This window comes from Fibrobacter sp. UWH6, from assembly GCF_900142465.1.
In the GTDB taxonomy this organism is placed as follows: Bacteria; Fibrobacterota; Fibrobacteria; order Fibrobacterales; family Fibrobacteraceae; genus Fibrobacter.
On sequence record NZ_FRAX01000015.1, the window covers coordinates 57,672 to 102,375 of the forward strand.

Annotated in this window: 39 protein-coding genes, 1 tRNA gene and 2 pseudogenes (1 of these 42 running past the window's edge); 30 read left to right on the plus strand and 12 right to left on the minus strand. The window is 49.7% G+C overall.

What is annotated here, in order from left to right; all coding sequences use genetic code 11:
• Both BUB73_RS12445 and BUB73_RS12450 read right to left on the minus strand, forming a co-directional pair.
• On the minus strand, positions 1 to 53 hold the start of the coding sequence (locus BUB73_RS12445) for an ABC transporter permease (protein WP_073286269.1). It extends 1,153 nt beyond the left edge of the window; only the first 53 of its 1,206 coding nucleotides appear in the window; its start codon is at positions 51 to 53; the stop codon falls past the left edge of the window.
• On the minus strand, positions 53 to 838 hold the full coding sequence (locus BUB73_RS12450) for an ABC transporter ATP-binding protein (protein ID WP_073159787.1): 786 nt from the start codon (positions 836 to 838) through the stop codon (positions 53 to 55). Before BUB73_RS12450 ends, BUB73_RS12445 begins: the two co-directional genes overlap by 1 nt.
• 112 nt (positions 839 to 950) lie before the next feature.
• Here BUB73_RS12450 and BUB73_RS17900 point away from each other — a divergent pair, with 112 nt between their 5' ends.
• Positions 951 to 1,721: an OmpA family protein gene (locus BUB73_RS17900; RefSeq protein ID WP_217650915.1), complete on the plus strand. Its 771-nt coding sequence runs from the start codon at positions 951 to 953 to the stop codon at positions 1,719 to 1,721.
• Here BUB73_RS17900 and BUB73_RS12460 read toward each other — a convergent pair.
• Positions 1,708 to 2,127, minus strand: coding sequence for a GtrA family protein (locus BUB73_RS12460; protein WP_073159790.1), 420 nt, complete (start codon positions 2,125 to 2,127; stop codon positions 1,708 to 1,710). The two genes, BUB73_RS17900 and BUB73_RS12460, sit on opposite strands and share 14 nt — an antisense overlap.
• A 31-nt stretch (positions 2,128 to 2,158) precedes the next feature.
• On the opposite strand from BUB73_RS12460, the gene BUB73_RS12465 reads away from it, so the two are divergent.
• From BUB73_RS12465 to BUB73_RS17385, 12 genes are all read left to right on the plus strand, one after another.
• Positions 2,159 to 3,646: an acetyl-CoA hydrolase/transferase C-terminal domain-containing protein gene (locus BUB73_RS12465; RefSeq protein ID WP_249269378.1), complete on the plus strand. Its 1,488-nt coding sequence runs from the start codon at positions 2,159 to 2,161 to the stop codon at positions 3,644 to 3,646.
• Between the two features lie 124 nt (positions 3,647 to 3,770).
• Entirely contained in the window at positions 3,771 to 5,966 is a 2,196-nt protein-coding gene (locus BUB73_RS12470) for a histidine phosphatase family protein (protein WP_175552215.1), read from the plus strand.
• 210 nt (positions 5,967 to 6,176) lie between these two features.
• Positions 6,177 to 7,016: a hypothetical protein gene (locus tag BUB73_RS12475; protein ID WP_073159795.1), complete on the plus strand. Its 840-nt coding sequence runs from the start codon at positions 6,177 to 6,179 to the stop codon at positions 7,014 to 7,016.
• Positions 7,017 to 7,071: 55 nt separating this feature from the next.
• Positions 7,072 to 7,443 (plus strand): acyl-CoA carboxylase biotin carboxyl carrier protein subunit, encoded by a 372-nt coding sequence (locus tag BUB73_RS12480; protein WP_073159797.1) that lies wholly within the window; start codon positions 7,072 to 7,074, stop codon positions 7,441 to 7,443.
• Between the two features lie 24 nt (positions 7,444 to 7,467).
• On the plus strand, positions 7,468 to 8,628 hold the full coding sequence (locus BUB73_RS12485) for a sodium ion-translocating decarboxylase subunit beta (protein ID WP_073159799.1): 1,161 nt from the start codon (positions 7,468 to 7,470) through the stop codon (positions 8,626 to 8,628).
• Positions 8,629 to 8,796: 168 nt separating this feature from the next.
• On the plus strand, positions 8,797 to 9,075 hold the full coding sequence (locus BUB73_RS12490) for a hypothetical protein (protein ID WP_073235981.1): 279 nt from the start codon (positions 8,797 to 8,799) through the stop codon (positions 9,073 to 9,075).
• Positions 9,075 to 9,344, plus strand: a complete 270-nt coding sequence (locus BUB73_RS12495) for a PIN domain-containing protein (RefSeq protein WP_073159803.1) — start codon at positions 9,075 to 9,077, stop codon at positions 9,342 to 9,344. The genes BUB73_RS12490 and BUB73_RS12495 overlap by 1 nt, the downstream gene beginning before the upstream one ends.
• Positions 9,345 to 9,513: 169 nt before the next feature.
• Positions 9,514 to 9,828: a hypothetical protein gene (locus BUB73_RS12500; RefSeq protein ID WP_073159805.1), complete on the plus strand. Its 315-nt coding sequence runs from the start codon at positions 9,514 to 9,516 to the stop codon at positions 9,826 to 9,828.
• 268 nt (positions 9,829 to 10,096) lie between these two features.
• The gene (locus BUB73_RS12510; RefSeq protein ID WP_073286280.1) at positions 10,097 to 11,395 is read left to right on the plus strand and encodes a hypothetical protein; all 1,299 of its coding nucleotides are present in this window, start codon (positions 10,097 to 10,099) and stop codon (positions 11,393 to 11,395) included.
• Between the two features lie 220 nt (positions 11,396 to 11,615).
• The gene (locus BUB73_RS12515) at positions 11,616 to 12,449 is read left to right on the plus strand and encodes a TIGR02147 family protein (RefSeq protein WP_073286283.1); all 834 of its coding nucleotides are present in this window, start codon (positions 11,616 to 11,618) and stop codon (positions 12,447 to 12,449) included.
• 10 nt (positions 12,450 to 12,459) lie between these two features.
• A complete protein-coding gene (locus BUB73_RS12520) occupies positions 12,460 to 14,157 on the plus strand; it encodes an FISUMP domain-containing protein (RefSeq protein WP_073286286.1) in 1,698 nt (565 codons plus the stop codon).
• 31 nt (positions 14,158 to 14,188) lie between these two features.
• Positions 14,189 to 14,341, plus strand: a complete 153-nt coding sequence (locus BUB73_RS17385) for a hypothetical protein (RefSeq protein WP_170932318.1) — start codon at positions 14,189 to 14,191, stop codon at positions 14,339 to 14,341.
• Positions 14,342 to 14,584: 243 nt separating this feature from the next.
• Here the strand turns inward: BUB73_RS17385 and BUB73_RS12525 are convergent.
• Together BUB73_RS12525 and BUB73_RS12530 are read right to left on the minus strand one after the other, a co-directional pair.
• Positions 14,585 to 14,658 (minus strand) — tRNA-His (locus BUB73_RS12525).
• Positions 14,659 to 14,760: 102 nt separating this feature from the next.
• Positions 14,761 to 15,126 (minus strand): hypothetical protein, encoded by a 366-nt coding sequence (locus BUB73_RS12530; protein ID WP_073159815.1) that lies wholly within the window; start codon positions 15,124 to 15,126, stop codon positions 14,761 to 14,763.
• A gap of 110 nt (positions 15,127 to 15,236) precedes the next feature.
• On the opposite strand from BUB73_RS12530, the gene BUB73_RS12535 reads away from it, so the two are divergent.
• Positions 15,237 to 16,343: a ComEC/Rec2 family competence protein gene (locus BUB73_RS12535; RefSeq protein WP_073286289.1), complete on the plus strand. Its 1,107-nt coding sequence runs from the start codon at positions 15,237 to 15,239 to the stop codon at positions 16,341 to 16,343.
• 422 nt (positions 16,344 to 16,765) lie between these two features.
• Here the strand turns inward: BUB73_RS12535 and BUB73_RS12540 are convergent, their stop codons facing one another.
• Positions 16,766 to 17,722: an acyl-[acyl-carrier-protein] thioesterase gene (locus tag BUB73_RS12540; protein WP_249269379.1), complete on the minus strand. Its 957-nt coding sequence runs from the start codon at positions 17,720 to 17,722 to the stop codon at positions 16,766 to 16,768.
• A gap of 92 nt (positions 17,723 to 17,814) precedes the next feature.
• Between BUB73_RS12540 and aroA the strand changes: the two genes are divergently transcribed.
• The 3 genes from aroA to dacB are packed head-to-tail and all read left to right on the plus strand — an operon-like array spanning position 17,815 to position 22,989.
• Complete coding sequence (aroA, locus tag BUB73_RS12545) at positions 17,815 to 19,146, plus strand: 3-phosphoshikimate 1-carboxyvinyltransferase (RefSeq protein ID WP_073159818.1); 1,332 nt, start codon at positions 17,815 to 17,817, stop codon at positions 19,144 to 19,146.
• Positions 19,147 to 19,170: 24 nt separating this feature from the next.
• Complete coding sequence (locus tag BUB73_RS12550) at positions 19,171 to 20,763, plus strand: extracellular solute-binding protein (RefSeq protein ID WP_139259213.1); 1,593 nt, start codon at positions 19,171 to 19,173, stop codon at positions 20,761 to 20,763.
• Between the two features lie 21 nt (positions 20,764 to 20,784).
• Complete coding sequence (gene dacB, locus BUB73_RS12555; RefSeq protein WP_083539768.1) at positions 20,785 to 22,989, plus strand: D-alanyl-D-alanine carboxypeptidase/D-alanyl-D-alanine endopeptidase; 2,205 nt, start codon at positions 20,785 to 20,787, stop codon at positions 22,987 to 22,989.
• Here dacB and BUB73_RS12560 read toward each other — a convergent pair.
• From BUB73_RS12560 to BUB73_RS12570, 3 genes are all read right to left on the minus strand, one after another.
• A complete protein-coding gene (locus tag BUB73_RS12560; protein ID WP_073235962.1) occupies positions 22,976 to 23,755 on the minus strand; it encodes a hypothetical protein in 780 nt (259 codons plus the stop codon). The two genes, dacB and BUB73_RS12560, sit on opposite strands and share 14 nt — an antisense overlap.
• Positions 23,756 to 23,896: 141 nt before the next feature.
• The gene (locus tag BUB73_RS12565; RefSeq protein ID WP_073235959.1) at positions 23,897 to 24,352 is read right to left on the minus strand and encodes a hypothetical protein; all 456 of its coding nucleotides are present in this window, start codon (positions 24,350 to 24,352) and stop codon (positions 23,897 to 23,899) included.
• An 83-nt stretch (positions 24,353 to 24,435) separates the two neighbouring features.
• Positions 24,436 to 26,307: a collagen-like domain-containing protein gene (locus BUB73_RS12570; RefSeq protein ID WP_083539769.1), complete on the minus strand. Its 1,872-nt coding sequence runs from the start codon at positions 26,305 to 26,307 to the stop codon at positions 24,436 to 24,438.
• A gap of 167 nt (positions 26,308 to 26,474) precedes the next feature.
• On the opposite strand from BUB73_RS12570, the gene BUB73_RS12575 reads away from it, so the two are divergent.
• From BUB73_RS12575 to BUB73_RS12615, 9 genes are all read left to right on the plus strand, one after another.
• Positions 26,475 to 27,980 carry a hypothetical protein gene (locus BUB73_RS12575; RefSeq protein ID WP_073286300.1) on the plus strand — a complete coding sequence of 502 codons (1,506 nt, stop codon included), beginning with the start codon at positions 26,475 to 26,477 and terminating at the stop codon, positions 27,978 to 27,980.
• Between the two features lie 44 nt (positions 27,981 to 28,024).
• Positions 28,025 to 29,842: a PEGA domain-containing protein gene (locus BUB73_RS12580; RefSeq protein ID WP_088665507.1), complete on the plus strand. Its 1,818-nt coding sequence runs from the start codon at positions 28,025 to 28,027 to the stop codon at positions 29,840 to 29,842.
• A 151-nt stretch (positions 29,843 to 29,993) separates the two neighbouring features.
• Positions 29,994 to 31,088, plus strand: a complete 1,095-nt coding sequence (locus BUB73_RS12585; RefSeq protein ID WP_073286306.1) for a hypothetical protein — start codon at positions 29,994 to 29,996, stop codon at positions 31,086 to 31,088.
• An 8-nt stretch (positions 31,089 to 31,096) separates the two neighbouring features.
• Positions 31,097 to 31,723 carry a hypothetical protein gene (locus BUB73_RS12590; protein ID WP_073235944.1) on the plus strand — a complete coding sequence of 209 codons (627 nt, stop codon included), beginning with the start codon at positions 31,097 to 31,099 and terminating at the stop codon, positions 31,721 to 31,723.
• 88 nt (positions 31,724 to 31,811) lie between these two features.
• Positions 31,812 to 33,455: a glycosyl hydrolase family 8 gene (locus BUB73_RS12595; RefSeq protein WP_073235941.1), complete on the plus strand. Its 1,644-nt coding sequence runs from the start codon at positions 31,812 to 31,814 to the stop codon at positions 33,453 to 33,455.
• A gap of 104 nt (positions 33,456 to 33,559) precedes the next feature.
• Positions 33,560 to 34,126 (plus strand): hypothetical protein, encoded by a 567-nt coding sequence (locus tag BUB73_RS12600; protein WP_139259214.1) that lies wholly within the window; start codon positions 33,560 to 33,562, stop codon positions 34,124 to 34,126.
• Positions 34,127 to 34,610: 484 nt separating this feature from the next.
• A complete protein-coding gene (locus BUB73_RS12605) occupies positions 34,611 to 36,428 on the plus strand; it encodes a S8 family serine peptidase (protein WP_073286314.1) in 1,818 nt (605 codons plus the stop codon).
• Between the two features lie 129 nt (positions 36,429 to 36,557).
• A complete protein-coding gene (locus tag BUB73_RS12610) occupies positions 36,558 to 38,462 on the plus strand; it encodes a hypothetical protein (protein ID WP_073286317.1) in 1,905 nt (634 codons plus the stop codon).
• A gap of 2 nt (positions 38,463 to 38,464) precedes the next feature.
• A complete protein-coding gene (locus tag BUB73_RS12615) occupies positions 38,465 to 39,751 on the plus strand; it encodes a hypothetical protein (RefSeq protein ID WP_139259216.1) in 1,287 nt (428 codons plus the stop codon).
• Positions 39,752 to 39,834: 83 nt separating this feature from the next.
• Here the strand turns inward: BUB73_RS12615 and BUB73_RS18030 are convergent, their stop codons facing one another.
• Both BUB73_RS18030 and BUB73_RS18035 read right to left on the minus strand, forming a co-directional pair.
• Positions 39,835 to 40,752, minus strand: coding sequence for a TolB family protein (locus tag BUB73_RS18030; RefSeq protein WP_371522870.1), 918 nt, complete (start codon positions 40,750 to 40,752; stop codon positions 39,835 to 39,837).
• A 300-nt stretch (positions 40,753 to 41,052) separates the two neighbouring features.
• A pseudogene (locus BUB73_RS18035) lies at positions 41,053 to 41,790 on the minus strand (Gfo/Idh/MocA family protein); the annotation flags it as partial.
• A 151-nt stretch (positions 41,791 to 41,941) separates the two neighbouring features.
• Between BUB73_RS18035 and BUB73_RS12625 the strand changes: the two are divergent.
• From BUB73_RS12625 to BUB73_RS12640, 4 genes are all read left to right on the plus strand, one after another.
• The gene (locus BUB73_RS12625; protein ID WP_101478507.1) at positions 41,942 to 42,364 is read left to right on the plus strand and encodes a hypothetical protein; all 423 of its coding nucleotides are present in this window, start codon (positions 41,942 to 41,944) and stop codon (positions 42,362 to 42,364) included.
• A gap of 113 nt (positions 42,365 to 42,477) precedes the next feature.
• Positions 42,478 to 42,879 (plus strand): hypothetical protein, encoded by a 402-nt coding sequence (locus BUB73_RS12630; protein ID WP_073235924.1) that lies wholly within the window; start codon positions 42,478 to 42,480, stop codon positions 42,877 to 42,879.
• A 157-nt stretch (positions 42,880 to 43,036) separates the two neighbouring features.
• Positions 43,037 to 44,083, plus strand: a complete 1,047-nt coding sequence (locus BUB73_RS12635; RefSeq protein WP_175552216.1) for a GGDEF domain-containing protein — start codon at positions 43,037 to 43,039, stop codon at positions 44,081 to 44,083.
• Positions 44,083 to 44,436: a hypothetical protein gene (locus BUB73_RS12640; protein WP_073286329.1), complete on the plus strand. Its 354-nt coding sequence runs from the start codon at positions 44,083 to 44,085 to the stop codon at positions 44,434 to 44,436. Before BUB73_RS12635 ends, BUB73_RS12640 begins: the two co-directional genes overlap by 1 nt.
• Before the next feature lie 41 nt (positions 44,437 to 44,477).
• Here BUB73_RS12640 and BUB73_RS17390 read toward each other — a convergent pair.
• Positions 44,478 to 44,704 (minus strand): annotated as a pseudogene (locus tag BUB73_RS17390) (hypothetical protein); the annotation flags it as partial.

Below are 44,704 nucleotides of genomic sequence, written 5' to 3' on the forward strand. Positions count from 1 at the left end.
CGGTTGCGGAACAGGGCCTTCACTGCAATTTTAACAAGGGTTATAGGACCCATTATGCGCCCTCCCCGCGACGATCTTCTGAATCATCGTCAAAAACTTCCGGCGGGGGCAATGCCTCAAGGGCGGCCCTTGCGTCGGCCACATTCTCGTTGATGACGTCTTTTTTTAGAAGGCCATCTCGCAGCGTAATGGTGCGTCCGCTGAAGGTGGCGATATCCGGTTCGTGGGTCACGAAGGCGATAGTCTTCCCTTGCCTATGCAAGTCCTGGAAGATGCTCATGATTTCGTAACTGGTACGGGTGTCCAGGTTACCGGTGGCTTCGTCGGCAAGGATAATGACCGGATCGTTGACCAGGGCGCGGGCAATGGCCACTCGCTGCTGCTGACCGCCGGACATCTGGTTGGGCAGGTGATTCATGCGGTCGGAAAGCCCTACCATTTCAAGAGCGCGGACGGCTCGCTTGCGACGCTCCGAAGCAGAAACTTTTGAATTGTACAGGAGGGGCAGTTCCACATTTTCGAGAGCTGTAGTTCGGCTCAGCAAATTGTAACTCTGAAAGACAAAACCCAGCTTCTGGTTTCGGATTTTTGCCAGGGCGTCCCGCTTCAATTTTTCGGTATGCTCCCCGTCCAGAATGTAGTGGCCTGCGGTGGGCTTATCCATACAGCCAAGAATGTTCAACATGGTAGACTTGCCCGATCCGCTGGTTCCCATGATGGTGACGAACTCTCCCTTGTGAATGTCGAAGCTTACTCCGCGCAGGGCGTGTACAGTTTCATCGCCCATCTTGAAGTCGCGACGTAAGTTCTGTATAGAAAGGATAGGGGAGTTGTCCATAGTCGTAATTTTAGATGCTTTTACATTCCACGGGGTTGCAGCGGACGATAAAATACTAAATTTTGGAAGGCGAGTTAGTTTGGGTTTACTTAAGTTAAGTAATGGATTTTGGATGAAAAGACTCGTTTCAATTTTGTTTGTATTTTGCGCCATGGTTGTAGCACAGCCTTTAGATGGCGATAGTGATGGTGTACCCAACGATATTGATCAGTGCCCCAATACAAGGCCGGGCACTCCCGTTGATTCCCTAGGTTGCCCCTTGGATTCTGACCATGACGGTGTTTACGATACCAGGGATCTGTGCCCCGGTACGGAACCGGGAACTCCCGTAGATCAGACTGGCTGCCCCCTGGATACTGATGGGGATGGCGTTCCCGATTATCTGGATAAGTGCCCCAACAGTCCGGTAGGTGCTTTGGTGAATGAACGAGGCTGTGTCCGTGATGATGATGGGGACGGTGTTCCCGACCAGGTGGACAAGTGTCCCAATACTCCCTACGATGCCATTGTAGATTCCGTTGGCTGCCCTGTTTCCAAGAATTCAACTCTGGATTATCTGAGGGGCCGAATTGATTTTCAGACTGGCTCTGCCAAGCTGACCAAGGCAAGTTTTTCTGCCTTGGATTCCCTGGTAGACATCCTGATCGGCGCTCCCACCATTAAACTTGAAATCGAGGGCCACGTGGATAACGCCGGTCCCGAGAACATCAACTTGATGCTGTCTCAGGAACGTGCCCAGTCTGTGGTTGACTACTTGGTTGGCAAGGGGATTGATGCCCGTCGCCTGAAAGCGGTGGGGCTTGGATCTAGCCGTCCTGTTGCCGACAATGGAACCTTGCAGGGCCGCAAGGCGAATCGTCGCATCGAATTTATTGTTTGGTAAAGACCCACTTCTTGTAGAGGGTGAAACTGGCCAATACGTAGACTACGTTTGCAACAATGTTTGCGAAGTAGCTGGGTTTCATGAACTTGGAAATCAAGTTTGCGCTTGAGGCCAGCGGACCCCAATTATCAAGGGCGTAGACGCATCCTTCCAGAACCAGAAGGTTCAGGCCGTAGGCACATAAAAATACAATGAGGAATCGGGTAATTTCCGCAGACTTCTTGTTGGAACTTTTGAAATTCCAGATGCGGTTCATGATGTAGCTGTTGCAGCCCCCGGCCACAAAACCCAGGAAGTTGGAAAGCTCCAGATTCCAGTCCAGCAGCTGATGCAGCACCCAGACGACTGCCAGGGTAATCAAAGTGTTCATGATTCCGATCAGATTGTATTTGATAAAGTGAAGCATGGCCCGCAAAATAATTATTTTTGACCCCATTATGTCATGGATCGAATCTAGAAAGTGCTCTGCGGCGGAAGCTGCCGAAATGATCAAGGATGGGGACGTTCTTGGCGTGTCCGGTTTTACCTTGGCGGGTTACCCTAAGGTGGTGCCGACCGCTCTTGCCGAACGTGCCGAAAGACTCCACGCCAATGGCGAGCCTTTCAAGATTACGCTGTTCTCTGGCGCATCGACCGGCGATAGCTGCGATGGTGCGCTGGCCCGCGCCGATGCGGTCAGTTTCCGCATGCCGTACCAGTCCAATCCGGCGCTGCGCAAGGCGATTAATGGCGGTTCCATCAAGTATATTGACGCACACCTTGGAAAGATGGGCTACTGGATCCGTACCGGTGCGCTGCCCCGCCCCACGGTAGCTATTGTGGAGGTGACCTGTATTCTTCCCGATGGTCGTGTATGCCTTTCTACGTCTGGCGGTAATTCCGTAACGTACCTGGAAATGGCAGACCGTGTTATCCTGGAACTGAATACCCGCTTTGGCGATGCTTGCGTGGGCATTCACGACGTGGCACTTCCGGATTTGCCGCCCCATGCCAAGTCCCTGGCTATCGATGCGCCCGGTGATCGCGTGGGCGAGGCCTTTGCCTGCGTCAATCCCGAGAAGGTGGTGGCCATTGTAGAACAGTCCCGCTTCGACGAAGTGACTCCCTTTGTGGAGCCCGATGAAATTTCCCGCAACATTGGCGAACGCATCCTGGACTTTGTCCGCTTTGAGGAAAAGCGTGGCCGACTCCTGAAGGGGCTTGCTTACCAGAGTGGCGTAGGCAAGGTGGCTAACGCTGTTCTTTCTGCCATGGCGGCGGATGATCGCCTGAGCAGGATTGACCTTTATACCGAAGTGATTCAGGAAGCGGTTCTTCCGCTGCTGAAGAATGGTAAGCTGGGGATTGCTTCCGGAACGGCTCTTACTTTGTCTGAAAGTACCCAGAAGGAATTCGTCGCCAATGCCGAGGAATGGAAAAAGCATCTGGTGATCCGTCAGCAGGAAGTGAGCAACAGCCCCGATGTTATCAAGCGCATCGGCGTTATCTCCATGAATACCGCCCTTGAAGTCGATATCTTCGGCAACGTGAACAGTTCCCTGGTGGCAGGCTCCGCCATGATGAATGGTATCGGCGGTTCCGCTGATTTTGCCCGCAACTGTCTGCTTGGATTTTTCATGACGCCCTCTGTGGCCAAGAATGGAACCATCAGTTCCGTGGTGCCTTATGTGAGCCATGTGGACCACCCCGATCACGATACCATGATTTTCGTGACGGAGCAGGGCTTGGCTGACCTTCGTGGCCTCCCCGCCGAAGAACGTGCCCGCCTGATTATCAAGAATTGCGCCCATCCCAATTTCAAGGAACCTCTGGCCGATTTCCTGGAATTCAGCCTGAAGCATGCCAAGGGCGTGCATGTGCCGCTGGCTCTTTCCCGGGCTTTCGAAATGCACGAGAAATTCCTGGAAACGGGAAGCATGCTCTAAATTTGCTGTTTTTGCCAAATTAGCACGTTTTTTTGACAGCGGATGTAATCATTGTAAGTAAAAATTGATTTGGAAACATCGGGCTCACTTTTTTATATTAGGCCTGATGTATCGTTTGGCTTTTTTGATTTTTCTGTCTGCTTTGTTCGTTGCCTGCGGCGACGATTCCTCGAATTTTACCCCGTCCGGAAACGATGATGAAATTCCGAATTCCGCAGATTCCCAGAATGGTAGTAGCGGATCCCAGAGTGAAGTTTCTGGCAATAGCTCCATTGGGGAAGTGGTTCCGGGGCCCGTGATTAGCGATGATCCCCCTGTAGAAGATTCCACCGTGGTCTCCGATTCCGATGACCTGCCTAAGTGTACTTCGGAAAATCAGGGTGAAGCGATGATGGTCGCTTCCGAGAATGCAATCTATTTCTGCTATGAAGGCGAATGGGTTACTGGCGTTGTGGAAGACATTGGCGTTTCTTGCGAAAACGGTTCTCTGATTGCGGGCATGCGGATGCCTCTGGATACGGTGTCTTCCATGTTCGGTTATGATACTGTTTCTGGCGAGTTCGTCTACCGCCGTCAGGATGTTTCTGTGGTTGGCATCGCCGAAAAGGGGCCCTTCCGTTTTGGTACCTCGGTGAAGGTGGTGGAACTGGATAGCATGAACCGTATGGCCGATTCCGACCGTATACATGAAACTTGCGTTGTTACTGCCGACGGTTCCTATGGCTTCGATGCCTTTGACGTGGTTTCCCCCTATGTTCGAGTGGAGGCCGAAGGCTATTATAAAAACGAACTGACTGGTGGCCTGTCTTCGGAATTGATTAAGCTGAGGAACGTTACCGACCTTACGGAACGTGATTCCGTAAACGTGAACATCCTGACTCATATCGATGCCGTCGTGGTGATGAAGCTTGCGGAACAGGGTGGTTTCAATACGCCGATCCGTATGCTCAAGGAACAGTCCCTAAAGAAGGTGCTTTACGCTTTCGGCATCAAGATTGAAGGGTTCAATGACGACCTCTTTATGCAGGGCCAGGGTGGTATGTTCGGCCCGGGCACTTCTACAGTTTCGAAGATTTCCGACGAAGTCAACCTGTTTGACGGAGACGAATTCAGTGCCGCTCTCTTGGCTGTATCCGTAATGCTGCAACGTCATGGTTCTGGCCAGGAAATGCTCCTGTTTGCAGATTCCATTGCCCAGAAAGTCGCCAATACCGGAAACTGGGACGACTGGACTTCCAGGGCTCATTTGGCTGACTGGCTTATGTCTCTTGACATTAATGGTGACTTTGAAAAAATCCGTAAGAACGTGGCTAGCTGGAAGCTGGGGGATGTTCCCGATTTCGACAAGCACTTGCGCAATTTCTGGACAAAGGAATTGAAGTTCCCCGAATGCAATGCGTCTACTGACGGAATGGTGTCTCATATTTCTGAAAGTCAGAGCTCTCTTTTTGGCTGTGATTACAGGGATACAACCAAGACCAAGCTCCGCTTTACCTGCGATGCTGAATTGGGCCGCTGGCGTGCCGCTACCGATATCGAAAAGGATACGGTGGGGCTGGGAGCCGATACCTCCAAGTACGATGGCGCTATTCGCCCCGGTGTGATCAACAAGGACAAGAATTACATCTATGAAACTTCTACCGGAAAATGGCGTGTTGCTACCGGCAACGATATCATGGATTTCTCTGACGTGGCCGATGTGTACCGCAATCTGGGTGCAGGCGAGTCCGTGGTGTTTGTACTCCGTCATGCAGAACGTACCAATGAAACTGGCTCCAAGGGGCATCTGACCGACAACGGCAAGGCTCAGGCTAAGAGTGTCGGTGCCAAGTTTAGTGGCGTCGGCAGGATTTACTTTGCCTATTCCGGTTACACCCGCACCCTGGAAACCTGCGAAGGAATTGCCGATGGGGCTGGGCAGGGTAGCATTAACCCCGATGTTCTTGATGGCCTCGATGGGGAATGGTATGTGAAGTCTGGCGACCCCTCCATTATCGAGTTGTCTAGCTGGGCTTATAGGGGCGTGCCTGCCGGAAACTTCTACGACCTGGAAGACCGCACCAAGGAACTGGTGTCCGATTACATTCTGGCCAACCGCAGCAAGTTGCAGAAGGTCAACTTCTACATTTCCCATGACAGGATGGTCTTGCCCCTTGCGGTTTACGCTTCCCAGAAGAAGGTGGACCTGCGTTACTTTGATGAGCAGGGTAATCGAAACTGGGTGAACTTCCTGGCAGGTGCCGCAATCATTTTTGACAATGCGGGCAACGTCCGTTACGTTCCTGTCCGCGGTCTGGAATCGGGAGTCATGAAGCTCTAGTCCCGGATTTTATAGGGCGGTTTACGTCTGATGTAAAGAAATGTTTATCAATGGGCGCCTGGTAAAAAAGGGCGCTTTTTTAGTCTAAAAATTTCCCCCTCATTTGCCCTTATCTTTAACCTTTAACCTTTTCGCTTTCCGCTAATTAGTTAAATTTCCATCGTTGATTTTTATCAAAATGTTCACCTAAAAGAATGGATAAAATCCAATATGAATGAAACGCAAGAAATCACTGCAGAATCCCAGGTAGCTCCCGCTGCCGAAGAAGCTGTAGTTGCAACACCGGCTGCAAAGGCTAAGGGACGTTTCGACGAGCAGATCGCCTTGATGTCTCCTACTGATGCCGCTAAGGTTCAGGCTCAGCTTGACCTGACTCCTGGTGCCGATTCCGCCGTCTTCGAAATTGTCGAAGCTCATGGTGGTGGATTCCAGGTGCTCTACAAGACTTACGATCAGTCTGTGACCGCCCGTAACGCCCTCAAGGCTAAGGACGATGCATCTGCAAAGGTGCTCCCCATTGCCAAGGCTACTTTGGGCAAGGAATATTGCAATGGCGACGTTGTCGAAGGCGTCTGCCAGGGCGAAAAGGAAACCTTCACTATTGGCAAGCTGGCTGAATTCCAGGCTACTGGCCTTATCGTAGTGATGGCTGTTATTATCGGCCTCTGCCTGCTCTGCTACTTGATGAACTTCATCATGGCAAAGCTTGGCCTCAACGTGGACAAGGCTCCTGCACCCGCAGTCAAGCCCGCCGCCGCTGCTCCTGCTGCCGCTCCCGCTGCAGCCCCTGCCGCCGCTGCACCCCGTACCATTGGCCCCGCTCACTGCGACTGGGATCCCAATGCCAAGAGCGTTCATCCGGGTATGACCAACAAGCAGCTCCAGGCTTTCCTGTCTATCGCTGCTATTGCCGCCCTCGAAGAACATCCGGGCCTTACCAACGACGAACTGGTGGTGATCATGACCGCAGCTGCAACTCAGGTCCTGGGTCAGCCCTGCCGCGTCACCGCTTACAAGAATGTTAACTCCCCTGCTTGGACCATTGTCTAAGATCTAGGAACAACCTTTAAAAATTCAACAGGCTATAAAGCCAGGAAAAAGAAAAATGAAGAAGACCGTACGTATCAGTTTCGAAGGCAAGAGCTACGATGTAGAAGTTGAAGTTCTTGATTCCAATGTTGCCGTTGCTCCCGCTGCCGCTCCGGCTGCTGCTCCCGCACCGGTTGCCGCTCCTGCTCCCGCTGCTGCACCTGCTGTCGCTGGTGGCACCGAAGTTAAGAGCCCCCTCGCTGGTTCTGTGTTCAAGCTGAAGGTCAAGGTTGGCGACAAGGTCGAAGCTAACCAGGAAGTTGCAATCATCGAAGCTCTCAAGATGGAAAACCCGGTTGTCGCTCCTTGCGCAGGTACCGTGAACTCTGTTTCCGTTAAGGAAACCGACACCGTCGTTGATGGCCAGACTCTCCTCACCATCGCTTAATTTAGCCTACTGAGGTACATATAAATGAGTTCAATCCTTAACTCCGTTGTCCAGTTCGCTGGCGACACTGGCTTTGCCTACATCACGCCGTCTATGATCGTGATGTGGATTGTCAGCTTCGTCCTGATGTACTTGGCAATCGTGAAAAAGTTCGAACCGCTGCTGCTCTTGCCGATCGCACTGGGCGCTCTTGCGGTGAACATCCCCACCAAGGGATTCTATGATGGTGGCTGGAGCATCGAGGGCATGTTTGTCCCGACTGAAGGCCTCTATTACTACATCAGCCAGGGTATCCACCTGGAACTCTTCCCGCCCATCATCTTCCTGGGCGTGGGTGCCATGACTGACTTTGGACCGCTGATTGCAAATCCGCGTACCCTCCTCCTGGGTGGTGGTGCTCAGTTCGGCGTCTTCGCAACCATGTTCTGCGCCGTTGCTTTCGGTGGCTTTACTCTGGGCGAAGCAGCTTCCATCGGTATTATCGGTGGTGCTGACGGTCCGACCTCTATCTTTACCGCCAACAAGCTGGCTAAGCACCTCATCGGCCCCATCGCCGTGGCTGCTTACACCTACATGGCTCTGGTGCCGCTGATTCAGCCGCCCATCATGCGCCTCATGACCAACGATGCAGAACGCAAGATCCGCATGAAGTCTCTCCGCAAGGTCTCCAAGGCCGAACGTATTGCCTTCGCCGTCATGGTTATGATCGTCTGCATCCTGGTTGTGCCCGATGCATCTGCACTGATCATCATGCTTATGCTTGGTAACATCTTCAAGGAATCTGGCGTTGTTGATCGTCTCGTCAAGACCGGTCAGAACGAACTCATGAACATCGTGACCATCTTCCTTGGTACTTCTGTGGGCCTCACCATGTCTGCCGACATCTTCCTGCGCCCCCAGACCCTCATGATCATCGCTATGGGCGTGGTTGCCTTCGGCTTCTCTACTGCCGCAGGCCTCTTCCTCGCAAAGATCATGAACAAACTTTCTCCCAAGAATCCGGTGAACCCGCTCATTGGTTCCGCAGGCGTTTCTGCAGTTCCCATGGCTGCCCGCGTTTCTCAGGTTGAAGGTGCCAAGTACGATCCGCAGAACTTCCTGCTGATGCACGCTATGGGCCCCAACGTGGCTGGCGTGATCGGTACCGCAGTTTGCGCTGGTTACATGATTAGCCGCTTGAGCTAAGTCATCCTGGAGCTGTCATCCTGGAGCGTAGCGATAGGATCAGACAGGATCAGACAGGATCCAAGAAGACCTCGGTGATGAACCGAGGTCTTCTTTTTTTTGTACAATGTCATTTTCTGCCACTTGCTCCAATTTATATGTGTTTGTATATTAGAAGGACAAGTCAATATGGAACTCACAACTGTAGCAATCAAGGTTCCGGAATCAATGCATGATTTCATCACGGAAAACCAGTGCCGTGACGAGTTGGTGCGTAATGCCTTGATTTTATACCCTTACATTAAAGATTTGACTATTTCCCACGGCCGTGCTGCTGAAATTTTAGGAATACCAAAGGAAAGGCTAATTGCTCTCTATGGAGATATGGGAATTCCGTATATCGATGGTGATGCGAATATGCTGAACGAAGAATTGGCGACCTACGATGCAGTGCGGAGGAAAGGGTAATGCTCGTTGTATCCGATACCACTCCGTTAATATCTTTCCTGAAAATCAATCGCTTGGATATGTTGCAGCAGTTGTTTGAAACTGTTGTTATACCGCATGCCGTTTATCGCGAATTGACCTGCAATGAAGACTTCGTTGACGAAATTCAGCAGATAAGGGAAAAGTCTTTTATTCTTGTGGATGAATCTATTGCTGTGGATGCTGTAAACCAGTTGCAATTGGAAACGGGACTTGAATATGTGGATGTAAAAAATCGTGGAATAGCCTAGTTGGGGCTAACTCCATGGGCAGTCAATGGCCGCCATCTAAGAAAATCGCTGCGCCTGCGACGGATCAAAAGCCGCGTCCGCGAACGTTGGTAAGAATATACAAAAAACGAGGTTGCATAATTTGTCAGGAATGATTATTTTTTTTCTGTTAGGAATATAGGAGAATGATATGAAGACAATTGCGATGCTAATTGCAATGACGTTCCTTGTCGCAGCTTGCAATGATGAAGAACGTAAGGCATTGACCCATAACCATCCTGAAACCTCAAGAATTCAAGATTCGCAAATCCTGACGGGTCCGAATGAATTGCATCTCCAAAGACCGTTGGAAACGCAAGAGCGTTTTTTAAATGCTGCTCCTCCTAAGCCCATTACAAAAGGTGCCTACGATTTTAGCGAATGTAAGGAGAAGTATGGTTCCGGCACGAAGGAATTCCGTAAATGCGTTCAGGCGAAATATCCTAACATGAAATTCGTAGAGTAAAGGGCTGGAGTGGTGAAAAGATAATTTTGTTGGCTTGTTTGTTTTGGCTTAACACGTCGTTACTTGCTGATTGCATTGTTTATGAAAATAGAGCTTATGCAGAGAAGGCGGCAGAGACGTTTTGGAAACAAGTAGAGTGGAAACTTCAGTCGCTTTTTGATGCTCAAAATGCAATTGATTACAATGGTAGCCAAGGCCATTTGAGCTATCCTAGTGTTCAGGATACTGTGAAAAAATACCACGATATGCAAATTGATAGGTGTAAGTTATGATGAAAATTCGATGTTTAGGATTGGTTTTTACCGTTCTTTTCTTTTCTCATGCGATTGCCGAAAACAAGAACGGGCAAGTTGCTGAATTTTGTGCGAAAATCGGAACTGATAACTCGTATGAATTGTATTTGCTGAAAAATATTAGAATTCCTACGGACTCAAACTGGATTATTCCGGATTCTGTTGAAGTGGGTTGTTCTGACTGGTACTACAATTACTTTGTTGATGCCCCAGAGGATGAGAAAATGGATTCTCTGCTTAGAATGGGTTTTCATGCTTGTTTTGGGGGGCTTAAAGATGTTAAGAAAAAAACTGAATCTTTGAAAACAGAGCTAGTCAAAGGTTCTTCCTGTCTTTGTTATTATCTAAAAAATGCTAAAAAATCGTTGAAACCGTATTATGGAAAAGAATTAAAGGGAACGTGGTTTGCGGAACTCTACAATACAGAAGTGAAACTCTCCTCGGATTTTATGGCTGTCATAGTGGGAGAGTGCTCTGTTGAGCCGGAAACATTTGAATTTTGTGTGGAATCTAGGTCTGCGGATATGTATGGTCTTCACTTGGTGAGAGAGGGGGTTATAGAACCATACGCTTCTGATATGGGAGAAATTTATAAAACTAAATTTGTTCTTGATGCTCCCTCAGATTCTTCTGGTGATTTTCAGGCGCGTATTGTTGAGTCCTTTGATGCGCCATCATTATCTGATACTTCTTGTAGAAATTTAAAAATGTCTGCAATGGAAATAAGTCCTGTTGATCGTGATAGACTGCATTTTCATTTGAAAGATGCGTTGAATTCAATTGTCCGGTATTATTGGAAGCCCTTTAAGGGCATGTGGGAATTTAAATCGAATGGGGGTTCTTGTTTGTATCGTAAATCTTTTGATGCGGTTATTGTTGGCCCGTGTGCTAAAAATAGGGTTGTTGCTGAGTATTGTTTTGATAACAAACGTCACAGCCTAACGTTAAAGAAGGAACTTGACTACATTCCTCGACATGCTTTTCAGTCTGAAGGAAAATGTATTTATTGTGATGATAGTGTTAAAAGAAGGATTATGACAAAGATTGATTATGGGAAAGGATATGTCTCTGTTAAGGACGGGGTATTTGAAAGAAAAGGTGATGATTATTTACCTAAGGAATGGTTTTATTTGCCGAATAACGTCAAAAATATGAAATCACTTAATGACAAAATCTTGCCTGCTAAATTAGTCTTAGAGATTCAGGATGGGAAAAAATTTTTCAGTGAATCCTATGGTTTTAGTATTCGGGTGAGTGGCCCCTGCGAAGAATAAAACGGAAGCTGAACTTTAGAAGTCGTGCCGTGCTTTTTTGTTGTCATGCCGGGCGCGATCCGGCATCTCCTTTATTATTTCTGTATCGTATTTTTGCTTAGAAATTTTCACGATACAAAATTTTCTTAATTCTTGTTAAAAATTTTGATATTCTGTGTTGCGAAATATTGATTTTTCTTTGTAACAAGGTAAATTTGGGGTCAAGGGAAAGGAGGTTCCTTTGAAAAAAATTATTGAGTACACGGATTATCGCAGGTACATCGCAGACTTCTATGTTGACCGCAAGGCACGTAGAGCCTTTACCTGGCGCGACTTTGCCAAGAGCGCAGGTTTCTCGTCGCCGGTTTACCTGAAGCTGGTTGCCGAGGGCAAGTACAACCTGAGCGAAGCCGCCGTTGACCGTGTGGCCGCTGCCATGGAACTGAAGGACTGGGAGGTGGATTACTTCAAGGTCCTGGTGAATCTGAACCATGCCAAGGACAACGAATCCAGAAGGACTCTTTTCAATGAGATGCTCGGTATCGCTGCGGCCCACAAGGCGACCGTTGTAGAAGGTGATTCCTTCCGTTATTTTAGCGACTGGAAGAACCCTCTGCTTCGTGAATTGGCTCCTGCCATGGCTAACGCAAAGCCCTTGGAAATGGCCAAGGCCTGCATGCCTAAAATTACCGCGGCAGAGGTTTCCGAGGTTCTCGCCTTTTTGACAAAGTCGGGACTTCTCAAAAAGGAATCCGATGGCAGCTATCGTCAAACGGAGCAGTTCGTCACCACCGGCCCCATGGAGATAACTCCGTTGGCTGTTCGTGAATTGCATCATCAGATGGGTGAACTTGCCTTGGATACCATCGAGAACGTGGCTCAAAAGGAACGGCATTTTTCTGGCCTTACCATGGGGCTTTCTGAAAAGTCCTACGAAAAGGTGGTGCAGAAAATCGCCGAGTTCAGAAAGAGTGTGGCAGACATCGTCATGGCTGACGATAAAATGGAAAGAGTCTATCGCTTGAACATGCAGCTCTTTCCCATGTCTCAAAAAATTTCAGGGGAAAAGAAATAGGAGGATTATCATGAAGAAGTTGTTCAAAAAGATAGGTGCAGGCTTTGCTGCCGCAAGTGGCGCGAGCTTGATGACTGCTGCAGTCGTAGCAATGATGGGCTGTACAGACAACGGCGGCAATGTGGCCAATGGAGTTTCAGAGGAAACAAGTGTTGCCTTGAAGGTACACATTGATGCTCTTGCTAGAATTGCCACGGAGGAAAATTCAAAGGTGGTTGAAGTTTCCGGTTTACCCTTTGTTCCTAAAACAGTGAAATACTGTAAGCTAGATGAAGTTTCATTTTCTGAAACGGAGTCTTGCAGAACGCTTGACTTGGATAACGATTTTGACTTTGAATTAAACATTGACTTTCCTAAATGGAAATATGGTTTACTGACTGTGGCTGGAGAACTGAAAACTCATTCTACAAGCGAAGAAGCGAAATACCATGCCATTGTCGATGCAAACGATCTTTCGACCATAAACGTTAATGTCTTGACGGAATGGAAATATGCGGAAGTTCTTCGCCTTATTTCTCAAGGAGTAAGTGCTGTGCAAGCCTTAGATTCTGCAGAACAGGTCATTCTAAGGAAATTAGGCGTTTACGGAGAATATGAAAAATTTGAAAAAATGACTATCTCTGGAACGACCAGGTCGGATGCAGTCTTAATTGCGGCAAGTTATCTTGCCGAGACGACTAGGGAACTTGATCATTGTTCGTTTGATGAAAGTTGCCTTTTGAGGATGGCGATTTATGATTTTGACAATCAGTATTTGCTGAATGGAAGTTGTTTTGAAGAAGCCGGATTTGCTAGACCTTCCAAGGAAATGCTTCAGTTGGCAAGTGATTACGTGTCTAACTATATAGCTGTTTTGTTGGAACTCGGTCAATGTGACAACTTGAAAGAAGGCGAATTCCATGAAGTAGGCTGGTCTACCGCTGGCCCCGTATGGGGTGAGTTCGCCTCCAACACAATGTTGATGTGTCACGACGGGTTGTGGATCCGACAGATGAAGGAATACCTTCATACGGTGGGATCTATGACGGATGCTCGCGATGGACGTGTCTATAAAACGACATCTTTTATTGCGAATGGGGAAACGCAAACATGGATGTCGGAAAATTTGAAATATGCATTGAATGGAAAATCCAGGTGTCCTGAAAAAGATCCGAAAAAATGTGACGACGAGGGAAATCTTTATACCTGGCTTGAGGCGATGAATTTGGATACGACAGGCTATGTGCAGGAAGGGAATTTAGACTCCTTTTTGGGAGATTTGGCGGAGATGCTCGGTGATGATTACGCCTCAACTTATTTGCAGGAATGCGTTGAAAGTCGTTTGGATGAACTAGATAGCCTTGTAGCTTACCAAGCTTGTTCCTTGGCCGAGCTTCGGACTGATGAACTTCTTGAGACGATAGATGTTCAGAATCATCAAGGAATATGTCCCGATGGCTGGAGAATCCCGTCTAGAGAGGATTGGATGACTCTGCTGAACTTTGTTGGTTACCCAAGTGTTTATGGGGCTTGGCCGGATGTCGTGGAATTTGGGCTTGCGTCTTACGATGAATTCGTATTCATTCCTGAAAAAGAACCTAATGCTTCTGATGACAGAACCTTTATAGAAAATGATGGAAATAGAATAGGATTTGCATATCCTAGGGTATATGCCAACCATACGAATGAATTTGGTGTTCCTATGTCTGTCCGTTGCATCAAGAACTAACGCGTTTGGGGGTTCAGGGTTAGGAGGAGTCTTGGATATGAAGCGTAAGGACTACAATCCTCCTCGGATGAAAATGGTAAAGCTGAAGGCTCGCCCTCTGCTGTATTCCGGCAGCGGCCTGGACGCGCCCCCAGTAACGCAAGTCGGCTTCAACAGCCAACCCGAACTCCCCAAAGACTGTTAAGAAAGCAAGGCATCGCCTTGCTTTTTTGCATCCATCAGCAACCATCAGCATCCGGCAATCGCAGGGCGATTGCCCAGGGGGGGGGGCAAGGGGGAGTATCTCCCCCTTGTATGAAACAGACTAAATGAAAGCGGAGTCTACAGTCAGCAATCGCAGGGTGATTGCCAGTGGGTTCCAAGGGGGCCTCGCCCTTGCATGAAAAAAAAGAAGACCTCGCATTTCTGCGAGGTCTTCTTTTATTCGGGTGGATGACCGGACTCGAACCGACAACATCCAGAATCACAATCTGGGACTCTAACCAATTGAGCTACATCCACCATGAATGTGGCCCAAATATAAAAAAGCTACCCCGAAATTCAAGGGTAGCTCCTAATTTTTTTTATAAAATCTGATTTTTTTGGCCCGCGGACCCAAAAAAATTAGTCGTTCTTCATCTTGGCCATAATGCGCTGGAAATTGGCGCGCTTAAAGTCATTGCGGTGTTCTTCGCAGAAACGGGGGTAAATGTACTGCTTGGGGAACACGCGGATGCTAAAGGACTCGCCGCAGCCGTCGAGGCAGCACTTGAAGGTCAAGTCCATGGACTCGGTGTAGTTGTGGCGGAAGATGATGTTCTTGGATTCGATGTTTTCCACATCCTTCTTCTGCTTCTGGCGCTGCTTGATGTCGCGGTGCAATTCGCAGTACTTGGCGATCGGGTGACCCCAGAATTCGCGGCCGCAGCCGGGTTCCTGGCAGACTTTCAACTTGATGCGCTTCTTCTTTTTGTACTTGGGTAATTGCATAACAAACCTCGTTTAAGGGGAAAGATAGTAAAAAAAAGGCGGAAAAATGAACGTTTTGCGTTTTCGTGCGTGTATAAGTACATGCTATTCCTTAATTTGGAGGTCTGTTGATGAAAAAATATGGCTGGTTTGGTCTGTTTTGCGCAATTTTGACGTTTTTTGCCATGGTTTCCTGGGGCTGTCAATACGTGTCTGGGGGAGGGGCTGAAGAGGAGGTTGGCCGGGTGACTTTTTTGGATGTGGGTCAGGGGCTTTCGGTGCTGCTGGAATATGGAGGGCGTTACGCCCTATATGACAGCGGGCCGGATTCCGCAAATTTTATAGAAAAATTGAGGGACCACGGGGTGGATTCGTTAGACTGGGTTCTGCTGAGTCATAATCATCGGGATCATTTGGGCGGGCTGCTGGAACTGCTGGCAGATCCGTCTGGTCCGTCGCGCGATTTGTCGTCTGGTCCGTCGGACAATTCGTGGTCTGTTTCGTCGGACGGTCGCCGGGCCATTCCGGTGGGGCGCCTTATGGTAGGGCCGGATACCTCGGGAGGCATTCTGGTGGACAGCGTACTGCGCTCCGCCCGCCGGCGGGGCATTCCCATAGACACTTTACACCGCGGCGATCAAGTGTCGTTGGGCAAGGTGCTGCTGACGGTGCTCTGGCCGGTGGAATATCTGCAGGTGGGCGAAAACGGGGCCAGCGTCGTTTTGCGGGGCCGCCTTGTCGATGATGGCTCCGGGGAGTCTGCTGGGAACGTCGGGGTGTCCGCCGGCGGTACTGACGAAGGCTCGTTTCTGCTGACGGGTGATCTGGATTCGCTGGGGGAGTGCCGCCTGCTGGAGGTGACCTCGGATGTGTCGGCGGATCTTTTGCAGGTGGGGCACCACGGTTCCGTCCACAGTTCCACCTTGCGATTTTTGAGCGGGGTGTCGCCCCGGTATGCGGTTATTAGCGTGGGGGCCCGCAATAGTTACGGCCACCCCGCGGAACCTGTCCTGCGAAAGCTGCAATACGTGCTGGGCTCCGCGGCGATCTCCAATTCCGCGACTCCCTCCGCAGACGCGACAATCTCCGCGGCCGATACCGCGACGTCCCCCGACTCCGCGGATGCGGAAATTTCTGCGACAACTTCAAACTCCGCAGACGTAACGAATCTTTTCCGCACCGACCGGGAGGGCGATGTTACTTTCATGCTGGTGCCTGGCGTAGGCGTTGTACCATAGTCCCCGCGACTCTGCAACCGCCACTCCCGCGACTCTGTAACCGCCGCTCCCCCGACTCTGCAACCGCCGCTCCCGCAACTCTGCAACCGCCGCTCCCGCGACTCTGTAACCGCCGCTCCCCCGACTCTGCAACCGTCGCTCCCGCAACCTTGAGAATGTGTTTTTTTTCGGATTTTACTAACCAAATGGCCTTTTTACGAGCGCTTGGTTAGTAGTTTTGTGAATAAATTAACTGTTTTTGTGGCGAAATTAAACGTTGTTGCGGGAGATATGGCCTTTTTTGAGGTTTGTGGGTGGTAAAAATCCCCAATTTGCTTGTTTTGTTTGCGAACAAACTAAATATTTGCTAACCGAAAGCCCTTTTTCCTTCATTTGGTTAGTACTTTCCCCAAAAAATGCCTTTTTGAAAAGCCTTTTCGCGTTTATCGTAAAAATCCTACGCGGGCCTGGAAGTGGCATTTGGCCTTGAGAGGGTTTTTCTTCATTTCTTCGGCGTTCATGCCAAAGAGTACGGCGTGGTGCTTGGAATCCCTGAAGCGGACGATGTCGACCTTTTCGTCAAGGGGAATCTGATGGATGTAATTCATCTGGATGGAACGGATGCCGCGGTCCTTGACTTCTTCGCGGGTCAAGGCGTCCAGAACCCAGTCCACATAACGGCAGTGGTTGACGTGATGGTTGATGTCCAGGTCGGTGTTGCGGCCCTGAACCTGGTCCACAACCTTGGGGAACAATCCCATAGAAAGGATGTCCAGCTTGGAGGGCAGAGCTTCGCGGCCTTCTTCGATGGGCAGGGGGAAGGGGCTGGTAGATGGGGGGACTGCCTTGCCGGTTTTCAAGTCCACCAGCAGCCAGGAGGAGGTGCCTTCGACCAGGATGTTGCCGCGGCCATCGCAGACCCTGTAATCCTTGTATATTACTTTGTCCTTATAGTTCTCCTTGGCCCAGGTGCTGACCAGCAGTTCTTCGCCTAAAACGGGAGTGTGGTTCAGGCGCAACTTCATGCGGGTCACGACGCAGCCGTAGCCGGCCTTCATCATGTTCCATAAGCCATAGCCCTTGCGTTCGGCATCTGACAAGGCGGCTTCTTCGGTAAACTGAAACAGCCTAGAAAGTTTGAGGCGATTGTGTTCATCGCAGTCCGAAAAGCGTACGGTAAATTTCAGCTCGGTGATTTCGTCGGTGTCGTCTTCGTCGGAGTTTGGGGCGGTGCGGGTGGCGTTTGCCATGAGCTCCGGGCTGATGGGGGTTACGGCGATGGACGAGGCGTCAAACCCCTGGGATTTTTTCGCGGCGGTACCTGCGACTTCGACGGCACCATCTGCTGTGTTTGCGGTACCGGCCTGCTTTTTTTTACCAAATAGCTTTTCAAAAATCATTAAATCCTCGCAGTGTGACGTCGCTCTCGTTAGACCCTTAAATGCTTGCAACATCACAGAAAAATTCCTTCACAATTTATAAATTTGTGCCCATGGTAGAAGCATTTTCTCGTCCCAGTTCGTTACAGTTGCCGGCACTCAGTTCTTACAATGGTGAAGTTCGAGTCCCCGGATCCAAGAGTATTACAAACCGTGTTTTCCTTATTTCGGCATTGGCCCGCGGAACCACAAAGCTGCATAACCTTTTGCGCAGCGATGATACCCGCTACATGGGCGAGGCCCTCAAGGAACTTGGCATCAAGATCGAAATGTCCGACGACTATACCGAAGCCACTGTGGTGGGCAACGGTGGTCCTATGGATGCCCCCGAAAATGTAGATGGCGATTATGTGGCAGACCTTTATTTGGGTAATGCCGGTACCGCCATGCGCTCCCTCTGTGCGGCCCTTACCTTGGGCAAGGGCGAATTCCACCTGAGTGGTGAGCAGCGCATGAAGGAACGCCCCATCCGCGACCTGGTGGATGCCCTGGGCAGCCTTGGCGCCGACATCACCTACATGGAAACGGTTGGATTCCCGCCGGTATGCATCCGCTCCAACGGCCTGAAGAGCGGTTCCGTAAGTGTTCGCGGCAATATTTCTAGCCAGTATTTGACCGCCCTTCTGATTTGCGCCCCCTACGCCATTGGCGAAGAAGGTTCCGAACTCCACATTCATGTAGAAGGTCAGCTGATTTCTGCCCCCTACATCCTGTTGACTCTGGATGTGATGAAGCATTTCGGCATCGAAGTGCGTCACGATGGCCTGACTGATTTTTACGTTCCCAAGGGCGTTTATGTAAGCCCCGGTGACTACATGGTGGAAGGCGATGCCAGTTCTGCCAGCTACCCGCTTGCCGCCGCCGCTATCGCCAAGGGCAAGTGCCGCGTTCTGGGCGTGGGCAGCGAATGCCGCCAGGGTGACGTGGCCTTTGTGGAAGTGCTCAAGAAGATGGGTGCTAAGATTACCATGGGCCCCGACTGGGTGGAATGCGAAGGCGCTCCGTTGCATGCCTGCGATATGAACCTGAACGACATTCCCGATGCCGCCATGACCGTTGCCGTGCTGGCCCTGTTTGCCGACGGCCCCATGACCATTAGCGGTATTGCCAGCTGGCGTGTCAAGGAAACCGACCGTATCGCCGCCATGGCTGCTGAACTTCGCAAGGTTGGCGCCCAGGTGGTAGAAACCAACGATTCCATTACCGTGACCCCGCCGGCCAAGCTCAACGAGAACGTAGCTATCGAAACTTACAACGACCACCGTATGGCCATGTGCTTTAGCCTGGTGGCCCTGGGTGGTGTGCCGGTGAAGATTATGGACCCGGCCTGCGTGAACAAGACTTATCCTAAGTACTTCGAGGATTTCAAGAAGTTGGCTAAGTAATTCGGTGTGTTTGGATTAGAAAAAGTGAATAAGATCTTTGGATTTTTTCTGCTGGTTGTTTTCTCGGTAGCGGCTTTTGCCGATCCCGAGCTGCATGCGGTGCCTGCCAAGGATACTCTGTCTCTGTGGGTTATGGACGACGGTGTCAATTCAGGGTTTGCCCTGCAGAAGATTACCCGTAAGTATTCCCAGCAGACAAAGAAGCCTGTAAAGGTTCGCTTCCTGAATTGGGGCGAGGCTTTTGACGAATTGCAGCGCGTGTTTGCTATGGACTCTTCTGAGGTGGAAGCTTCTGGTGCCGAAGTCCCTGACGTTGTGCAGTTGGGCTCCAGCTGGGTTCCCTACTTTGCCGATGCTGGTATGATTTCCTCCATTGATTCCCTTCTGGATGTTGTGGACTCCACACGCTTCTATAGCGAGGCTATGAAGGCGACTCACGTTGGACGTGGCAAGGAAACTTACGCCCTGCCATGGTTCCTGGATGTGCGCGGCTTGTTCGTGAATGAACGTCTGTGGCTTTCTATGGGCTTTAACGATGAAGATGTAGAGAACTTCCCTGAATTCTATGGAACATTGCGTTCCGTGGCCAAGGCTCAGCTTAAGAATGGTTACGGTCGTCCTGTGACAGCTTTTGAATTTGGTGTACGCGAAGACTGGACGGCTCAACAGCAGATGGCTCCGATCCTGTGGAGTTTTGGTGGTGACCTGGTGGTGGAATGCGAGGTCCACGAGAACGATTCCTCTAGATTCTCTGGCTATCGCAGCGCCCTGGTGGATTCTGCTTCCCTGGTAGGTTTGCGTCATTATCTCAAGTTTGTCCGCGACCAGGAAATTTCTCCTAACGGTCTTCGCGAAAATTCCAGTCAGATTGCCGACCGCTTTGTCCGTTCCGAAATGCTCATGATTCACGGGACCTCCGAAATCATCCGCAAGATGGAATTCGGTAGTGATGTGGGTGGCCTTATGGAAAGTCCCCTGGCTAAAGATGGCATTGCTGTCATCCCTTCTCCTAAGGGACCTGCCGGTCGCTTTACCTTCGTGGGCGGAAGTCATCTGGCTCTCCCGAAGCTTCTGTCTTACAGGTCTGCCCAACGTCAGAAGGAAGCTGCGGATTTGTTCCTGTTCCTGCTCCGCGCCGACAACGTGGACCAGTATTCCCGCCAGATCGGTTTCTTGCCGGCAGACCGCAGCCTGATCCACCTGTGGGCTCAGGACTCCCGCTATTACCAGTTGATTAATGGTCTCGAAAAGGATGGCCGCAGCTTCATTAACATTCCTGAATGGCGTGAAGTTGAAGTGGTCATGAACAATATGGTGGGCCGCATTGCCAAGTCCCTGGCAGACACCAGCTGTGATGAGTCCGATGAAATTCCTCGAGTGGTTCTTGCCGCACACGAACAGATTGATAGCCTGCTCCGCCACGAAAGCGGCCTAGACCGAGATTCCTTATGGGCTTGTATCCGCCTGGCGTTGATGCAACCTGTAGAAGAACATGAAAATGAAATCCGCGAAGAACCTCAGGAAACAGAACGTCCCCTGTTTGTCGTGTTAGTTGCTGCCGCGGCTCTTGTCCTTGTTGTTGTCGTTATTGTTGTTGTCTTGCGCCGCAAGCGTTGATGCCTGTACGGTTCCCTGAATATGAAGCTTTTCTCTAGCCTTAAGAATTTTTCGATGGCCCGCAAGATGACGGTGCTCTCGATGTTCCTTTGTGTAAACGCCCTTGCCGGTTTTGACCTGGCCCCTTTCCAGTCTTATGTGGATTCTGTTGTGCCGGGTTCCCGTTTCGGTCTTTCGATCCGTTCTGTAAAATCCGGTGTGGAACTGGGTCAGATTCGCGGCTCCGAAAAGTTTACTCCGGCAAGTACATTAAAGACTTTGACTACGGCTACGGCCCTGCATTTTCTGCCTCTGGATTATGAACCCAAGACCGAGATTTCTCTGTTGGGCAGTATCCAGAAGAACAAGGGTATGGATGGCTATGACCTGAAGCCGGTTTTCGTAGGAACCGTAAATGTTCGTGGAGAAGGGGATCCAAATTTTTCGGGACGCTATTATGCGGATCCCTTTGACGCCCTGTATGCCATGGCTGATTCTATCAAGAGCCTTGGGATTGATACTATCCGCGGAAACTTGAATTTGGATACCAGTTATTACACTGGCCCCTGGAAGGCTGAGCATTGGCGCAAGAATTTTTATGATGCCTGGTACGGTGCAGAAATCGCTCCCCTGAACTTTAATGACAACTGCACCATGATCCGCTTTAAGCCCGGTGCAAAACCTGGTGATCGTGCTATTGCCGAAATCGTTCCCGATGTAGGTTATGTGGTTCTCAAGAATGAACTGCAGACGGTTAAGGGGCGTTCCAAGAGATGGACATGGGCTCTGGATCCGGTAAAACCCGAGATAGTCCTTGGCGGTACCATTGGCACTAGCATTGATTCCAATCAGCTGGTTCTTCCTGTGCGAAATCCGGTGGCTTATTTTAGGGCAGCCCTGATGCACGCCTTCAAGGAAAAGGGCCTCAGCTACGTTCCCGATAGCACGGTTACTCCCGGTATCGAGATCAAGAAATTCACCTTTAGCGCCGCTCCACTGTTGAGTATCCTTGACGAAATCAATCAGCGCAGCCAGAACTTCCACGCCGAAGCCTTGTTCCGCAATCTTGGCGCACAGATGGCTGGGGAAGGAAGCGTCGAAGGCGGCAAGGCTATGGAACGCAAGTTCCTTGCCGAAATGGGAATAGACTCTACCCACTTTGAAGTGTGGGACGGTTGCGGACTTTCTCCCAAGAACAAATTGCTGCCCTCTACAGAAACTTTGTTGCTGACAAAGATGGCTCGTCATCCCAAGGGCAGTTATTATATCAACAGTTTTGCTGGCCCTGGCGCTGGTACAGGTAGCAAGCGTCAGCTGGATAATCCCTATCCTTGGCTTACCCGCTTCAAGACAGGATTCATTGGTGAAGCCCATGCCTTGGTGGGTTATGTGTTCCCCATGGATGGCGATACTCTGGCCCTGGCCATGTACCTGAATGATACCGGTAAGAACCCCGATGCCAAATTGAAAGATGTGTTGGATACTCTGTGGACCCGCATTGTCATGCAGACCAACGACAGTTACGCCTCCCTCATGGAAATGAAATCTTTGTGGTTGTCAGCCAGACACATCAAACCTTTCCATGAACGTCTGGATTACTTCTCCAAGGCTATGATCGGTAAGCCCTACTTGCTGGCCGCTATGGGCGAAAGCTATCTGGATACCATCGAGAATAAACCCTTGGTGAACATGGATTCCGTGAACTGTGTAACTTATCTGGAACATGCCTTGGCTATGGCAAGGGCCGCGGATGAAGATTCAATTTTCAATACCCTTCAGCGTATTCGCTACTACAAGGGCATTATTGATTTCGCTCATCGCAAACATTACATGATTGTTGACTGGGTGAATGGCAGCAAGTATGCCAGGGTTCTGCCTCTGCCTGGCGATACCATTATTCAGCGCACCATGCCCAAAAAGGAATTCTTTAAGGCGAAGGGCATTACCCGTAAGAGGGACGACGAACCCACAGACCTTCGTTACCTGCCTTATGACAAGGCTATGGTTCTGATGTCTCGTGCCTACGAGGGTCCCTTTACTGTGGTTGGAATTGCCTTTGTGGCCAAGTCCGAAAAGATCGACGTGACCCACACCGGATTCGTTGTGTTGCGTCCCGGTCAGTTGCCGCAGCTACGCCACGCCTCTTCCTTGCAGAAGCAGGTGGTGGAAGTTCCCCTTACAGATTATCTTGAAAGTCGCCGCGGAAAGCTTCCTGGCATAGTTCTCTTCGAATTTATTCCGCAGTAGTTTCGGTTGCCTTTTCGTAGCTGGTCAGGTTGATCTCTTCGTTGGCGAAGAGGCCGCGCTGGGCCATCAGTTCTTTCTGCAGCCTCTTGGCTCCAGGGAGGAATGTGGCTACGGTAATGCCGCCCGATGCAAGGGCCCCGATAAAGGGAATTGCCTTGCTGACGGCCTGGGCGAATCCCTTCTTGGTTAGCTTAATTCCCAGCATCTTTGCAATGGGTTTTGCCATCTGGAAAATGGCAGTCTTGGTCAGCGCCTTCTTGGGGAGCTGTTCCAGGGCCTGCTTGGCCAGCTTTTGCGCCAGGGAGTGGATGGCCTGGGATGCCGACCCTGCGCCCATGACCGTTCCCACGAAAATGGTCATCATGTCGAGGGCCACGTCAGAAAGTTCGCCGCTGTCGTTGTCAACCATATTGGGGAATCCATACAGGTAGGCCAACTTCTGCGAGAGTACCAGCACATGAAAATAGTACTGTGAAAGGTCGGCGGGAATAGTGCCCAGCATGGCGATGCCGCCGGGGATTCCTGCAACAGCCGAGGCGGATGTGACGGCGATGGTGTGGTTACGGATGCATGCCGTTGCAACGCGATCGATCACGTCTTCGTTGACAATGGCGTAAGGACGTTTCGAAGGGATCATGTCCAGCTGTTCCTGGGTGCAGTAAAGCTTGAGTTCCTTGGTCAGGTACTCGTTCCTGTCGACCCTGATTCCAGGGAGACTTGCTGTTTTCTGCAAAAATCCATTCCAAATTGCGACGGCGTCGGCCATTGAATCCTCCGAGTTAATTCACTAGAGAATAATAACTATGTGAACGCACATTTTGAACGTCTAACGGTAAAATAAATGATAAGAGTGTTTTAGAACACTATAAAACACCTTTAAAAGGCGGGGGGGGGGAGAAAAAATCCGTTAAAAATCGAAGGCCAGAATGGCCACCATCTCGTGGAGGGGGCTTTCTTCGCTGTCGTTTTTGGTGGCGCCGGATTCAAAGGCAGTCCATGCATCGGGGGCCCAACCGTAGGCATTCATGGTCAGTTCCTTGCCCATGGCAATTTCGGCGTTCTCGATTTCTTGCCATTGGATTTTGCCTGCGGGGGCCTTGTAGTACCTGAGCATGCCCAGTGCTTCCATGGATTCGGGGTAGTCATCTACCAGCTGGTAAACGCAATCCTTGTAGGATTCGCCCTTCAGACGGATCACGCGGTATAGCCTTTTGCGGCCCAGGAATTTTGTCAGGTCCGCCTGATTTACCATCACCTTGGCGCTGCCTCCGAAAAAGAAGGCCAGCTCCCGAAATACTTCGGAAGATTCGTCCATAAGGGGCGAAAGTTTCTTGATGAGGGCTGTGGCGTCGTTGATGCTCATATCACAAGGATAGAAAAAATCCGCTCGCCGGATTTGAAATGCAGCGAGCGGACTTTGATTTGGAGGAGTAGACTTGTTTTGTATTAGTAATCGCAGTGGACTCTGAAAGAACCGGATTTCAAGATGAAGGCGATTGCGGAGCCGGATGCGTTCTCGTTGGAACTTGCGTTGAAGAATCTGCTGTAGTTTACGTTTCCGTAAAGGGTGTTGGAAATCGTGCTGTAGTTCACTTCTGCGGATGTCTTGCTCGTGACCCACATGCCTTCGCTTTCTTCGTTCTGGGCCCTGAATGTTACAAAGGAACGACCAACCTTGTTGCACATGTAGGTCAGGTAGTAAGTGCCGGGGCGGGTGAAGGTATATCCGGTCATGTTGTCCAGAATATAGCCGCAAGCCACTTCCTTTACCGTATTGTCGGAGTTCTTCAGGGTCACCCTCGTCTGACCTTCGTATTCGTAGGGGGCCAGGGCACTCATGCCGTCGGCAGAGGTGGATTCCACACCATCCCAGGTATAGCTGGTAATGGGGGCGTAGGACTGGCAACCGCTCAGTTTCCAGGCGCGATGGGTATCGGTGGTGTTTTCGGTATCTTCGGTACAGGCACAGTTTCTGATCTGGGATGCCTTTACCTCTACATAACCGCCGCATCTTTCGTAACCATTTCCGTTGATGGAAAGCTTGGAGTAGAACGTTCCGATGGTGTCGTAGAACACGTTGGCGGTTACAATACCGTCGTTGCCGGTAGCATCATAAGAGGCCATGGTGGCACCGGGGAACTTCCATTCGTAAACGGAATTGAGAATGTCTACGATAGAGGAAGTTTCGTTGGCGTCGAACTGGAACTTGACGGAATCTCCATGGTATATAGTTGTCATACAACCAACGCATCCAGGATAGTATGCTCCGCAGTATCCGCTTACGACTCCCGGTTCCACGCTGTAGCTGTAGGCGGGCTGGGGGTTCACCGTCACTTGGGCAGCGCTACTGGTGGGAGCCTTGGAACTGGAGGAAACATATACGATGACCGGTTCGTAGGTGATGCTGGTCTGGGTTCCGTTGGTGTAGTTGTTATAGATGGTGGCTTTGATCGTGCTGGTATCGGTACCGCAAACAACGGTAAGGGTGGAGTCCGAGGAATTCAGGATGCGACACCCAACGCCATCCGTTCCGTTGACTCCATCTTGGCCATCCCTGCCATCCTTACCGTCTTTGCCGTCGGCACCGTTTGTGCCGTCCTTCCCATTTACACCATCTTTACCATCGGCGCCGTCTTTACCGTCAACGCCATCCTTGCCATCTACGCCGTCGCGGCCGTTCAGACCGTCTTTACCGTCAACGCCATCCTTGCCGTCAACACCGTCACGGCCGTCTTTACCGTCGACGCCATCCTTACCATCTACGCCATTTGCGCCATCAAGGCCGTCGCGACCATTGTAGACCGCCACCACGGAGGTGTCGCAAATGACGTAGATGCCGGAGCCATCGGGAATAGGAGTGGTCTGGCAGGAGGTGCCGTCCTTACCGGCTTTGCCGTCTGCCCCATCTTTACCATCCTTCCCGTTCAGGATTACTCCGGACTTGTTGCCGCAAGTCACTGTGTAGCCGAGGTTGCTCTCGAGCTCCATCAGGTCGCAGCCCGCCAACTCCTGATTGCCGGTATTTGTTCCAGACGTATTCACCTGGCTGTTAGTCAACACTCCGACTAGGGTTCCATTGCAAATGACATGGATGCCGCTAGACACACTAACCATGGAACAGGTGGGAACGCTCTGGACATTGGTTGCGGTCGAGCCGGAGACTGTGCCCGATGCCGTAACGTTTGCCGTAATCTCGCCGTTGGCGTTAACTGCCTGTTCTGCGTTGATCAAGTCTTCGTTAGAACAGGCTGCAAGGAGCATGGCCGAAGGCAATGCTGCCATCAGCACTTTTCGTGATGTTAAAATTGGGAAAATCATGAAAGGCTCCTTGTCAAAAGTATGCTATGTAATATATGCTGACATAAAGCCCTTTATAATGGAAAAGTCCCAAAGCCCTATTCTCAAGTGGAACAGTAGCTGTAAAAAATGAAAGGTTTACTTGACACCGCTCACACTCAAAACGATAATGCTTTTGAGGTGCGTGTATGTCTGAAAACTTTCGCCGGTTTAAGTTCGGGTCAAAGAATCTCTATGGCGTCTGGAGACTTTTGAGGGGCGTGGGTATCGTACAAGGCTGTCTACCTGGAGAAGACATAATGAGCGTCGGTTTCTACAGCGAGGTTGTAGGACATCATACGAAGCGAAACATTGAACGCCTCGTAAGTCAACTGGTTGATTTTCGTCTAGGTATGGCGCACCTGTACAATATTCAACAAGAAATCAAGGGCGATTGGAATGGCTTTATGGAGTATCGCTTTTCGGAAAAGTGGAAGCGCAAGCGAACTGCAAGCTATGGGGACCTTCTCAAGGTCGTTGCCCCCCATGAACGAGGTCAGCGGTTTGTACGAGATTTTCCGGAATATGAACGCATCTCGTTTCTAGAATTTAACGATTCCTTTTTATCTCCGAGAATCCAGTCTTCTGATTATTGGGCGGAACATAAGGCGGGGCGAATTGACGGTTATACTTTGGGTGATTCAGAAACCTTTTCTGCCTATGGTATTTTCCATCGCTTGATGGAGACGGCTGCGTACCTGCCTAATTGCCCTATGGCAAAAATCTTGTACCCTAGGACCTATAGTTTCCTGTGTGGTCAGGAAACCAAGTCGACCAGTCGGTTTAGACTCAAGTTTGTAGCGACTTGTAACGACACCACTCCGCGGGGCCTGCTAAAAATGGCCCGTCATTTTGTGGAACACTACTATGCAGATACTGGAGATTCCCGCATAAAAGTTGAACATGATTTAGATACGGTACAAGTGTCTGATGTCTGTTTCTATTCCTGTGATCCATATGAAGGAAAGCCTGCAGATGAAAATGACTTTTGGGGTGACTTTGTCAATTATTTTGAGTGGGATTACGATTCCGACGGTAATATTACCTTTGTTGAATTCGTCTGCTCTGTTGAAAGTCGTGGTTACCTGGTAGGCGGAACCGAACTTTCCAATGATTTAAGTCGATATAAAGGCGGGGTATATATGGACTTTTCGAGGGCGGATTTTTTTCAGTTTTTTCGCGACCTGTTTGAACATCCTCTTGAACTTTGTGTGAGTGACTGTTTCCTGATGACCGTTCCGACCCTAGAGGAATATAGGGATTTCAAGTACAAGCAGTACTTTGGTGACGTATGGTGTCTTGAAAATATGCTGAGATGTTTCTGTGATTTTGGGACAATAAATGAGTGGAATCTGCTTTCGCCCTTGCTTAAGATCATGCAGGCCGGTGCGCCTAAAAATTGCCACTTGAAAATTGATTATCGGGGATGGCATAGCCCCGGTGTTTTGAGTTCTCCTGGGGATTATGAGACGTTCTTTGAAACAGTGGATTCCTGGATCCATATTTTGCAATCTCTTTTGGATAATTGGGATCTTGTTCGCTCCCGCAAGGAACTTGCGAAAAAAATCACAGATGTGGTATCGCTAGATCCCTTGTTGTATACGGATTCCGACGTCGAAGAGGTTGTAATATACGCTAACGGTCTGATTGAATAAAAAGTTTTTATCTTTTTTTGCAATCATCGTTATTGCGTATTATTATGAGTGCTCGTATAAAGTTTACTGTTCTCTTTTTGCTTTGCCTGGTGGTAAATTCCTTTGCAACCTATGTGGCTGTTCTGGAGACAATGTCTAGTACGGGTGCTCTTGGCCTGTCCGAAAGAATGTACCTGACCGATAAGCTCCGCGAAATTGCCAGTCGTACCTTGCCTGCCTATATGGATTACACCATCATGACTCGCGAGAACATCAACGCCATGCTGCCTCCGGGTAAGACGATTGAGGAATGTGAAGGTTCGTGCCTGGCTGAAACTGGCCGAAATATTGCCGCTGACTTTATTGCCCAGGGGCGTATCGGAATGTTCGGTCAGCAGTTGACCTTGACTGTGGAACTCTACGAAACCGCATCCAATAAACTGGTGGGGAGCTTTACCGCCCGTAAGCCCGATGCGGAGGGCCTCATCGAAGATATCGAAGAAAAGGCCCCAGAACTTTTTGAACTGGTGAAGGGCGGACCCGCAGGTGTGCCGGCTTCCAAAGCCGACGATTTTCGTAGCTATGTGGTGGATGTGCAAACGGATCCGGTTGGTGCCTTGCTCAGTGTAGATGGAAAGCCTCAGGGGTCCTGTAAGAATACTCCCTGTAACGTGTATTTGACTCCCGGACGTCATCGATTCCTTTTTGTTAGTGAAAATTATAAGGATCTGGATACGGTCGTCGATGTAAGGCAGGATAATCAGAAATTGTGGGCTTCTATGGAGGCTAACTTCGGCACGATTACGGTGGCTCCTGTGTTTACGGATAATTACGAGGCTGCAGGCCATTTACGGGTGACTGTAAATGGCAAGACTCAGAGCGGCTCCAAGTTTAGATTGGCTCCCGGCAATTACAAGATTGCAGTTTCTCATCGCTGTTACGAAACGCGTGAATCTACGGTGAACGTGTCTAACGGAAGTAAGCTGAAGTTTAGCAAGGCTCTAGATGTGGCCATGGCTGGTATTACTATCGAGTCTGCTGAAAATGGAAATTGGGATGATCCGGAGCCTGTGTACGTGAATGGGGTTCAAGTGGGTGTAACTCCTTATACGGGGCAGGTTCCCGTTTGCGCCAAGATCCAGATGGGCGTACGCAAGGAGACCATGGTTACTGACCTTAAACCGGGCCAGAAGAACCGCTATGTGTACAAACCCTCAAAATACTCGTCTGTTTACGGAAAAGAAGACTACCAGGCTTCTCACCTGGACGCACCGGTAAAGGCTTCGACCTTTGATGGATCGGGTATGCCCAAGGATACAATCGGTCGTGAAACCAAGTTGTTCTTTAACGTTTCTTTTGGTGGATTGCTTTATACAAGCAACGGAGAGGAGCGTTCTGACACGGATTTTAAATTTGGCTTAGGTTTTGAATATGACCTGGCCACCAGCCGCCGCTTTGTTTTTGGCCTCGGATTAGGCATGTCTTTTGAAACGCAGAATATTCAATACGATATCTACAATAGCAACAGCTCCTATTATGGCGACTACTATTATTATAGCGACTATGTTAGCTATAGTGATGATGTGCAACTGATAAACATTGATGCCTTCTGTGTGCTGGGCGTGGGTTGGGCAGGTTTTAAATTCTTTGCGAGGGCCGGCTTAAGCTTTAATGTAAGTATGGAATATGGAGGCATGTTGGATCTAGAGTCAGTCCCTGCGGTGGGCATGTTTGAATTGGGTTTCAGGTTTGCAAGGAACCATGAATTCTATGTGGGTGTTAGTGGAGGTGTGCTTGAAGACACTGCCCAGAACCTTACTTCCGACAACAGCATATTTTTTGGCTACCGTTACGCTCCTACCGTGGGTAGAAAGGCCTTTTAGGCCGCAATCCATCCTTGGCTGAATTTGACAAAATGGTCCCGTGTACACGATATAATGGTGTATGCGGGATCTTTTTCACATTAATGATTATATCAGGTTGAATTCGTCTGACTTTAAGGGGGAAATTAAAAGGAGACGGATCAGTTTCAACATGCCCACTCGAAATGTGCGTTACTGGATGAATCGGGCCAAGACGCCTGAGGGCTTCCGTTTCCGTCGTCTTCTAGAAGGGGAATCCTTGCTGGTTGTGGACAACAAACTCATGGTGGAACTGCCTGAATCGCTGGCTCGCGAAGAAATTGTGGCCCAGATGGTGCAATCGATTTTTGGCGAGGGTTGTACCTTGCCGATTCCCAAGACTGTGGCAGGGAACATCAAGGTTTCGCTGAAAGTGGATTCTTCCAGCGTAAAGTGGGTGTTTAGCGGCCGCGTGGTGACCGTGACTTTTGATTCCTCGGTTTCGCTAAATCAGGCTGTTTCCAGATTGAACTCCGATGAACTTGATCGCGGCCTTAAGATTAGTTCCAATGAATTATTCGAGGCGGGATCGTCTTCGCGGGTGCTGTACGAGGTGATTGTAAATCCGGATGGGATTGAATGTATTTGTACCAAATCCGGTTATTACATCATCACTAAGTCTACCGATGAAGCGATACTTCGTCGCAAGTTCTTTCTGATGTATGGTAGAAGGTGTTTTGGTTCCATGGAGGTACTCTACAATTATGCACAGTACTTTAAGTACGGCAAATCCACCACGGATCAAAGGGATGTTTTTGAAGGCCTGAAAAGACGCCAGACTGTGGGTTGGCTACAGAACAAAAATTACTATGAGGTAAAACAGCGGGTAAAGAGTGACCAGACATTGGGCGATATGTGCAGGTATGTCAAGTCCCTTGATGGAGCGCTAGCACAGTGCCAGAAAGCTTTTGATTCGGGAGAATGCTATGGATCCGAAATGCGCTTTGCCACAACCCATGGCTATGTTGAAATTTCCTTAGAAAATAATCCTGATTTAAATGATCGGGATTACTTGCACGAAGGTCTAGAAACATTGCGCAAACGGGTTTCCCTGATGTTGAAATTTCTTGAAGAGGATCTGGCTCCCTCTGTACCGAATGCAACACTTCTAGAGAATGCACTGCTGAATTACGCCTTTACGAAGGTGTGCGCCGATCCCTTCCTGTATACAGATTTCTCTGGGGATTATCAGGTGGATTACCATGAGTTTGCAGAAGGATTGATTTAGGGGTGATTATGAGGTTGTTCTGTGTTGTGATGCTCTGTGCCGTATGGGTCTGGGCGGAGGGGGCTGAAACCGTACGCGGGGTGGAATTCTCCGACTTGCTCAAGGAAATCGCCCTCCCTAAAAGTTGCCGCTGCACCGTACACGACGAACGCTTTTTGGCGGAGCCCGGCACCTTCGTGGACTGGGAAACCGACGGTGTGTCCGAGGTGCCTTCGAGCAGTATCGTTTCGGGGCTTGGAGGCCTTGGTCGCATAGGCTCGCTTTACATCCGCTTTGACGGAAAGTCCATGACCAAGGTATTGCACAAGGTGGTGGAAGAAGTCCCCTGGGGGATCTCCTGGTCGGGAACTTTTCACCTTGTATACGGAATCTACCTGTCTGCGGCAGTATCTTCTAGGGATTACGTCAGCATCGTGAATTACATCGAAAAGAAAAAGTGGGGCAAGGTCATCAAGATTCCCGAAGTCTCGGGAGAAGAGTGCAACTCCACCTGGGTCGAGATCAGGATCCCCGGTTATAGGACCATGTGGATGAACGACCTTGAGGATTTTGGGAATAGTTGCGGGTCGGTACATCTAACCTTTGTATTCGAAAAGCCGGATGAGAGTCGCGCCTGCCGCCTGTTCGAGGGGTGATTTTCGTCTAGGGGTGTTGTAAAACTTTACAATCCTTTTTTCGCTAAAACCCTAAACACGTCCTTTTTTTGGGGTTATCATTAAGGGCATGAAAAAGAAATTGACCTCTCTCTCTCTTGGCCTGTTGCTGGGTGCCTCTGCAGCCTTTGCAGCAGAAACGATTTACACTGCTCCGTCTTTCTTCGATGAAAACGGTGGCTACTTCGGTCCCGACTGCGACCAGACCAACTATTCTGGCGCATACTACACCGGCGACTACACCAGCCCCTTCAAGACTTTCTTGGGCAAGACCGATGCTGAAATCCAGGAAAAGATGGATCAGCTTTGGAACCATTACTTCAAGGGCGACAACAACTCCAAGGTCTACTACGATAACGGCAACGAAGCCTACATCAAGGATATCAACAATAACGACGTCCGTTCCGAAGGCATGTCCTACGGTATGATGATCGCCGTTCAGACCAACCACAAGGAAGAATTCGACAAGCTCTGGAACTGGGCCAAGAATCACATGTGGCACAAGTCTGGCGACTGGGACGGCTACTTTGCATGGAAGCGTGGCGACAACGGCCAGGGCGGCGACGACAACTGCGCACCCGATGGCGAAATGTACTTCATGATGTCCTTGCTCTTCGCTGCAAACCGCTGGGGCGATAGCCAGTACATGGACGACGCCCAGTACATCTTGGACAAGATGTGGAGCAACTATAACCATCAGCTGTTCAACACCTCTTCCTACATCATTACCTTCCAGCCCACTAACGGTAACAATACCTGGTCCGACCCGTCTTACGACCTGCCGGCCTACGTAGACCTTTTCGCACGCTGGTCCAAGACTCATACCGACAAGTGGACTGCCGCTACTAAGGCAACCCGCGATCACCTTTACAAGTCCTCCAACACCTCCTCCGGCTTGTTCTCCGACTACAACAACTTCGATGGTACTCCCCACGCCGTTAGCTTCAATAACGACGCTACCAGGTATATGTACGACGCCATGCGTTGCGCTATGAACTTCGGTATGGACTACTACCTGTTCGGTTCCGACGCAAAGCGCGAAGAAGAAATGGCAAAGCGCATTATCGACTTCTTCGAAAAGGACGGTTACCAGCACGCCCGTTTCAACTGGGATGGTTCCAATCCCTCTGAATCCTACACCCTGGGCGAAACCGGTGCCAACGCTGTTGCCGCCATGGCATTGGCCAACAATCCGTCCTACGAAAAGGCTATCAAGACCAACCTGGAAAAGGCTTGGAACGCAAGCTTGATGACCGGTCAGTACCGCTACTACGATGGTCTGGTTCACTACCTCTCCATGCTCCACCTGTCTGGCACTTTCAAGATTTGGAAGCCCAAGCCCACCGTGGAAAAGAAGACTGTTGAAGGTACCGAATACAATGGCGTTACCTATGACAAGGAAACCACCATCAACGCATTTGAAGGCTGCAAGCTTTACGAAGTCACCATTACCGGCAAGCAGAGCGCTCCTGTCGTCGACGCTGCCATTGCGATTACTTCTGTCAAGGCTATGAACGCCGCCCGCGTATGGTCTACCAATAGCGCCATCGTTATCGAAAACGTTGCCGCAGGCACCAACTTCTCCGTGACCGACATGAACGGCCGAGTCATGATGAAGTCCAAGGTCAGCTCCGCTTCCCATGAAATCCCCATGAGCAACAAGGGTGCTTTCCTGGTGATGGTCGGTAACAAGACCTTCAAGGTAATCAAGTAAGTGTAGATCCGCCGACGCCCGCGCATCGGTACGACATTTGCATGGCCTCCCTTTTACGGGGAGGCTTTTTTCATTCTATATTTGGATTATCTGGTTTGTGTCTTATGAGTGATATGGTAAAGACCGGGATCCTGGCTGTTGAGGACCCTTATTACATTGAGAAGAATATTGTTCCTATGAACGACAGGGGCATTTTGCGCCCGCTGCCATTGACTGAAGATGATGCTCCGTTCCTCAAACCTTTTGTAAAAAAAGAACGCTTTGACAGGTACGTTTCTTTTTTGTTTGACTGCGGAAATGTGAGCGGCAGACTTGTTTTAGAAAAGAGGGACTATAGTCACCTGCTTACTGCATTTTCTGTAAAGTTCTTCCCCAGAGATGAACAATATACCGATGATGATTTGTACAGGACCTGCAATTTGCTTTCTCAAAAATTGCATGCCTATGTGCAGGTCAAACTTTCTACCAAGAAGTTGCTCAGTTTTACCAAGGGTGTGGAATTGAAGTCCAAGACTCCGAAAAAGCAGGATTTTACGTTCCACAAGTTATATGAACACGCTGCCAGATCTGCTGAAGAACCTCTACAGAAATTTGTGGCTGGACAGTTCGATTATTGGCTCGCCTGCGCCGAAAACGAGGCGGCAGAGACCGCTGCTGTATTTGACGTGTAATTGAGACTTCTAAAGTCTGTCGTTCGTTATCTGAATAGAACTTTTGCATAAAAGTATTTGACAAGTCAGCATCAAGATCCGATAACTGTTATGAAAATGTAACAGAGAAAAGGCGCCGAGATGCTGTTTAACTTTAAAATGCCTGTGCTGTTCATCTACTATTTTGGTATGGCCTGTTTTGGGTACGAAGGTGTTTTGGTTCTGTTGCGTTATAAGTAGTTTTTCTTTGAAATTCTTCCTTTTCGTCTGAACTTGACTAGTGACTATTCAGTGTTGCTTATTACGTCCTTGAGTTTCTTGGTCTTGCATTTTATTTTTTTGTTCGAAAATTGAAAAAACGTGAGTGATGTGCGTTTTTACGTGATTTTTATCATGCGATTTTTCCTGAGACAATATTTTATTCTTGTAGGCCTTTGAATAAAAGAATCTCTATCTAAATTTTGTTCGCATTTTCACAATGCGTAGGGTTACAAAGAGGAAAACGATGAAAAAACTTACTGCCGTTCTGGCTGTAGGTGTAGTTGCCGCTAGTGCCTACGCTTCTGCAGAAAATACAGTCACCCTTAAGCGAGATGTTCTCGGTCGTGCCATTGGCGCAGATCAGAAGCAGCCCGTCCTTCTCAAGAACGCTACCGTTCAGAAGACTGCCGAACCCCTGGCAGCAACTTCTACAAGCAAAGTATACTCTTCCATGAAGGATGTGTACAAGGACAATCCGTTCAACGATGGTAGCGACAATATCGAAACCGTCTATGGCGCATTTGTTTCTAAGGGTATGCTTGCTCGTCCGGGTTATAGCGAACAGTATTACCTGTACGATAAGGGTAATGCCGTGAGCAAGAAGTCTTACGAATCTGACGTAAATTCCATCGAACAGCGTTACCGTTCTTACTATCGTAATTACGTGGCTCCCAAGGTTGCTATTCCTAGCTCCTTTACCCTGTATCCTCCTGCTCCGACCTATAGTGTTCGTGCCTCTAATACTGCTCCGTACGGCAGCGAGTATTATGGTTACCATTATGGTTATTACCTTAATATTGAACATGCTCACGCAAATACCGGTGTCGGACTATACGCTCACAATAATGCCGCCTATGGTTATAATGCAAATGTTTTTGCTTTTGACAAGGGCAATACTTATAGCGGTCTTCAGAATAAGATGAATGGTTATACTTGCTCTAAATCCTCTTCTCACGATGCTGAAACTAGGATTAGGACCACTCGTCGTGCCGGAACGGTTTCTCATGTCGCTCCCGAAGCACTTGTCTACGTTTATGATGAAGGTTGCTACGAAGATCAGAAGAGATTTGCAGTTCTTCCCGAAAATCCAGAAAACAAGAATCTTGCTGTTGGTCTTATGAATGCATCTGCTTATAAGAATAACACTGGAAATCTTAATATCTATGGTGAAGAGTCCGCTATTCTGGATGACTACATCTACTACAACCGTGTGGTAGGCGTTGCTCCGATGGAAATGGCAAATAATAATGCTGCCGCCTTGAATGCGATTACGGTTGGTGCAATCAAACCTATGCAAAAAAAGGTGTTTTACCCATCGATTTCCAATCCGACGTTCTCTGCTTCGGGTACCAATTTTATCAAGCCTGAAATTTCTGGTTACGGATATTTGTACATAGATCAAGACAAGACCTATGATATTTATTCGGGCAATACTAATCTTAGCGTTGGTGATCCGTATGTTCCGACTGCTTATGGATCTGAAGTTGCTGCTGCTTATACCGCAGGCCTGGTTTCTGACTTGATTTCCTTGAATTCCTTCTATAGGTGGCATCCGGAAGTGGTTAAGGCTCTGTTGCTGACTACTGCCACTGACGCTTCCGACGCTAATATAATTAAGTATGCCTACGAAAAGGATTGTCGTGTTTCCAACGATGCCGGTGACATTGGCATGGGTCTCCCCCAGTTCGATGAAATGATTACCAACAACCGTTCCCGTTACTGGATGGGTAAGAACTCCAGCCACTTCAGCAACTCCAACACTATCGAATTTACCGAATCTGGTATCACTAAGGGCCGACGTTATCGTATTGCTATCGCCTGGCTCATGCGCGGTGATAACATGATCAGCAGGAACACTGTTCATCAGGATATTGACCTCAAGGTCATTACCAAGGATGAAATGGGTAATCGTGTGGAATATAAAAGCGAATCTAGCATGAATGGCTATGAAATGGTTGACTTCGTGGCTCAGTCTTCCGATGACATCCAGATCGTCATTAAGCGTTACCGCAACAACGGTGGCCGCGTGCTTCTCGGTTATAACCTCCATGAATCCTGGTAATTTGGCTTTACTCCTTAGCTAAAAAAGAAAAATCGTTCGACTTTCGGGTTGAACGATTTTTTTTGCTTACAAATGTGCTATATTCCTGTTCGATATCTTTTGGGTAGTCGTTAAATAGGAGGATTTCCCATGAAGTTTGTGAAGTCTGCAGCGATTGCTGCATGCGGCCTTGCCATGTTTGGTTTGGCTGGTGTTTTTACAGGATGCTCTGATTCCGATTCCAGTTCCGACGCAGTTGCCGCTGGCTCTAGCGACGTGCAGAGCTTTGATGTTGCTAGCTGTAACTCTGACATTGATGCGGGTTCGGTCTATGCACTGGAACAAAACAAGGAAGGCCTGGTTGAATATTTCAAGGCTCTGAGCGATGGTGATTTGCAGGGGGCCCAGCAGAAGGGTGCCTCTGTCAAGAGTTCCTACGGCAACATTCTTGCAGGCAATCCTGCAAACTGTGAAGCCCAGGTGGGTTACGCCCTTGCCTCTATCGCCAACATTGTCAATAACGATGGCTTGAAGGCCTTGATCGATACCTTGAGGGGCAATGGTACCATCGAGACTGGCGACAATTATAGCCTCTACAAGATTTCTAGTGAACAGACTGCTCAGGTGGTGGTGGGTTCCCGCGCCCTGGCTAAGGAAGCCTCTGGCAAGTCCGTAATCGTGCGCGTGCAGGATGCCATCGGCGAAAACCTGCTGCCTGTAACGGATACCGCCATTACCTACCTGACCAACGTGGTTCGCAATGGTAACGTGACGATTCAGTATAACGGTGGCAGCCGCCCCGTGGAACTTGACAATGGTGAATTCGCCCCGGCCCTCGGCGCCCTCTACTTGATGCGAGCCTTGTTGGTTGGCGTGGCCAGTGTCAATGTGGACATTACCGAAAACGGATCCTTCCGTTGGATTGAGACCCTGGATTCCATGGACATCTCCAACTACAAGACCAATCCCGGTGTCAAGAAGTTGCTGAGCCTTATGGATGCAGACAACAGCTTTGGAACCATCAAGGATAACTGGGCCGAAGCTTATGGAGCGATCCCCAATATGCTGGATAGCGCCATTACCTATGTGCAGCTTGGCTTGCAGTATGGCATTAACGAAGCCGCCAACGGTCTTGCCACCCAGATGAATGATGTCTATGTGGTGGGCAATGACGAAGATGCCGATGTCAGCGTGTCTGACTTGCAGATGGTTATTGATTCCTTAAACTTCTTCAAGAATGCTCTCCATGGCGACATGGAATTCAAACTGGGCGAACGCAGCATTGTCGTGAACCTGGGCAAGTTCTTCAAGATTACCAACTTCAAGAAGTATCTGCCTTACTACAAGATTGTGGATCCGGCTGACTGGTACAAGGATCTTCCTGGCAGCTTCTGGGAAGAAGGCTTGGATGGAAATTCCTTTGGTGCCTCTGAATTGGAATTTATGGCTGAAAACAATGTTGCCTCTACTTCTGGCCCGATCGATAATCGTTCCGCTTATATTGTGGACAAGAAATATTACTTTGACGATGAAGCTGCCGATGGCCTTATGGTTATGGTCTATGGCTATTTAGGGTCTTACACCTATGCTGATGCTGCCTATGATGTGGTGGCAAACGGCTGCGACGTAACCCTCAGCCTGATGGATTACTACGTGCCCTCTTACTACGAGATGAAGGACAGCCTGATCCTGAAAAAGTACGCATATACCATCAGTCCGGAATTCTGCAAGGTGGAAGACGGCGTGGTCAAGTTCTTGAAGACTCGTGGAAGTACGCGGCCCAATATGTTCTACTTTACCGATGCCAAGGGAAACAAGACTGCTTCTGTGATTGAACTGGACAATTTCGACTCCGTAGAAGAACTGAAGCAGGTAATCATCTTCCCCGATGTAACTTTTGGCGGTGTGTTCCCCAAGATGACCACGGATGAATTGTGGGACTGGGTCGGAGCATTCATGGAAGACGATGATTACGACGATGATGATTACTACTATGACTATTATCAGAGCGGCTATGATGAATCCTACGGTTACGACTACGATTACGACTATTAATCGTGAGTAAGATTCTCGCCATTTGCCTAATGGCCGTAAGCCTCGCCTGCAGTGCAGAAATTGCCTGCAGCGGGCTTTTTTTGTCTAACCGGGATTCGGTACATGTTGGATCCCATACCTTTTTTGGCGGCATTGACTATCTTCAGCTGGAATTTCAGTGGATAGAAGGTTGGGATTTGGATGTCGGGTGGAATACCGCAAACTTTATGGCCGGGTTCCAGAGCGAGTTCGACCATGTGCTGCTGGGTGCCAGTTTCAAGGGGATTTCCCTTGGGGTGGGCCGTATGGTCTGGACCCCGGAAGAGGGGACGGGACTGCCTGTAATTGATGCGGGCTGGGAATCGTCCCTGTTGCAGAAGGACGCATGGGCCGAAGTCGAATTCGGCGGATATCGTCTGAGAGGTTCCCTGGGGAACGTCAGCAGCAGTCCGGTAAACCGCGACGAAGAATACTACATCAGGGATTCCCTTGGCGTCTGGATTCTGGGCGCTGGGTTCGGCCTCGATCGGCTCGGTGCGGAGTTGAACTACACTTACGTCACCGCAGATTTGTTCATGCAGGGAATTCGCTCCCAGGACGGTAATCGCAAAAGGTTCCTGTATTTGCCATTCTCGGGTTCATTCCATCTGATTGATTTCGGGATTGACATAGGCCCCGTAAATGTTTCCGCCGCTGCCGCCCGCATGGAATTACATCTGACCAACTCGGGCAGCCGCTTCTACGAATCTCTGGCCCCTAACCGCGCCCTGCCCAATTCCGTACTGCAGGTGCTTTCGTTCAGCTTCTTGCAGAAGAATTTCAGAGAAACCGCTGACATGGAAATCTCTGCCGTCATGGTGGGTGCCGCTTACCGCAAACCTTTCGGGCTCGGTTCCGCAGGAGGTACCCGCAGCCTTACGCTGGAGCCTGTCGTTTCGGCGGATTTCTTTTACGCCGACGGTTCTATCGATGGCAAGCAAGTTGAAGAGACGACGGTACTTTTTGCTACAGCCTCCAAAGAAACGGCGTTCGGTCGCGAGGCCAGCTGTTTTGGAACTTTTGTCGGATTGGGCCTGAATCTTAAATGGTGGCGTCTGGCTCTTTCGCTACACGCTCGTCAGATTGTGCCCCTCTACATTGACGTGCAGAAGACCGCAGATGGCATGAACTCAGTAGAAGGCGGAGAAATTTCAGATCCTTCCGCAGGAGGAACTTCCGGCGGACCGTCCATTATCTCTGATGACAGCCGTGCCATTGCCCGCTTCGGAAACGGAATGTTCGTGACGGCGTCCCTTACATTCTCTATCTGATTGCCGTAGCGGTTTCTGAATGCAGAACTTCGCCAACCATCAGTCTGAAATTGAATGGTGAATTGTCACCACTAGCCAGAAAATTAGCGGCCTTTTTCGTAAACGACGAAAGCGAAGTGCTTGCTGTCGGGAGCCCAGGAATTCACGTTGATGGTCCCTTGCCCGCCAAAGAGTTTCAGGATAGTCTTGGGAATGTCTAGGGTTCCGTTCTCGGATTTGTTGGCGCTCATCAGTCGCAGTTCCACCATCTTGTTAGGCACGTGTTCGCCGGGGCGAACATCAGTCTCGTGGTAGGCCACCATGACGATCTTCTGCAGATCTGGCGAGATGTGGGGGAACCATGTATTCCGATGTTCATCGAAAGTTAGCTGTTCCTGTTCCGAGCCATCCACCTTCATACGCCAGGCTTGCATGCGGCCAGTGCGCACGGAATTGAAGTAGATGTATTCGCCCTTGCAATCGTATTCGGGACCGTCGTTAAGGCCTCGGGCGGTTGTGAGCTGGGTTTCGTTTCCGCCTTCGGCAGGAATGGTGTAAATGTCGTATTCGCCGTTTCGTTCGGCACAGTAGGCCAGGTGCTTTCCGTCGGGGGAGATGCCGTGGAGGTAGCTGGGGGCCAGGGGAGTCACCAACTGCGGCATACGTCCGTCAAAGAAAATCTTGTAGATACGGGAAAGTCCGTCTTCCTTGGTGTGGTGGCTGACATAGAGGCCGCTACCATCGGGATCCAGCACATGATCGTTGTTGCAGTTGTTTACGTAGTGGCTGGGAACTTCTTCGATTTTGCCGGCGGCGAGGTTGCCGTCGCTATCGCGGATCAAGTCCATCTTGTAGATTCGTCCGTTGCTGTTGTAAGTCAGGTAAGTTCCGTCGGCACTCCAGTTGGGGGCCTCGATGACAAAGTCGAATCTTTTCAGCGAGGTGATGCGGCTGGTTTCAATGTCGAATACCTGCAGTATGGACTTGTCGCCATTGCGGTTCCAGGTGTCGCCCGGCGAAATTTCAAAGGGGTAGCTGACACCGAATCGTTCCCGCAGGGAATCCATCAGCTCCATCATTTCCATGGTCTTGTTCAGGGGCATTTCCGCGCATTCTCCCGCTTCGATGCCCTGAACAAGCAAACCTGCGTTTGTGTCATCCTGAGCAAGCGAAGCGCGTCGAAGGATCTGGCTGCATGCGAGGACTTCATATTCATAGCAATTGCAGAGGGATTCCGGTTTCACGCTTTCTACCAAGGCGCCGGTGGCGTCATAAACCTGCAACTCTTCCATGTTGTTCAGGTTCGCCACGCGGATACGGCCCTGGGTTCCGTAGATGGTTCCTTCGTTATGCCACGGTTCCGTAATGGATGTTTTCAGGTAGGCCTTCTTGCCGCTTCTGTAGGTAATGTTGATCCAGTCGGTGGCATCCACACCGGTGTCTGTCTTGATACAGCGGGCATCCAGATTAGCGATGGGTCCGCCCAGGAACAGGTCGGCGAAGGTCAGGCTGTAAATACCCAGGTCCAGCAATGCGCCGCCTGCAAGGGCGGGGTTCACCAGGCGTTCCACATGAGTTAGGGGCTGCGAGAAATCGGCCTCGACGCTTTGCACTTCACCGATGCGTCCTGCGGCAATCCACTGACGCACTGTCTGCACGGCTGGCAGGAATCGGGTCCACATGGCTTCGCAAAGGAAAACGCCCTTGTCGCGTGCCAGGGCGATGATTTCGGTGGCCTGCTTGGCGTTGGCACAGAATGCCTTTTCTATCAGCAGGTTCTTGCCGGCGTTGATGCACAGCTTGGCCTGTTCATAATGGTGGGAGTGGGGCGTGGCGATGTAGATCAGGTCCACTTCCGGGTCGGCTGCCAGGTCCTCATAGTTTCCATAAAATTTGCGGGCCCCGTGCTGGGAGGCGAAGGCCTGGGCCTTTTCCTTGTCCCTGGCGGCTACGGCGTAAAGTTCTACGCCCATGCCCTTGTTTTCTAAAGTCTTTACGGCCTTTGCCATCAAATCGGCGATATAGCCGCACCCAAGAATCCCAAATTTCATGTTTTCCATGTACAGAAATATACTTCGGCCCGGGGGCGGTCGGGTGGGTGGCGGTAGCAAAAACTGTTTACTTCTGTAAAAAGGGCTGTAGACAAAAAAAATCGCCTTTTTTCTAAAAAATTACAACTGACCGGCCCGATTTTTTTGTAGTTTATTCGTTATGAACTGGCTTAGGCAAAATATCTTGATGCTTTTGGTAAACGCGATTTTTGCGTTGTTCCTGAGCGTTAATGTCGGTGCCTATGTTTCAGATAAAGATGTGGGGACGTCACAGGAAGTACTGCAAACCGGTATGGTCCATCAAGACGGAGCCGCTGCGATCCTTGACGCACAGGATGACACTCGAGGATTGCTTCCCCGCACTTCGATCAGGGGCGAACTTCTCAAGAGGCTAAGCTCCCGCAAACTTCAGGGTGGCCTTGGCAGCCGAGCCCTGCTCAAGATTGCAGGCCCCTGGAGCGATTTGCTGCATGGTGCAGTTACGTCGGATGCAATCCATTTGCAGCAGGGGATTCCTCCTACCCGAACCTCTAACGTTTCTAAGGATTACTTTGTGTACACCTTAGAACGTATGCTCTGTTAATCTTTCTTTCTCAAAAAAAATTAGACGTTCATCGCGGTCACTAACCGCGGTTTTCGCGCTTGCCTTCCCGAGCGAGCGAACCCCCTTTTATCCACTCAAAAAAGAGAAAGAAAATGGAATTTATAAACAACATGGAACTGGCTTGTGGCCTGTTCAAGAATTCTCATATCCAGGTCAAGAAGGCTTTCTTCGGCCTAAAGAAAAACGTCATTTACACCCTGACCAACTCCATCGTGAGGGGCTCGTATATGGAATACGATTTTACCAACGGCAAGAAGGTGGCCATGCTCCTGGAAACGCCTTGGGAGTCCCTGGAGGCAGTCCTTGGCAAGGTGGGGCGGCCCGTTCCCGCCGACAACGGGATGTTCTGTCTTTCGATGTGCTACTCCCAGGATCGCAAGTTTGCCGCCATGCAACTTTGCCGGTATGTGAGTTTCGATTACGTTCCCACATGCGACATCCGTTTTGCGGAAGGCGACGAGGCTGAAATCCTCCTGCGGCCCTTTGTAAAGTAGATCGCTGCGGTTTAAAGCGGCCTAGAGTGTGGGGCGGCTGAAAAAGATTGGCCGCCCCTTTCGGTTTGTATTTATATTAATGTCAATGACCCCTCAATCTGTAAGAGTCTTATTTTTCTGTATTTTCATTTTGCTGCTGGTGCTGCAAAGTGCCTATGTGCCTATCCGCCATAGCGGCGTCCGGGCTCTGTTTGTACGTAGCGTGCTGGTGGCCATCACTTCCTGTCTTCTCTATATCGGGACCTATCCAGGCTTCTTTGGTGCTGATGGAATTTTTCTGACCCGGGCTTTCAATGGACTTTATTTTGCGGTGACGGCCTTGCTGCCCTGGATGTGGCTTGTCTACATGGTGAGACGCGTGTTCATTAAGCCAAGTCTTAGCACCTGGATTCGTATTTTGATTTCCTTGCCGGTGGCGTTCTTCGCGGTGGCTAGCATTCTCTCTATTTGGAATGGCTGGGTCTTTTATGTGGATGCGGCCGATGGCTATATGCGCGGTCCCTTGTACTTGCCTTACGTGGCTATTCTTGGCGTTTACCTGCTTGTTCCCATGTTTGGCTGCCTGAGCAGGGCATTCAATAAGCGCTTCTATGTAGACCGCTCCATGTATCTTTCCCTGTCGTCCTTCGGCTTCTTTACCATTGTGGGCATGACGTTGGAAGTGTTCTTTCCGGATCTTCCCAGTTCTGCCATGGGCATGGCGCTGACCTTGTTGACCAACCATCTGTCGGATCAGCGTGGGCAGGTTTCTGCGGATCCCTTGACCAAGCTGAATAACAGGAACCAGTTTAACATTTATCTGGATCGTCTTATCCAGAATCCGCCTGTCGAAGGCAAGGCTTACTTGTTCGTGCTGGACATGGACAAGTTCAAGCATATCAACGATGACTTTGGCCACATGAAGGGTGACGAGGCCTTGCTCATTGTTTCCAATGTCCTCAAGAAAGTCTGTGGTCCGAAGGGGCATTTTATTTCCCGCTTTGGCGGTGACGAATTCGTGGTGGTGGCCAAGTACAATGGCGAGCAGGAGTGCGATGGCCTTGTGCAGGAAATCAAGGCCGCCCTTGCCGAGGCATCCGCAAACTTTGTGTGCCCCTTATCTGTAAGCATCGGCTATGATGCGGTCAAGGAATCTGGCGAGACCATTCCCGACCTGTTCAATCGCGCAGATAAAAAGCTGTATAAAATCAAGAAGTCTCGCTAATGCAAATTTCAAACAACAAAACCTTCCTAGGCCTTAAGGAATCGATTTTCTCCAATACGACGAAATCAGATGTTGATGGCGTCGAGCTGAAATTGAATTCCGAAGACGGCGATAAGATCAAGGAACTGCTGGAACTGCCTGACGAGACCATCTGTGAAATGGCTTCAAAGATGGATTGCCTGTCATCTGCAGAAGATGGAACGTATGAACTTTCCGTCTGCTATTCTCAGGACCGCAAGTTCGCTGCCCTGCAACTTGCAAAGTACATGGCCTTTAAATATAGGCCCGTGACAGGCGTCCGTTTCGTTGAAAATGAAACGGCAGAATCTCTCCTGAAGATTCTGCTGAAGTAAAGCTAAATCTGAAATTTAGCGCAGCCTTTTTTTATTTGAAATTATAGCAAGCCGTGCTGCCTGAGAATCTCGGCGTATGCGTCTCGTTCCTTGGCGTTTTTGTCGGCTTGGGCTTTCACTGCTTCTAGCTCTTGCTTATTCGCTGCAAGCTCCTGTTTGTTCGCAGCTAGTTCTTGCCTGTTGGCTTCGATGGCCTGCTTTTGCTCTGCGATTTCCTCTTCCTGCTGTTTGATCAGCTCTTCGGTGTACTTGCGGGTAGAAATCGCGT

Bases quoted from the DNA above. Each gene is read 5' to 3' on its own strand.
- BUB73_RS12535 (WP_073286289.1), top strand. From the start codon at position 15,237: ATGAAAAAATATGGCTGGTTTGGTCTGTTTTGCGCAATTTTGACGTTT.
- BUB73_RS17900 (WP_217650915.1), top strand. From the start codon at position 951: ATGAAAAGACTCGTTTCAATTTTGTTTGTATTTTGCGCCATGGTTGTA.
- BUB73_RS12485 (WP_073159799.1), top strand. From the start codon at position 7,468: ATGAGTTCAATCCTTAACTCCGTTGTCCAGTTCGCTGGCGACACTGGC.
- BUB73_RS12595 (WP_073235941.1), top strand. From the start codon at position 31,812: ATGAAAAAGAAATTGACCTCTCTCTCTCTTGGCCTGTTGCTGGGTGCC.
- BUB73_RS12585 (WP_073286306.1), top strand. From the start codon at position 29,994: ATGCCCACTCGAAATGTGCGTTACTGGATGAATCGGGCCAAGACGCCT.
- BUB73_RS12605 (WP_073286314.1), top strand. From the start codon at position 34,611: ATGAAAAAACTTACTGCCGTTCTGGCTGTAGGTGTAGTTGCCGCTAGT.
- BUB73_RS12600 (WP_139259214.1), top strand. From the start codon at position 33,560: ATGAGTGATATGGTAAAGACCGGGATCCTGGCTGTTGAGGACCCTTAT.
- BUB73_RS12570 (WP_083539769.1), bottom strand. From the start codon at position 26,307: ATGATTTTCCCAATTTTAACATCACGAAAAGTGCTGATGGCAGCATTG.
- BUB73_RS12580 (WP_088665507.1), top strand. From the start codon at position 28,025: ATGAGTGCTCGTATAAAGTTTACTGTTCTCTTTTTGCTTTGCCTGGTG.
- BUB73_RS12640 (WP_073286329.1), top strand. From the start codon at position 44,083: ATGCAAATTTCAAACAACAAAACCTTCCTAGGCCTTAAGGAATCGATT.
- BUB73_RS12510 (WP_073286280.1), top strand. From the start codon at position 10,097: ATGATGAAAATTCGATGTTTAGGATTGGTTTTTACCGTTCTTTTCTTT.
- BUB73_RS12465 (WP_249269378.1), top strand. From the start codon at position 2,159: ATGTCATGGATCGAATCTAGAAAGTGCTCTGCGGCGGAAGCTGCCGAA.
- BUB73_RS12480 (WP_073159797.1), top strand. From the start codon at position 7,072: ATGAAGAAGACCGTACGTATCAGTTTCGAAGGCAAGAGCTACGATGTA.
- BUB73_RS12625 (WP_101478507.1), top strand. From the start codon at position 41,942: ATGAACTGGCTTAGGCAAAATATCTTGATGCTTTTGGTAAACGCGATT.
- BUB73_RS12460 (WP_073159790.1), bottom strand. From the start codon at position 2,127: ATGCTTCACTTTATCAAATACAATCTGATCGGAATCATGAACACTTTG.
- BUB73_RS12575 (WP_073286300.1), top strand. From the start codon at position 26,475: ATGTCTGAAAACTTTCGCCGGTTTAAGTTCGGGTCAAAGAATCTCTAT.
- BUB73_RS12475 (WP_073159795.1), top strand. From the start codon at position 6,177: ATGAATGAAACGCAAGAAATCACTGCAGAATCCCAGGTAGCTCCCGCT.
- BUB73_RS12590 (WP_073235944.1), top strand. From the start codon at position 31,097: ATGAGGTTGTTCTGTGTTGTGATGCTCTGTGCCGTATGGGTCTGGGCG.
- BUB73_RS12610 (WP_073286317.1), top strand. From the start codon at position 36,558: ATGAAGTTTGTGAAGTCTGCAGCGATTGCTGCATGCGGCCTTGCCATG.
- BUB73_RS12530 (WP_073159815.1), bottom strand. From the start codon at position 15,126: ATGCAATTACCCAAGTACAAAAAGAAGAAGCGCATCAAGTTGAAAGTC.
- BUB73_RS12560 (WP_073235962.1), bottom strand. From the start codon at position 23,755: ATGGCCGACGCCGTCGCAATTTGGAATGGATTTTTGCAGAAAACAGCA.
- BUB73_RS12495 (WP_073159803.1), top strand. From the start codon at position 9,075: ATGCTCGTTGTATCCGATACCACTCCGTTAATATCTTTCCTGAAAATC.
- BUB73_RS12490 (WP_073235981.1), top strand. From the start codon at position 8,797: ATGGAACTCACAACTGTAGCAATCAAGGTTCCGGAATCAATGCATGAT.
- BUB73_RS12630 (WP_073235924.1), top strand. From the start codon at position 42,478: ATGGAATTTATAAACAACATGGAACTGGCTTGTGGCCTGTTCAAGAAT.
- dacB (WP_083539768.1), top strand. From the start codon at position 20,785: ATGAAGCTTTTCTCTAGCCTTAAGAATTTTTCGATGGCCCGCAAGATG.
- BUB73_RS12565 (WP_073235959.1), bottom strand. From the start codon at position 24,352: ATGAGCATCAACGACGCCACAGCCCTCATCAAGAAACTTTCGCCCCTT.
- BUB73_RS12520 (WP_073286286.1), top strand. From the start codon at position 12,460: ATGAAGAAGTTGTTCAAAAAGATAGGTGCAGGCTTTGCTGCCGCAAGT.
- aroA (WP_073159818.1), top strand. From the start codon at position 17,815: ATGGTAGAAGCATTTTCTCGTCCCAGTTCGTTACAGTTGCCGGCACTC.
- BUB73_RS12450 (WP_073159787.1), bottom strand. From the start codon at position 838: ATGGACAACTCCCCTATCCTTTCTATACAGAACTTACGTCGCGACTTC.
- BUB73_RS12500 (WP_073159805.1), top strand. From the start codon at position 9,514: ATGAAGACAATTGCGATGCTAATTGCAATGACGTTCCTTGTCGCAGCT.
- BUB73_RS12540 (WP_249269379.1), bottom strand. From the start codon at position 17,722: ATGATTTTTGAAAAGCTATTTGGTAAAAAAAAGCAGGCCGGTACCGCA.